This window comes from Pseudomonas sp. AC229 (assembly GCF_979254655.1).
Genome location: NZ_CEEDHK010000006.1, coordinates 237,841 through 293,483, shown reverse-complemented (window position 1 = coordinate 293,483; position 55,643 = coordinate 237,841). Strand labels below are relative to the sequence as shown.

General features: G+C 62.5%; 56 protein-coding genes and 1 riboswitch (2 of these 57 only partly in view). Of the genes, 15 read left to right on the top strand and 41 right to left on the bottom strand.

The genetic code is table 11. The features are described 5' to 3' along the window. Together AC0IW7_RS10975 and AC0IW7_RS10970 are read left to right on the top strand one after the other, a co-directional pair. Positions 1 to 41, top strand: partial view of a RidA family protein gene (locus AC0IW7_RS10975; protein ID WP_108095077.1) — the final stretch only. 340 nt of this gene lie to the left of the window's left edge; 41 of the gene's 381 nt are visible here — the last part of the coding sequence; its start codon lies beyond the left edge, outside the window; the stop codon is at positions 39 to 41. Between the two features lie 27 nt (positions 42 to 68). Next, positions 69 to 806: a putative periplasmic lipoprotein gene (locus tag AC0IW7_RS10970; protein WP_471817857.1), complete on the top strand. Its 738-nt coding sequence runs from the start codon at positions 69 to 71 to the stop codon at positions 804 to 806. Positions 807 to 883: 77 nt separating this feature from the next. Here AC0IW7_RS10970 and AC0IW7_RS10965 read toward each other — a convergent pair whose 3' ends face one another. The 3 genes from AC0IW7_RS10965 to AC0IW7_RS10955 form a co-directional block, all read right to left on the bottom strand. After that, positions 884 to 1,501: a LysE family translocator gene (locus AC0IW7_RS10965; RefSeq protein WP_471817855.1), complete on the bottom strand. Its 618-nt coding sequence runs from the start codon at positions 1,499 to 1,501 to the stop codon at positions 884 to 886. Positions 1,502 to 1,567: 66 nt separating this feature from the next. Next, positions 1,568 to 2,374 (bottom strand): helix-turn-helix transcriptional regulator, encoded by an 807-nt coding sequence (locus tag AC0IW7_RS10960; RefSeq protein WP_471817853.1) that lies wholly within the window; start codon positions 2,372 to 2,374, stop codon positions 1,568 to 1,570. Then, a complete protein-coding gene (locus AC0IW7_RS10955) occupies positions 2,371 to 3,228 on the bottom strand; it encodes an SDR family oxidoreductase (RefSeq protein WP_471817851.1) in 858 nt (285 codons plus the stop codon). Before AC0IW7_RS10955 ends, AC0IW7_RS10960 begins: the two co-directional genes overlap by 4 nt. 186 nt (positions 3,229 to 3,414) lie before the next feature. Between AC0IW7_RS10955 and exbB the strand changes: the two genes are divergently transcribed. The 6 genes from exbB to AC0IW7_RS10925 all read left to right on the top strand — a co-directional run bounded on the left by exbB (position 3,415) and on the right by AC0IW7_RS10925 (position 10,308). Next, on the top strand, positions 3,415 to 4,506 hold the full coding sequence (exbB, locus tag AC0IW7_RS10950; RefSeq protein ID WP_471817848.1) for a tonB-system energizer ExbB: 1,092 nt from the start codon (positions 3,415 to 3,417) through the stop codon (positions 4,504 to 4,506). Between the two features lies 1 nt (position 4,507). Beyond that, complete coding sequence (exbD, locus tag AC0IW7_RS10945; RefSeq protein ID WP_122492395.1) at positions 4,508 to 4,933, top strand: TonB system transport protein ExbD; 426 nt, start codon at positions 4,508 to 4,510, stop codon at positions 4,931 to 4,933. Then, a complete protein-coding gene (locus tag AC0IW7_RS10940) occupies positions 4,930 to 5,658 on the top strand; it encodes an energy transducer TonB (protein WP_122492394.1) in 729 nt (242 codons plus the stop codon). The genes exbD and AC0IW7_RS10940 overlap by 4 nt, the downstream gene beginning before the upstream one ends. Positions 5,659 to 5,802: 144 nt before the next feature. After that, on the top strand, positions 5,803 to 6,729 hold the full coding sequence (locus tag AC0IW7_RS10935) for a hydrogen peroxide-inducible genes activator (RefSeq protein ID WP_122492393.1): 927 nt from the start codon (positions 5,803 to 5,805) through the stop codon (positions 6,727 to 6,729). A 12-nt stretch (positions 6,730 to 6,741) separates the two neighbouring features. Then, complete coding sequence (gene recG, locus AC0IW7_RS10930) at positions 6,742 to 8,817, top strand: ATP-dependent DNA helicase RecG (RefSeq protein WP_471817845.1); 2,076 nt, start codon at positions 6,742 to 6,744, stop codon at positions 8,815 to 8,817. A gap of 90 nt (positions 8,818 to 8,907) precedes the next feature. Continuing rightward, positions 8,908 to 10,308 carry an aminoacyl-tRNA deacylase and HDOD domain-containing protein gene (locus AC0IW7_RS10925; RefSeq protein ID WP_122492391.1) on the top strand — a complete coding sequence of 467 codons (1,401 nt, stop codon included), beginning with the start codon at positions 8,908 to 8,910 and terminating at the stop codon, positions 10,306 to 10,308. Between the two features lie 52 nt (positions 10,309 to 10,360). Here AC0IW7_RS10925 and AC0IW7_RS10920 read toward each other — a convergent pair whose 3' ends face one another. From AC0IW7_RS10920 to AC0IW7_RS10890, 7 genes are all read right to left on the bottom strand, one after another. Continuing rightward, complete coding sequence (locus tag AC0IW7_RS10920) at positions 10,361 to 11,101, bottom strand: hypothetical protein (RefSeq protein ID WP_471817843.1); 741 nt, start codon at positions 11,099 to 11,101, stop codon at positions 10,361 to 10,363. An 80-nt stretch (positions 11,102 to 11,181) separates the two neighbouring features. Then, positions 11,182 to 11,577 (bottom strand): SCP2 sterol-binding domain-containing protein, encoded by a 396-nt coding sequence (locus AC0IW7_RS10915; protein WP_471817841.1) that lies wholly within the window; start codon positions 11,575 to 11,577, stop codon positions 11,182 to 11,184. A 163-nt stretch (positions 11,578 to 11,740) separates the two neighbouring features. Then, positions 11,741 to 12,013 (bottom strand): HU family DNA-binding protein, encoded by a 273-nt coding sequence (locus tag AC0IW7_RS10910; RefSeq protein ID WP_463384778.1) that lies wholly within the window; start codon positions 12,011 to 12,013, stop codon positions 11,741 to 11,743. A 187-nt stretch (positions 12,014 to 12,200) separates the two neighbouring features. After that, on the bottom strand, positions 12,201 to 13,349 hold the full coding sequence (locus tag AC0IW7_RS10905; protein ID WP_471817839.1) for an NAD(P)/FAD-dependent oxidoreductase: 1,149 nt from the start codon (positions 13,347 to 13,349) through the stop codon (positions 12,201 to 12,203). A gap of 59 nt (positions 13,350 to 13,408) precedes the next feature. Beyond that, the gene (locus AC0IW7_RS10900) at positions 13,409 to 13,576 is read right to left on the bottom strand and encodes a rubredoxin (RefSeq protein ID WP_471817837.1); all 168 of its coding nucleotides are present in this window, start codon (positions 13,574 to 13,576) and stop codon (positions 13,409 to 13,411) included. Between the two features lie 191 nt (positions 13,577 to 13,767). Next, complete coding sequence (locus tag AC0IW7_RS10895) at positions 13,768 to 13,935, bottom strand: rubredoxin (RefSeq protein WP_471817834.1); 168 nt, start codon at positions 13,933 to 13,935, stop codon at positions 13,768 to 13,770. A 190-nt stretch (positions 13,936 to 14,125) separates the two neighbouring features. Beyond that, complete coding sequence (locus AC0IW7_RS10890) at positions 14,126 to 14,791, bottom strand: glutathione S-transferase family protein (RefSeq protein WP_471817832.1); 666 nt, start codon at positions 14,789 to 14,791, stop codon at positions 14,126 to 14,128. 107 nt (positions 14,792 to 14,898) lie between these two features. Here AC0IW7_RS10890 and AC0IW7_RS10885 point away from each other — a divergent pair, with 107 nt between their 5' ends. From AC0IW7_RS10885 to AC0IW7_RS10865, 5 genes are all read left to right on the top strand, one after another. Further along, on the top strand, positions 14,899 to 15,450 hold the full coding sequence (locus AC0IW7_RS10885; RefSeq protein ID WP_471817830.1) for a chorismate--pyruvate lyase family protein: 552 nt from the start codon (positions 14,899 to 14,901) through the stop codon (positions 15,448 to 15,450). Positions 15,451 to 15,473: 23 nt separating this feature from the next. Next, positions 15,474 to 16,364 (top strand): 4-hydroxybenzoate octaprenyltransferase, encoded by an 891-nt coding sequence (gene ubiA / locus AC0IW7_RS10880; protein ID WP_471817828.1) that lies wholly within the window; start codon positions 15,474 to 15,476, stop codon positions 16,362 to 16,364. 85 nt (positions 16,365 to 16,449) lie between these two features. Next, complete coding sequence (gene phoB, locus AC0IW7_RS10875) at positions 16,450 to 17,139, top strand: phosphate regulon transcriptional regulator PhoB (protein WP_108095202.1); 690 nt, start codon at positions 16,450 to 16,452, stop codon at positions 17,137 to 17,139. A gap of 14 nt (positions 17,140 to 17,153) precedes the next feature. Beyond that, complete coding sequence (phoR, locus tag AC0IW7_RS10870) at positions 17,154 to 18,452, top strand: phosphate regulon sensor histidine kinase PhoR (protein WP_471817826.1); 1,299 nt, start codon at positions 17,154 to 17,156, stop codon at positions 18,450 to 18,452. A gap of 133 nt (positions 18,453 to 18,585) precedes the next feature. Next, positions 18,586 to 19,926, top strand: coding sequence for a hemolysin family protein (locus AC0IW7_RS10865; protein ID WP_122492382.1), 1,341 nt, complete (start codon positions 18,586 to 18,588; stop codon positions 19,924 to 19,926). A 154-nt stretch (positions 19,927 to 20,080) separates the two neighbouring features. Here the strand turns inward: AC0IW7_RS10865 and AC0IW7_RS10860 are convergent, their stop codons facing one another. The 7 genes from AC0IW7_RS10860 to AC0IW7_RS10830 form a co-directional block, all read right to left on the bottom strand. Continuing rightward, positions 20,081 to 21,742, bottom strand: coding sequence for a GMC family oxidoreductase (locus AC0IW7_RS10860; protein WP_471817824.1), 1,662 nt, complete (start codon positions 21,740 to 21,742; stop codon positions 20,081 to 20,083). 116 nt (positions 21,743 to 21,858) lie between these two features. Beyond that, positions 21,859 to 22,662, bottom strand: coding sequence for an ABC transporter ATP-binding protein (locus tag AC0IW7_RS10855; protein ID WP_471817888.1), 804 nt, complete (start codon positions 22,660 to 22,662; stop codon positions 21,859 to 21,861). A gap of 20 nt (positions 22,663 to 22,682) precedes the next feature. Continuing rightward, a complete protein-coding gene (locus AC0IW7_RS10850; protein WP_122492379.1) occupies positions 22,683 to 23,486 on the bottom strand; it encodes an ABC transporter permease in 804 nt (267 codons plus the stop codon). Between the two features lie 82 nt (positions 23,487 to 23,568). Next, positions 23,569 to 24,543 carry an ABC transporter substrate-binding protein gene (locus AC0IW7_RS10845; RefSeq protein ID WP_463540705.1) on the bottom strand — a complete coding sequence of 325 codons (975 nt, stop codon included), beginning with the start codon at positions 24,541 to 24,543 and terminating at the stop codon, positions 23,569 to 23,571. A gap of 278 nt (positions 24,544 to 24,821) precedes the next feature. Beyond that, the gene (locus AC0IW7_RS10840; RefSeq protein WP_471817820.1) at positions 24,822 to 26,201 is read right to left on the bottom strand and encodes an aspartate aminotransferase family protein; all 1,380 of its coding nucleotides are present in this window, start codon (positions 26,199 to 26,201) and stop codon (positions 24,822 to 24,824) included. 22 nt (positions 26,202 to 26,223) lie between these two features. Next, positions 26,224 to 27,714 carry an aldehyde dehydrogenase gene (locus tag AC0IW7_RS10835; RefSeq protein WP_471817818.1) on the bottom strand — a complete coding sequence of 497 codons (1,491 nt, stop codon included), beginning with the start codon at positions 27,712 to 27,714 and terminating at the stop codon, positions 26,224 to 26,226. 220 nt (positions 27,715 to 27,934) lie between these two features. After that, a complete protein-coding gene (locus AC0IW7_RS10830) occupies positions 27,935 to 28,717 on the bottom strand; it encodes a carbon-nitrogen hydrolase family protein (protein WP_471817816.1) in 783 nt (260 codons plus the stop codon). Between the two features lie 195 nt (positions 28,718 to 28,912). Between AC0IW7_RS10830 and AC0IW7_RS10825 the strand changes: the two genes are divergently transcribed. After that, complete coding sequence (locus AC0IW7_RS10825) at positions 28,913 to 29,836, top strand: LysR family transcriptional regulator (protein ID WP_463384406.1); 924 nt, start codon at positions 28,913 to 28,915, stop codon at positions 29,834 to 29,836. A 55-nt stretch (positions 29,837 to 29,891) separates the two neighbouring features. Here the strand turns inward: AC0IW7_RS10825 and argE are convergent, their stop codons facing one another. The 24 genes from argE to AC0IW7_RS10705 all read right to left on the bottom strand — a co-directional run bounded on the left by argE (position 29,892) and on the right by AC0IW7_RS10705 (position 55,180). After that, a complete protein-coding gene (gene argE / locus AC0IW7_RS10820) occupies positions 29,892 to 31,040 on the bottom strand; it encodes an acetylornithine deacetylase (protein ID WP_471817813.1) in 1,149 nt (382 codons plus the stop codon). A 19-nt stretch (positions 31,041 to 31,059) separates the two neighbouring features. Further along, the gene (locus AC0IW7_RS10815; RefSeq protein WP_471817811.1) at positions 31,060 to 31,737 is read right to left on the bottom strand and encodes a DUF1028 domain-containing protein; all 678 of its coding nucleotides are present in this window, start codon (positions 31,735 to 31,737) and stop codon (positions 31,060 to 31,062) included. After that, positions 31,734 to 32,159: a RidA family protein gene (locus AC0IW7_RS10810; protein WP_122492373.1), complete on the bottom strand. Its 426-nt coding sequence runs from the start codon at positions 32,157 to 32,159 to the stop codon at positions 31,734 to 31,736. Before AC0IW7_RS10810 ends, AC0IW7_RS10815 begins: the two co-directional genes overlap by 4 nt. A 243-nt stretch (positions 32,160 to 32,402) precedes the next feature. Beyond that, positions 32,403 to 32,825, bottom strand: a complete 423-nt coding sequence (locus AC0IW7_RS10805) for a hypothetical protein (RefSeq protein ID WP_471817809.1) — start codon at positions 32,823 to 32,825, stop codon at positions 32,403 to 32,405. A gap of 22 nt (positions 32,826 to 32,847) precedes the next feature. Continuing rightward, positions 32,848 to 33,924, bottom strand: coding sequence for an acyltransferase family protein (locus AC0IW7_RS10800; protein WP_471817807.1), 1,077 nt, complete (start codon positions 33,922 to 33,924; stop codon positions 32,848 to 32,850). 223 nt (positions 33,925 to 34,147) lie between these two features. After that, on the bottom strand, positions 34,148 to 34,780 hold the full coding sequence (locus AC0IW7_RS10795) for a hypothetical protein (protein WP_241000493.1): 633 nt from the start codon (positions 34,778 to 34,780) through the stop codon (positions 34,148 to 34,150). 263 nt (positions 34,781 to 35,043) lie between these two features. Continuing rightward, complete coding sequence (locus AC0IW7_RS10790; RefSeq protein ID WP_471817805.1) at positions 35,044 to 35,892, bottom strand: ABC transporter ATP-binding protein; 849 nt, start codon at positions 35,890 to 35,892, stop codon at positions 35,044 to 35,046. A gap of 3 nt (positions 35,893 to 35,895) precedes the next feature. Next, positions 35,896 to 36,732 carry an ABC transporter permease gene (locus tag AC0IW7_RS10785; RefSeq protein WP_471817803.1) on the bottom strand — a complete coding sequence of 279 codons (837 nt, stop codon included), beginning with the start codon at positions 36,730 to 36,732 and terminating at the stop codon, positions 35,896 to 35,898. Further along, positions 36,729 to 37,523: a hypothetical protein gene (locus tag AC0IW7_RS10780; protein ID WP_471817801.1), complete on the bottom strand. Its 795-nt coding sequence runs from the start codon at positions 37,521 to 37,523 to the stop codon at positions 36,729 to 36,731. The genes AC0IW7_RS10785 and AC0IW7_RS10780 overlap by 4 nt, the downstream gene beginning before the upstream one ends. After that, the gene (locus tag AC0IW7_RS10775) at positions 37,520 to 38,149 is read right to left on the bottom strand and encodes a cysteine hydrolase family protein (RefSeq protein ID WP_471817799.1); all 630 of its coding nucleotides are present in this window, start codon (positions 38,147 to 38,149) and stop codon (positions 37,520 to 37,522) included. Before AC0IW7_RS10775 ends, AC0IW7_RS10780 begins: the two co-directional genes overlap by 4 nt. Next, a complete protein-coding gene (locus AC0IW7_RS10770; RefSeq protein ID WP_122492366.1) occupies positions 38,146 to 38,928 on the bottom strand; it encodes a creatininase in 783 nt (260 codons plus the stop codon). Before AC0IW7_RS10770 ends, AC0IW7_RS10775 begins: the two co-directional genes overlap by 4 nt. Further along, complete coding sequence (locus AC0IW7_RS10765; RefSeq protein WP_471817797.1) at positions 38,925 to 39,815, bottom strand: DMT family transporter; 891 nt, start codon at positions 39,813 to 39,815, stop codon at positions 38,925 to 38,927. Before AC0IW7_RS10765 ends, AC0IW7_RS10770 begins: the two co-directional genes overlap by 4 nt. Further along, positions 39,815 to 40,567, bottom strand: a complete 753-nt coding sequence (locus AC0IW7_RS10760) for an SDR family NAD(P)-dependent oxidoreductase (RefSeq protein WP_471817794.1) — start codon at positions 40,565 to 40,567, stop codon at positions 39,815 to 39,817. Before AC0IW7_RS10760 ends, AC0IW7_RS10765 begins: the two co-directional genes overlap by 1 nt. Next, positions 40,567 to 41,343 carry an SDR family NAD(P)-dependent oxidoreductase gene (locus tag AC0IW7_RS10755; protein ID WP_471817793.1) on the bottom strand — a complete coding sequence of 259 codons (777 nt, stop codon included), beginning with the start codon at positions 41,341 to 41,343 and terminating at the stop codon, positions 40,567 to 40,569. The genes AC0IW7_RS10760 and AC0IW7_RS10755 overlap by 1 nt, the downstream gene beginning before the upstream one ends. A 3-nt stretch (positions 41,344 to 41,346) precedes the next feature. Continuing rightward, positions 41,347 to 42,372, bottom strand: a complete 1,026-nt coding sequence (locus AC0IW7_RS10750; RefSeq protein ID WP_471817790.1) for a fatty acid desaturase family protein — start codon at positions 42,370 to 42,372, stop codon at positions 41,347 to 41,349. A 74-nt stretch (positions 42,373 to 42,446) separates the two neighbouring features. Then, positions 42,447 to 43,463, bottom strand: coding sequence for an ABC transporter substrate-binding protein (locus AC0IW7_RS10745; RefSeq protein ID WP_471817788.1), 1,017 nt, complete (start codon positions 43,461 to 43,463; stop codon positions 42,447 to 42,449). Between the two features lie 46 nt (positions 43,464 to 43,509). Further along, positions 43,510 to 43,612: riboswitch (guanidine-I (ykkC/yxkD leader) on the bottom strand. A 542-nt stretch (positions 43,613 to 44,154) separates the two neighbouring features. Beyond that, positions 44,155 to 46,005 carry a diguanylate cyclase domain-containing protein gene (locus AC0IW7_RS10740; protein ID WP_471817786.1) on the bottom strand — a complete coding sequence of 617 codons (1,851 nt, stop codon included), beginning with the start codon at positions 46,003 to 46,005 and terminating at the stop codon, positions 44,155 to 44,157. A gap of 70 nt (positions 46,006 to 46,075) precedes the next feature. After that, on the bottom strand, positions 46,076 to 46,975 hold the full coding sequence (locus AC0IW7_RS10735) for a peptidoglycan DD-metalloendopeptidase family protein (RefSeq protein ID WP_471817784.1): 900 nt from the start codon (positions 46,973 to 46,975) through the stop codon (positions 46,076 to 46,078). A gap of 116 nt (positions 46,976 to 47,091) precedes the next feature. Beyond that, a complete protein-coding gene (locus AC0IW7_RS10730) occupies positions 47,092 to 48,000 on the bottom strand; it encodes a response regulator (RefSeq protein WP_471817782.1) in 909 nt (302 codons plus the stop codon). A gap of 262 nt (positions 48,001 to 48,262) precedes the next feature. Next, complete coding sequence (gene phoU, locus AC0IW7_RS10725) at positions 48,263 to 48,994, bottom strand: phosphate signaling complex protein PhoU (protein ID WP_471817780.1); 732 nt, start codon at positions 48,992 to 48,994, stop codon at positions 48,263 to 48,265. 134 nt (positions 48,995 to 49,128) lie between these two features. Beyond that, positions 49,129 to 49,962 carry a phosphate ABC transporter ATP-binding protein PstB gene (pstB, locus tag AC0IW7_RS10720; protein WP_471817778.1) on the bottom strand — a complete coding sequence of 278 codons (834 nt, stop codon included), beginning with the start codon at positions 49,960 to 49,962 and terminating at the stop codon, positions 49,129 to 49,131. Between the two features lie 100 nt (positions 49,963 to 50,062). Then, a complete protein-coding gene (gene pstA, locus AC0IW7_RS10715) occupies positions 50,063 to 51,742 on the bottom strand; it encodes a phosphate ABC transporter permease PstA (RefSeq protein WP_471817776.1) in 1,680 nt (559 codons plus the stop codon). A gap of 3 nt (positions 51,743 to 51,745) precedes the next feature. Then, positions 51,746 to 54,034: an ABC transporter permease subunit gene (locus AC0IW7_RS10710; RefSeq protein ID WP_463551082.1), complete on the bottom strand. Its 2,289-nt coding sequence runs from the start codon at positions 54,032 to 54,034 to the stop codon at positions 51,746 to 51,748. 174 nt (positions 54,035 to 54,208) lie between these two features. Next, positions 54,209 to 55,180 carry a phosphate ABC transporter substrate-binding protein PstS gene (locus tag AC0IW7_RS10705; RefSeq protein WP_463384386.1) on the bottom strand — a complete coding sequence of 324 codons (972 nt, stop codon included), beginning with the start codon at positions 55,178 to 55,180 and terminating at the stop codon, positions 54,209 to 54,211. A gap of 398 nt (positions 55,181 to 55,578) precedes the next feature. On the opposite strand from AC0IW7_RS10705, the gene AC0IW7_RS10700 reads away from it, so the two are divergent. After that, positions 55,579 to 55,643: the 5' end (the start) of a PQQ-dependent sugar dehydrogenase gene (locus tag AC0IW7_RS10700; RefSeq protein ID WP_471817774.1), read on the top strand. It continues 1,246 nt past the right edge of the window; the window shows 65 of its 1,311 coding nt (coding positions 1-65); the start codon lies at positions 55,579 to 55,581; the stop codon falls past the right edge of the window.

The window sequence follows — 55,643 nt, the reverse complement described above, 5'->3', positions numbered from 1 at the left end:
GCGCCCAGGTTGAGATGGACGCCATTCTGGTTATCGAATAACCGGACTTTCCAAGGAAGGAACCCGCCATGCGCAACGCCTTCGTCCTGCTCTTGTGCGCCGCCTTCCTGGGCGGTTGCAGCAGCCCTGCGAGCCACGACCCGAACGGCATCTGGATCAACCAGGCCGCTATCGATGCCGCCTCACAGGGCGGCAACTTGCGCGAGGCGTTGCTGGCCTACGGGCCGAATCTGGAATGGACCATCGACACCGCGCGCAAAACCGCCAACGTCAGCAATGGCTTTGAGCTGGACGAAGGCCAACTCGTGGACCAGCCCGACGGCCAATGGCGTGTCGACTTCTACGGCGACTTCCACGAACAACTGAACGTCGAGAACGACCGCATGGTTCAGGGCGAAAGCAAAACCGGCCCTGAACAACGCTTCCAGCGCTCGACCCTCGCCTTGCCGCTCGGCGCTCCACCGGGCAGCAGTTTCGAACAGGCGCTGTACTCGGCCTACCTGGGCGGCACCTGGAAAATCAGCAAAGGGCCGGGGGCCAAAGGCCTGGTGCTGTTTCACCCGGACGGCAAAGTGGAAGGCCTGCCCGGCGCTGACCGCTACGCACTGTGTCTGGCTGGCGACTGCGCAGCCATGAGCGGCGACACCGACAGCCTCTGGCTGCAATTGGGCAACCAAGGCAGCGTCTGGCTGTTCAAACGCGAAGGCGATCAGCTGGAAATCTTCCGCGCCGTGAACCAGGCGCAAGCCAATGAAATGCCTGACTACCTGCCCGGCGTGACCACCTGGGTGCTGGAAAAAGACTAAAAAAGCGAGCCTGAAGCCCCTCCCACAGATCACGCAACCTCTGTAGGAAAGGCTTCAGCCTCGATGCTTTCCAGCCCTCACACCGCCGCCACAAGCAGATATCCACCCAACACCAGCAGCATCCCACCGCACACCCTGTCCAGAATCACCACCCGGCGCTGCAACCACACCCGCCAGCGCTCGATGCTCAGCAGGCGCACCAGCGCGGCATCCCACACCAGCACCACCACAGCCATCCAGGCCATGCACAACGCCAGTCCCCAGCCGGGCATGGCGGCGCCGTGGAGCACGCCAAACAAGCCGGCATAGAAAATTGGACACTTGGGGTTCATCAGACTTGCAGCCAAGCCCTGCCAAAAGCCGAGCCACCAAAGGCCCGCCGACTCCGTGGCACCAACGGCCAGGTCCAGTTGCCGTCGCCCGATAAATGCGTGCGCACCCAGCCACACGAAATACGCGCCGCCCGCCGCCTGCAATGCCCGCCACACCCAACCGCCTTGTGCAGGCATCAGGCTCTGCGCGAGCAATACCGCCAGCATCACCACTACATTCGCCGCCGCAATGCCAAACGCGCAGCCGTAGGCTTGCCGTCGCCCTTGCAGCAAAGCCGTGCGCAACAGCACAAAGAAGTCCGGGCCAGGCGAGAGCAGCGCGGCAAAGTGGGTGCTGGCGACCAATAGAAACAACGCAACCATGACGACCTCCGATCGAATTCGGCGGCCAGTCTGTGACGAGGCTAAGCAAGCGGTATTGGAGAAAAATCAGACGTGCGCAGCGCGGCGAAAACGCCCGGGCGTAACGCCGGTGAAGCGTTTGAAGGTGCCAATAAAATGCGCTTGATCGTAAAAGCCCAGCTGCAACGCCACATCACTTAGCGGCGCGTCACCCAGCAGCAGGCGCTTGGCTTCGCGCACCCGGCGTTGCAACAAATAGGTGTGCGGCGGTACGCCATAAGCACGGCGGAACGCTTCAATCAGATGCCGAGGATGGCGCTCGCCCACCACCGCCAATTGCTCCAGGCTCACCGCCTGCTGAAAGTTTGCTTCCAGGTATTCGCGCAGCCGCGCGGTGCTGCCGCCGTCGCGCGCTACGGTTGGCAGCGGGCGCATACCGCCATGTCGGATAAACACCATTTCCAGCACCGCCAGCAGCTGGCTTTCCAACGCCAGCGCGTCGTGGCGCTCGAATTCCTGCACCAGCCCGGCCATACGCTGCGCAACGGCACCGTCGTCGGCCGGGTTGAGCTGATGGAAGCCGCGCGGCAAGCGTTTGCGCCCTAACAACGCCGGCAACCGCGCCTCTTCGACGTAGAGCATGTGATAGACCAGCCGTGAAGAAATGGCGTGACCGGTGTGCGGCTCCTCAGGGTTCATTAACGACAACGTTCCGGCCGGCAACGCGTGCCGAGCGCCGCGGCATTGATAGCCGCCAACGCCCTCAATAATCGCGCCAATGGCAAACGCGTCGTGGCTGTGACGACCAAACGGCTGACCGGAAAAGTCGGCCTGAAACAGCTCGACGCCGGCCAGCCAGGGCTGCACCAGCAGCCGATTGGCGTCCGCGCTCACTGCCCGGCCAATACCGCTGCGTACCCTTCGCGGAAAGTGGGGTAACGCGGCACCCACCCCAGCGCCCGGGCGCGGGCGTTGCTGCAGCGTTTGCTGCCAGCGCGACGTACCGTCGATTCCTCAGCCCAGTCGGTCACGCCCATGTAATCGCGCAACCAGGCCACCACCTCGTGCAGCGGCGCCGGCGCGTCGTCGACGCCGATGTAAAGGCCGTCCAGTGTCTTGCCCGCGGCATCGGCTTGAAGCAGAAACGCCAGCAAGCCCGCGCAGTCGTCGGCGTGCAGGCGATTGGCGTAAAGCGGCGGCTCGCTGACCACGCGATAGCCCATGCGCACCTGTTTCAGCAGCCATTCACGGCCTGGCCCGTAGATGCCGGTCAGGCGCACCACGGTCGCGGGAATTCCGCTGTCGCGCGCCACTTTCTCGGCCTCAAGCATGATGCTGCCAGAAAAGCGGGTGGGCTCGGCGGGCGAGTGCTCATCCACCCACACACCGCCGTCCTGGGCATACACGCCGCTGCTGGAGACGAAAATCACCCGTTTCGGCGACTGATCACGTTGTTTCAGCCAGCCAAGCACGTTCGTCAATCCATCTACGTAGGCGCGGCGGTATCCGGCTTCGTCGTGGTCGGTGGCAGCGGCGGCATACACCAGGTAATCCAGCGCGCCGTGCGGCCATGCCGACGGGCAATCGACAGCGCCTAAATCGCCGGCCACCGGCACGATTTCAGCGGGCAGCGCTGCGACCGATCGCCGCAAACCAAACACCTGCCAACCCGCGGCGTGCAGCTGCGAACCAAGGCGGCTTCCAACATCGCCGCAACCGGCAATCATCAGGGTGGGAACGGCGGACATGCGGCTACCTCAAGGCAAAGCGGCATTCTAGGCAGGCCGCACGAAAGAAGGGAAAGACTTCAACGGTCATCCAAGCGTTACATTATCACTTTAACAAACAAGAATAATTTGCAATACTAACTGCCCTTTTGCGCCAGGAGCCTTCGGGCTTCGGTCACCGTTTTTACCCTTTCAGGTCCGGCCAGCATGAATTTCAACGCCTACCGCGCTCCGTCTTTCCGTTTGCAGCCCCGCGCCCTGCTCACCGCTGGTGCGCTGCTGCTCAGCCTGCTGCTGCCAGTGAACAGCTTCGCTGAAGAACCTGCCGCTGCGGCGCCAGCCCCCTCGACTGCACCGGCCGCCACCGCGCCAGCGCCGGCTACCGCCGCCGTGCCGGCGCCGGCTGCCGAGACGCCTGCTGCCGCTGCCCTGCGCGAGAAAATCGCCAGCCTTGGCCCGGATGCGACCCCCGAGCAGATCAGCACCGCCACCAAAGAAACCTTGGAAGCCAACGGCGCCACGCCCGAGGAAGTAAACCAAGCGCTCGACAACCTGGCCAAGGCCAACGAACTGATCGCCGACGACCAGCTCGCCTTCGCCCACGACCTGTCGCCGTGGGGCATGTACCAGAACGCCGACAACGTGGTGAAGGCCGTGATGATCGGCCTGGCCCTGGCCTCGGTCATCACCTGGACCATCTGGATTGCCAAAGGCTTCGAGCTGATCGGCGCCAAGCGTCGCCTGCGCGGTGAGCTGGCATTGCTGAAACAAAGCCGCTCGTTGAAAGACGCCGCCGACAAGGCGGACAAAAAGGGCAGCCTGTCCCATGTGCTGGTGCATGACGCCCTGGAAGAAATGCGCCTGTCGGCCAACGCCCGCGAGAAGGAAGGCATCAAGGAACGCGTCAGCTTCCGTCTGGAACGCCTGGTCGCCGCCTGCGGGCGGGAAATGAGCCAAGGCACCGGCGTGCTCGCCACCATTGGCTCCACAGCGCCCTTCGTCGGCCTGTTCGGCACCGTGTGGGGCATCATGAACAGCTTTATCGGCATCGCCAAATCGCAAACCACCAACCTCGCCGTGGTTGCACCGGGTATCGCCGAAGCCCTGCTGGCAACGGCCATGGGCCTGGTAGCGGCGATTCCGGCGGTGGTGATCTACAACGTCTTCGCCCGCTCCATCACCGGTTACAAAGCCCAAGTGGCAGACGCTTCAGCGCAGGTTCTGCTGCTGGTTAGCCGTGACCTCGACCACCTGCCGGCTGAGCAACGCAGCCAGCCGCACGCGGTAAAAGTGAGCTGACATGGGCCTGCACCTCAACGACGGCGGCGATGATCTGGTCGAATCCCACGAGATCAACGTAACGCCCTTTATCGACGTGATGCTGGTACTGCTGATCATCTTCATGGTCGCCGCGCCGCTGGCGACCGTGGACATCAAAGTAGACCTGCCGGCCTCTAGCGCCGAGCCGCAACCGCGCCCCGACAAGCCGGTGTACCTGACCGTCAAAGAGGACAAAAACCTCTACCTAGGCGATCAGCAAGTCACCAAAGAGCAGCTCGGCCAGGCGCTCGACCAACAGACCAAAGGCAAGAAGGACACCACGATCTTCTTCCGCGCCGACAAAGGCGTGGACTACGCCGATCTGATGGACGCCATGAACAGCCTGCGCGCTGCCGGTTACCTCAAAGTGGGCCTGGTCGGCCTTGAGGCGGTCGGGCAGAAATGACCCTCACGCTGCGCAAAGCTTCCGGTTGGACGGTAAGTTGGCTGTTGGTGCTCGCCCTGCATATCGGCATCGGCCTGTGGGCGTTGTACTGGCACGCCGAAGCGATTCCAGTGGAATTGCCGCCGCCGGCCATGATGATCGAACTGCCGCCGCTGCCCGAAGTGGTGCCTCCCCCGCCGGCCCCGGCGCAAATCATCGCGCCTGAACCTGAGCCGATTCCGGAAGTAGTCGAGGCGCCGAAGCCGAAGATTGTGCTGGAAAAGCCCAAGCCAAAACCCAAACCCAAGCCGAAGATCAAACCGGTCGAGCCGCCTAAGCCTGCGGAAAAACCGGCTGAGCAGCCGATGCCCGATGCACCGCCCGCACCGCCGGCGCCGCCCGCTGCGCCCACCGCGCCGCAGCCGAGCAGCACCAGCGCACCGTCGCAGGCCGAGATTACCTGGCAGAGCAAACTGCTCAGCCACCTGGCGCGCTACAAGCGTTACCCGGACGATGCCCGACGCCGTGGCGCCGAGGGCACCAGCCGCATTCGCTTCAGCGTCGATGCCGACGGCAAGGTGCTCAGCGCGTCGCTCGCCGGCTCCTCGGGCAACGCCTCGCTGGACCGCGCCACCCTCGCCATGATCCGTCGCGCCCAGCCCCTGCCCAAGCCGCCGGAAGACATCCTTAACGGCAATAGCGTCGAAGTGGTCGCACCGTTCGTGTACTCACTGGATCGTCGCTAGCCGTTTTCGCGGTAAAACGGCCGCGCGCTCACCGGACCCGCACCCCGCCAGTGCCCGAAACATCGGGCACATTTAACCTGCGGTGCGGGTTGGTTCCATTGAATACAACCGCTATGCTTTGGCGCAAATCAATGGATAAACACTATGACCCTCACCGAACTGCGCTACATCGTCACCCTGGCACAAGAGCAGCATTTCGGACGCGCAGCCGAGCGTTGCCACGTCAGCCAGCCCACCCTCTCGGTCGGCGTTAAAAAACTGGAAGACGAGCTGGGCATCCTGATATTCGAGCGCAGTAAAAGTGCCGTGCGCCTCACCCCGGTCGGCGAAGGCATCGTCACCCAGGCGCAGAAAGTACTCGAACAAGCCCAAGGCATTCGTGAGCTGGCCCAGGCCGGCAAAAACCAACTGGCCGCGCCGCTCAAAGTCGGCGCCATCTACACCGTCGGCCCGTACCTGTTCCCGCACCTGATTCCGCAACTGCACCGCGTCGCGCCGCAGATGCCGCTGTATATCGAAGAAAACTTCACCCACGTTCTGCGCGACAAACTGCGTAACGGCGAGCTGGACGCGATCATCATCGCCCTGCCGTTCCAGGAAGCCGACGTGCTGACCAAAGTGCTCTATGACGAGCCGTTCTATGTGCTGCTGCCTAGCGGCCACCCGTGGACCGCCAAGCAAACCATCGACGCCGAACTGCTCAACGACAAAAGTTTGCTGCTGCTCGGTGAAGGCCATTGCTTCCGCGACCAGGTGCTGGAAGCCTGCCCCACGCTGCGCAAAGGCGGCGAAGAGCACGCCAAGCACACCACGGTGGAATCCAGCTCGCTGGAAACCATTCGCCATATGGTCGCCTCCGGCATGGGCATTTCGATCCTGCCGTTCTCGGCGGTCGACAGCCACCACTACGCCCCCGGCGTTTTCGAAGTGCGTCCCCTGACGGCGCCGGTGCCTTTCCGCACTGTGGCCATCGCTTGGCGCGCCAGCTTCCCGCGCCCGCGCGCCATCGACGTGCTGGCCGACTCCATCCGCCTGTGTTCGGTGGCCAACCCGCTGCCACAAACCGCCTAAGGCCGCGCGCCCATGACTGAATTGGCGGCGGTGCCGGTAACCGCGCTGAAAGGCGTGGGCGCGGCGCTGGAAGAAAAGCTCGCGCGCGTTGGCCTGGAAAACCTGCAGGACGTGCTGTTCCACCTGCCACTGCGCTATCAGGACCGCACCCGCGTGGTGCCCATCGGCGCCTTGCGGCCCGGGCAAGACGCCGTGGTCGAAGGCGTGGTGGCCGGCGCCGATGTGCTGATGGGCAAACGCCGCAGCCTGCTGGTGCGCCTGCAAGACGGCAGCGGCACGTTGAGCCTGCGTTTCTATCACTTCAGCCAGGCACAAAAAGACGGCCTGAAACGCGGCACGCAGTTGCGCTGCTATGGCGAAGCGCGACCGGGCGCCTCGGGGCTGGAAATTTACCACCCTGAATACCGCGCGCTGACCGCCGACAGCGACAGTGGCGTCGAGCAAACCCTGACGCCGATTTACCCCACCACGGAAGGCCTGACCCAGCAGCGTTTGCGCCAACTCAGTGAGCAAGCGCTGGCGCGCCTGGGTCCGCACAGCCTGCCCGATTGGCTGCCGGACGAACTGGCCCGCGACTACCAGCTCAGCCCGCTCGACGAAGCCATTCGTTACCTGCACCGTCCGCCGCCCGACGCCGACCTCGAAGAACTCGCCGAAGGCCGGCACTGGGCCCAGCACCGGTTGGCCTTTGAAGAACTACTGACGCATCAGCTGTCCTTGCAACGCCTGCGCGAAAGCCTGCGCGCGCAAGAGGCACCGCAGTTGCCGAAAGCGAAAAAGCTGCCGGCAAAATTTCTTAAGAACCTCGGCTTCGCGCCCACCGGCGCCCAACAGCGCGTGGGCGCTGAAATCGCCTACGACCTGAGCCAACCCGAACCGATGCTGCGCCTGGTGCAGGGCGACGTCGGCGCGGGCAAAACCGTGGTCGCCGCCCTTGCTGCCTTGCAGGCACTGGAGGCGGGCTATCAAGTGGCGCTGATGGCACCTACAGAGATTCTCGCCGAGCAGCATTTCATCAACTTCACACGTTGGCTGGAACCGCTGGGTTTGGAAGTGGCATGGCTGGCCGGCAAGCTCAAAGGCAAAGCCCGCGCCGCCGCCCTGGAAAAGATCGCCGGCGGTGCGCCCATGGTGGTCGGCACCCACGCGCTGTTCCAGGACGAAGTGCAGTTCAAGCGCCTGGCGCTGGTAATCATCGACGAACAGCATCGCTTCGGCGTGCAGCAGCGCCTGGCCCTGCGTAAAAAAGGCGTCGACGGGCGCATGTGCCCGCATCAGTTGATCATGACCGCCACGCCGATTCCGCGGACCTTGGCCATGAGCGCCTACGCCGATCTCGACACCTCGATTCTCGACGAACTGCCGCCCGGCCGAACGCCGGTCAACACCGTGCTGGTGGCCGACAGCCGCCGCTTCGAAGTGATCGAGCGCGTACGTTCGGCCTGCCACGAAGGGCGGCAGGCGTATTGGGTGTGCACGCTGATCGAAGAGTCGGAAGAACTCACCTGCCAGGCGGCCGAAACCACTTACGAAGACTTGTCGGCGGCCCTCGGCGGCTTGAACGTCGGCCTGATCCACGGGCGCATGAAGCCGGCGGAAAAGGCGGCGGTGATGCAGCAGTTCAAAGAAGGCGCGTTGCAGCTATTAGTCGCCACCACGGTGATTGAAGTGGGCGTCGACGTGCCCAATTCCAGCCTGATGATTATTGAAAACCCGGAGCGTCTGGGCCTGGCTCAACTGCACCAATTGCGCGGCCGTGTGGGCCGGGGCAGCGCCGCCAGCCATTGCGTGCTGCTGTACCACCCGCCGCTGTCGCAACTGGGCCGCGAGCGCCTGGGCATCATGCGCGAAACCAGCGATGGCTTTGTGATCGCCGAAAAAGACCTCGAGTTGCGCGGCCCCGGCGAAATGCTCGGCACGCGGCAAACCGGTTTGCTGCAATTCAAGGTGGCCGACCTGATGCGCGACGCCGATTTGCTGCCGGCCGTACGTGACGCGGCCCAAGCCTTGCTGGAACGCTGGCCGCAACATGTCAGTCCTTTGTTGGAGCGCTGGTTACGCCACGGGCAGCAATACGGGCAAGTGTGAAATAGCTCACAAACGCCCGTCGGCTGACCGGCCAGTCATAATCCCCGCTGGTTATACTCGGGCTAACCCATCGCACCGGATCGCACGCTCATGACGGAAGTAGCCCTCGCCACCGATACCTCGCCACAGCCGCCGATGGTGATTCTGCAGCTACTCGACAAGCTCAGCGTTCCGTATCAAGTCTGCTACGAGCAACCCAAGCTGGCCCTGGCCCAGCGCGTCCAAGCAGTGCTGCTCGACGATGCCATCGGCGCCCTGCTGGTGCTCTACCCGCACACCCAATTGCTCGATCTCAATCGCCTCGCCGAATTGACCGGCCGCAAACTCGCGGCAGTCAAACCGGATCGTCAGGAACGCATGCTCGCCAAGCACAACCTGACCGTGCTGCCCGCACTGCCGCCACTGACCAGCTCGCCCTGCTTGTACGACGAACAACTGCTGCTGGCGCCGACGCTGGTGATCGAATCGGGCCAGGCCGGTGTGCTGTTGGAAATTCCCCGCGACGCTTACAAAACCTTGCTCAGCAAAGCCAGCGCCGCGCGTTTCGGCGAGCCACTGAGCGGCATTCGCCCCAACCTCGACCGCCCGGACGACGACCGCGCGGAAATCACCCAGGCCGTGCAGGCATTCACCGCTCGCCGCATTCAGCAGCGCCTGGAAGAAACCATTGAAATTCCACCGCTGCCAGAAACCGCGCAGAAAATTATCAAACTTCGCGTCGACCCCGACGCCACCGTCGACGACATCACCGGCGTGGTAGAAACCGACCCCGCGCTGGCCGCGCAAGTGGTCAGCTGGGCCGCCTCGCCCTACTACGCCGCGCCGGGGAAAATTCGCTCGGTTGAAGACGCCATCGTGCGCGTACTGGGCTTCGATTTGGTCATCAACCTGGCGCTTGGCCTGGCCCTGGGCAAAACCCTGGCCCTGCCTAAAGACCAGCCGCAACACGCCACGCCGTACTGGCACCAAGCGATTTACACCGCCGCCGTGATCGAAGGCCTGACGCGCGCCATGCCACGTGCGCAGCGCCCGGAAGCGGGCCTGACGTACCTGGCCGGCCTGCTGCACAACTTCGGCTATCTGGTGCTGGCACACGTGTTCCCACCGCACTTTTCGTTGATCTGCCGCCACCTTGAAGTGAACCCGCACCTGGATCACAGCTACATCGAGCAACACCTGCTGGGCATTACCCGTGAACAAATCGGTTCGTGGCTGATGCGCTTCTGGGACATGCCGGACGAGCTGGCCACCGCGCTGCGCTTCCAGCACGACCCGGACTACGAAGGTGCTCACTCGGCGTATCCGAATCTGGTGTGTCTGGCCGTGAGCCTGCTGCGCAACCGTGGCATCGGCACCGGTCCGCAGGCTGAAATTCCGCAAGTACTGTTCGACCGCCTGGGCCTGAGCCGCGAGAAGGCCAACGAAGCGATCAACAAAGTGCTGGAAGCTGAAACCGCGCTGCGCGAGTTGGCTGCGCAATTCCCCGCATAAAAAACGCACTGAAAAAAAGGGGCCCAATCGGGCCCCTTTTTTTTTGCGACGGTTATTTCAACACCGCTCGCCGCGCAGCGAACACCGCGGGCAATTCCTTCACGGCGGCAGCCAGCAATTCGTTCACCGGCCGCTGCTCATACAACGCCGCGTATTCGGCCAGCTCACCGCTGGGCATTTGCCGGTAGGCGTACAGCATGAAGGTTTCCACGGCTTCCGCACTGGACATGCGCAGGGGCGTCAATTGCTGTTCGGTTTGCTTGGCCAGTTCGGCCTCGGTCAGGTTCTGCTTTTTCTCCCGCAGCGCCAGTAAAGCTTGAGTCTTACCGACTTCGTAGCGCAGCAGGGTCGACAGCTCGGTCGTATGCGCGGCGGCGTCCAGGCGGCGGACCAACTCAACACGCGTCGCGCGTGGCGGTTTGCTGCGTACTTGCTCGCGGTAGGTGGCCAAGGCAGCGCCGCCGTCACCCTCGCCCACCGCGCGCTCAGCCACGGTGAACCGCTGGGCCAGCGGGCTTTCCAGCACCTTGGTGGCCTGCTCAACCTGCTCGGCGGTAAAGGCAGGCGCCAGGCGCGAGGCCAAGTCAATGCAGAACGAGTCGGCATCGAATGCCTCGGCCACTGGCGGCTGCTTCTCTTCCGGCAAACCCCGCGTTACCAAGGGCCCGCTTTGCTCGCAGAGCAAGCGGATGCCGGCCAGCTCGAACACCCGCTCGAATGTCGCAGGCTTGCTCGGTTCGGCCTGGGCGACCGTCGCCAGCAACATCAGGGGTAGGACAAAAGAACTGCGCATGGGATGGCTTCCGCGAGAAATTCACCCCAGCCTAGCTAACGTGCAGCATTCCAACCAGTTGGATGCGGCCATAGCGAGAATCAGGCGGCTTTTTTGTCTGCGGTTTTTTTCTTCTTGGGCATGATGTATTTGGTCAAACCCTGGAACCAGATGACCAACGCCGGGTTGCCCTGAATCTGAATATCTTTGTTCTGAATGCCCTGCATAAACGCGAGCTGCTTGTTCTTCGCGTTCATGGTAGCGAACCCGTAATCGGCGTCTTTGAAGCCCAAGGCGAAATCCGGCTGCGCGGCGGGGCCACGTTTGCTGGTCAGGCGTTGGTCTTTAACGATGAAATGACGGGCCACTTTGCCATCGAGCGTGTGCAACTGAAACACCAGGTCGCGGCCTTCGAGCTGCTGCTGAAACGCGGGATTGGTCTTGCTGGCTTTGGCCATCATGCGGCCGAGCATCCAGAGGAGAAAACGAAATTTCATGCGCGCTGGCCTCAATCAAATAGTGAAACGGCGGCGCATTGTAGCGGTTTGCGGCGTGGACTACAGCCTGCTTTCTGGTGGGTTGTGGCGGGGATTTGCAGCGAATAGGACGTTAAAAGCGGGAAGTGCGCCCGGAGCCGTTCGGCCCCGGGCGCACTTGGGCTCAGTTCACCGCGTCTTTCAAAGACTTGCCTGGCTTGAAGGCAACGGTGTTGCTGGCTTTGATTTTCACCGGCTCACCGGTTTGTGGGTTTTTGCCGGTGCGGGCGCCGCGATGACGCTGCACGAAGGTGCCGAAGCCCACCAGGGTCACGCTGTCCTTGCGGTTCAGGGCGGCGGTGATCTCTTCAAGCACAGCATTGAGTACACGATTGGCTTGATCTTTAGTCAGATCAGCCTGTTCCGCGATGGCCGCGGCTAGTTCCGGTTTACGCATAAAAAAGCCCCTTAGACGGTTTTTTGTTTTTGTGTCCGTGCTGCCATCCAGCAGCGCTTGGAGGCGCCGCAACAGCTCTGCGCTGCGGCAGACCGGGGGAGGATGGCACGCTCATGAGACCCGCGCCAGTCGTGTCCGACAACTTTCACACGCAACTTCGTGACTGATCCGACAGAACGGGCGCCATTCACGCCAAAAGGGCGGGAAGCTCCTTATTGAGCGCCAACTTGTCCTGCACGGCCGTGCCGGTCAGCGCGTAGCCCAGCAAACGGCCTTCGGCGTCGCGGCACAGCGCTTTGATATCGGCGCCGCTGCCTTCCACCTGCCACTCGCCGCTGGTGCCGCGCGGTGGCGGCGAAACGACCACCGGGCACGCCGGCGTTTTCACCTGCACCGGCATGGCACCGTACGTGACGGCCGTCGGGTTGCCGGCCAGGGTTTGCGCCAGCGCCCGCGCGCAGGTCATGAGCGGCATGACGTAAAGCAGGTTGAGGCCGTCCACTTCAGCGCAATCGCCGAGGGCGAAAATGTTCGCGTGTGAGGTGCGCAACTGCCGGTCCACTACCACGCCACGGTTAATGGTCAGGCCCGCAGCGGACGCCAGATCGGTGCGCGGCCGCAAACCCACGGCCGACACCACGACATCACAGGCCACCCGCGTGCCGTCAGACAAATGCGCATCCAGGCCATCCGCCGTGCGCTGCAAGCTGGCCAGCACCGGGCCCAGGTGAAAACGTGCGCCCAAGCCTTCCAGCCCCGCTTGAACGGCGCCGGCGGCGGCGGGATGGAGCAAACCTGGCATTACCTGCTCGCACGGGGCCACCAGCTCGACGCTGTAACCGCCAGCGGTCAGGTCGTTAGCGAATTCGCAGCCAATCAGCCCCGCGCCCAGCACCAGCACGCGCTTTTTGCCGGCGGCAGCGGCGCGGAAACGGGCGTAATCCTCAAGGTCGTTGATCGGGAAAATCGCATCGGAGGCGTCGCCTTCAACCGGCACACGAATGGTCTCCGCGCCCCAGGCCAGCACCAGATCGCGGTACTCCACGGCCTCCTCGCCAATCCATAAACGCTTGTGGCCGGGGTCGATGCCGGTGATGCGCGTATGGGTGCGAATTTCGGCCTTCAGTTGGTCGGCCATCGCACCGGGCTCGGCCATGCTCAGGCCATCGGCGTCTTTGTTTTTGCCAAAGCCGGTGGACAGCATCGGCTTGGAATAGGAGCGGCCGTCGTCGGCAGTTATCAGCAGCAGCGGTGTCTCGGTGTCGAGCTTGCGAAACTCCTTGGCCACGTTATAGCCGGCCAGGCCGGTGCCGATGATCACCACGGGTGCAGACATGACTCACTCCTGAAACGCGCGGCCGCTGAGGCCGCGCTAAACAAATTTGGGGAAATTGATCAGTTGATTTCGACCATCTCGAAATCCATCTTGCCGACGCCGCAGTCCGGGCAAAGCCAGTCTTCGGGGACATCTTCCCAGCGCGTGCCGGGCGCTATGCCGTCCTCAGGCCAGCCTTGGGCCTCGTCGTAAATAAAGCCACACACCACACATTGCCATTTGCGCATCACGGTTCACCCCTGGGGCCAAATGTGCCAGCGACCCTACCGCAATTGCCTGGCAAGGCCAATAACCGCAGGCGTCAGCCAGCCCATGGTTTGGCGTGTTGGGCAGGGTGGCGAGGCGTCGCGCAATGGCTCGATCCAGAAACAACAACGGCGACCCTAAGGTCGCCGTTGATAAACCACTCACGCGTGAATCAAGCGATTTCGATCATCTCGAAATCCAGCTTGCCGACGCCGCAGTCCGGGCAGAGCCAGTCTTCCGGGACGTCTTGCCACAGCGTGCCGGCAGCGATGCCTTCATCCGGCCAGCCAAGGCTTTCGTCGTAAACCAGACCGCAGACCACACATTGCCACTTCTTCATGTTGCTACTACCTCAATTCTTCAGGCTGCTCTTCAGGCTTTTAGGCGCAGCGGTCGATGGTTGAAATGCCGCCAGGCTCCCCGCTTTTTACTGATCGAAGCGCTGGTAATCAAGCGCCATCGGGCGATTCCATGCTTTAGCCCGGGTGCGCCCGGTACGATTCTGAGCAGGGTGAAAACGCCGCACGCTCTTACGCGTAGGCGTATACGCCGCCTCGCTCAAGCGCGCGCTGGTAGGCGGGACGGGCGTGAATTCGCTCCAGAAATGCTTTCAACTTCGGCCGACTGGCATCCAGCCCGGCGCGCGATGCGGCGGCTTCCAGCGGGAAGCTCATTTGAATATCGGCGGCGCTGAACGTGTCGCCGGCGAACCACTCGCTCTTGCTCAGCTCGCCTTCGAGGTAGTCGAGGTTTTCACGCAGTCGCGGGTTGATAAAGGTGCTTTTCACCTTGCCGGCAATGCCGCGCGCAATCGGTTTGACGAAGAATGGCATCGGCGCCTTTTCGATGCCGTCGAACACCAGCTTGAGCAACAACGGCGGCATGGCCGAGCCTTCGGCGTAATGCAGCCAGTAGCTGCAACGCAGGCGTTCCGGCGTGCCGTCGGCAGGCAGCAATTGCTGGCCGTAACGGCCGGCCAGGTATTCGATGATGGCGCCAGATTCCGCCAGGGTCAGGTCGCCATCGGTGATCACCGGCGATTTACCCAGCGGGTGCACCGCGCGCAATTCTGGCGGCGCCAGCATGGTTTTCGGGTCGCGCTCGTAGCGTTTGATTTCGTACTCGACGCCCATTTCTTCGAGCAGCCAGAGAATGCGCTGCGAGCGCGAGTTGTTCAGATGGTGGAGGGTAATCATGGGCGGCTTCCTGAAGGGCGGTGGTCAGCTCCGGACGTTAGCGCGGCGCGGGCAAAAAGGCCAAACATGCTAAGCTCGCCGCCCCGTTTGCCGCCGATGTATTTGCCGTGCCGCACGCCTCTTTTGCCGATACCGCCGCCTGGCTCACAGCCGATCAACTGCAACCTGCGCCCGCCCCGGCGGTGTTCGACTGGTTGTTCGACGACGGCTCGCTGACCCGCCGCCTCACCGCCCTGTCCCACGATGCCTTTAGCGTCACGCCCCTGAACGAAAGCTGGCAAACCCTGCGCAGCGATGAGTGCGCCGCACTGAATGTGCGCGACGGCAGCGTCGGCTGGGTGCGTGAAGTGTTTTTGCGTGGCCATGGCGAGCCCTGGGTATTCGCCCGCAGCGTGGCAGCGCGCAGCCAATTGATCGACTCGGACCTGCATATGGACGAACTCGGCAGCCGCTCACTCGGCGAGCTGCTGTTCAGCGACCAGGCATTCAGCCGTGGCCCGATGCAGGTGTGCCGCTATCCGCAACATTGGCTGCCCGCCGGCCTCAGCGCCGACCAGCTGTGGGCGCGGCGCTCATGCTTTAGCCGCGACGGTTTAAGCGTGCTGGTGGCTGAAGTGTTTTTGCCATCGTTATGGGCCGCTGCCGACGTGGCCGTCTGAACACTGACAAGGAGTTGCGCTCGATGTACACCCGCCTGCTGCAGTCACTCAACCACCTCCACCCGCGCGCGTTCGACTTCATTCAGTTGATGCGCCTGGAGCGCCCCATCGGCATTTATCTGCTGCTGTGGCCGACGCTGTGGGCGTTGTGGATTGCCGCCAAAGGCGTGCCGTCGTTGGGCAACCTGGTGATCTTCGTACTCGGCGTGATTCTGATGCGCTCGGCCGGCTGCGTAATCAACGACTACGCCGACCGCCACTTCGACGGCCACGTGGCACGCACCAAAGGCCGCCCGCTGGCCACCGGCAAGGTCACGCCCAAAGAGGCGCTGATTCTGTTTGCAGTGCTAGTGGCGCTGAGTTTTGTGCTGGTGTTGTTCACCAACCTCACCACCATTCTTATGTCGTTCGGCGCGCTGGCCATCGCCGCCACTTACCCGTTTATGAAGCGCTTCACCTTCTACCCGCAGGTGGTGCTGGGCGCGGCGTTTTCCTGGGGCATGCCGATGGCGTTCACCGCTGAGACCGGCGAACTGCCAAGCGCTGCGTGGCTGCTGTTTATCGCCAACATTGTCTGGACCGTCGGCTACGACACCTACTACGCCATGGCCGACCGTGAAGACGATTTGAAAATCGGGGTGAAATCCACGGCCATTCTGTTCGGTGACGCTGACCGCGTGATCATCCTTATTCTGCAAAGCATCGCCCTGCTCTGCCTGGCGCTGGCGGGCGCGCGTTTCACCCTGGGCATCTGGTTCCTGCTTGGCCTGGCGGCGGCTGCCGGCTGTTTCGTCTGGGAGTTCTGGAGCACCCGTGAGCGGGAACCGCAGGTGTGCCTGGCGGCGTTTCTGCACAACCATTGGGCCGGGCTGGCGATCCTCCTTGGTATCGCGGTCGACTTCGCCATGCGTTAAACGCGGCAACGTTCTGTCACACAGCTGCAATAATTCCGTTATCTAATGCGGCGCAAGACAGATTAAACGACCCGAGGTTGGCTCCATGGTTGGTAAGAACATCCTGATCGTTGATGACGAAGCGCCGATCCGCGAAATGATCGCCGTGGCCCTGGAAATGGCCGGCTACGAGTGCCTCGAAGCGGAGAACACCCAGCAGGCCCACGCCATCATCGTCGATCGCAAACCCGACCTGATCCTGCTCGACTGGATGCTGCCTGGCACCTCCGGCATCGAGCTGGCCCGCCGCCTCAAGCGCGATGAGCTGACCGGCAACATCCCGATCATCATGCTCACCGCCAAGGGTGAAGAGGACAACAAAATCCAAGGTCTGGAAGTGGGCGCCGATGATTACATCACCAAGCCCTTCTCGCCCCGCGAACTGGTTGCCCGCCTGAAAGCCGTCTTGCGCCGCGCCGGCACCGGCGACAGCGACACCCCGATCGAAGTGGGCGGCCTGTTGCTCGACCCCATCAGTCACCGCGTCACCATCGACGGCAAACCTGCCGACATGGGCCCCACCGAATACCGCCTGCTGCAATTTTTCATGACCCACCAGGAACGCGCCTACACCCGTGGCCAACTGCTGGATCAGGTCTGGGGTGGCAACGTGTACGTTGAAGAACGTACCGTCGACGTTCATATTCGCCGCCTGCGCAAAGCCCTGGGCGAGGTGTACGAGAACCTTGTGCAAACCGTGCGCGGCACCGGGTATCGTTTCTCCACCAAAAGCTAGGACGTCCAATCTCCGTGAATCAAGACTGGCGTGGCGTAGTTATCCGCCGCTTGTTACTGCTGATCGCCGGCTGCCTGCTGGTGGGCCTGATCAGTGGTGAATATGCCTGGAGCCTGGTAGTCGGCCTCGGTGCGTACCTGGGCTGGACCCTTTCGCAGTTGCTGCGCCTGCACAACTGGCTAAAACACCACCAAACCGACCAGCCGCCGCCCGATGGCTATGGCTTGTGGGGCGAGGTGTTCGACAGCATTTACCACCTGCAACGCCGCGATCAGCGCGTACGTGGCCGCCTGCAAGCGGTCATCGACCGTGTGCAGGAATCCACGGCGGCCCTGAATGACGCCGTGGTCATGCTCGACAACGACGGCAACCTGGAATGGTGGAACCGCGCCGCCGAAAACCTGCTGGGCCTGAAAACCCCGCAAGACAGCGGCCAGCCGGTGACCAACCTGGTGCGCCATCCACGCTTCAAAGACTACTTCGAGCAAAGCGCCCATCCGGAGCCGCTGGAGCTGATCTCGCCGGTCAACGACCGCATGCATTTGCAGTTTCACATCACCCAGTACGGCAACGGCGAGCACCTGATGCTGGTGCGCGACATCACGCGCATGCACTTGCTGGAACAGATGCGCAAAGACTTCATCGCCAACGTGTCCCACGAACTGCGCACGCCGTTGACGGTCATCGCCGGCTACCTGGAAACCCTGCTCGACAACGTCGACGACGTGAACCCGCGCTGGCTGCGCGCGCTGCAACAGATGCAGCAACAGGGCGGGCGCATGCAAAACCTGCTCAATGACTTGCTGCTACTGGCCAAGCTGGAAGCCACCGATTACCCGTCAGATAACCAGCCCGTAGCCGTCGACTTGCTGCTGCTGTCGATCAAGGGCGACGCCCAGGCGTTGTCCAACGACCGCCACCGCATCAGCCTCGAAGCGGACCACAACATCCGCCTCAAAGGCAGCGAAGCGGAACTGCGCAGCGCATTTTCCAACCTGGTGTTCAACGCCGTGAAATACACGCCCGACAACGGCGAAATTCGCGTGCGCTGGTGGGCCGATGACCAGGGCGCGCACCTGACTGTGCAGGACAGCGGCATCGGCATCGACGCCAAGCACCTGCCGCGCCTGACCGAGCGCTTCTACCGCGTCGACTCCAGCCGCGCCTCCAACACCGGCGGCACCGGGCTGGGGCTGGCCATCGTCAAGCACGTTTTGCTGCGCCACCGCGCCCGTCTGGACATCAGCAGCGTGCCCGGCAAAGGCAGCACATTTACTTGCCACTTTGCCCCGGCTCAGGTGGTCAGACGGTAATCGGCGTTATTGCCACGCTGGGCAAGCGCTTCGCTAGCGGCTAGTCTGCTGATCTGGCGGTGCCGGCTGCACCGCCCAGACCGACGCGTTAACGCCACTCACTACTTCGAATCCGGACACCCTGAACCACCCTATGGACCCTTCTCCTAGTTACGACGCCGCCACGTATTTCGCTGACTTCGGCCTTATTCTCTTCGCCCTGCTGCTGGTTCTGCTCAACGGTTTCTTCGTTGCGGCCGAATTTGCCATCGTCAAACTGCGCGCCACGCGCGTGGACGCCATCGCCGCCAAAAACGGCTGGCGCGGCCATATTCTGCGCACCGTGCATAACCAGCTCGACGCCTACCTGTCCGCCTGCCAACTGGGTATCACCCTGGCATCGCTGGGCCTGGGCTGGGTCGGTGAGCCGGCGTTCGCCGAGCTGCTAACGCCGCTGCTGCACAGCCTGGGCGTCGACTCGCCGCAACTGGTGCACGGCATCGCGTTTTTCACCGCGTTCTTCATCATTTCGTACCTGCACATCGTGGTCGGCGAGCTGGCGCCCAAGTCCTGGGCCATTCGCCAGCCGGAGCTGTTGTCGCTGTGGACGGCCGCGCCGCTGTACCTGTTCTACTGGGCCATGTACCCGGCCATTTTCATCCTCAACGCCAGCGCCAACGCCATTCTGCGTATCGCCGGCCAGGGCGAACCGGGCCCGCACCACGAACACCATTACAGCCGCGACGAATTGAAACTGATCCTGCACTCCAGCCGCGCCAGCGACCCGAGCGATCAGGACATGCGCGTATTGGCCTCGGCCGTGGAAATGGGCGAGCTGGAAGTGGTGGACTGGGCCAACTCCCGCGAAGACCTGGTGTACCTGAACCTCAACGCCGCCCTGCATGAAGTGTTTGCCGTATTCCGCCGGCACAAATACAGCCGTTACCCGGTGTACAACGAGGAAACCGAAGAATTCGTCGGCGTGCTGCACATCAAAGATTTGCTGCTGCACCTGTCGTTGCTGGAAATGCTGCCATCGGCCCTGAAAATCAGCGACCTGATGATGCCGGTCGAGCGCGTCACCCGGCACATGCCGCTGTCCAGCCTGCTGGAAGAATTCCGCAAAGGCGGCTCGCACTTCGCCCTGGTGGAAGAAGCCGACGGCAAAGTGATTGGCTACCTGACCATGGAAGACGTGCTTGAAGCGCTGGTGGGCGACATTCAGGACGAACACCGCAAAGCCGAACGCGGCATCCTCGCCTACCAGCCTGGCAAGCTGCTGGTACGTGGCGACACACCGCTGTTCAAAGTCGAACGCCTGCTGGGCGTGGACCTCGACCACATCGAAGCGGAAACCCTGGCCGGCCTGATCTACGAAACCCTCAACCGCATGCCGGAAGAGGAAGAAGTGCTCGACGTGGAAGGGCTGCGCATCATCATCAAGAAGATGAAAGGGCCGAAAGTGATCTTGGCGAAGGTTGTGAAGCTGGATTAAGCCGCACAGCTCAACGCTTCAACGTAGGAGCCAGCTTGCTGGCGAACCCTGCGAACCTCGGCGCAACGGCACCCTCCCGTAACAGGGGTATAGCACCGTCTTACTGAAAAACTCCGTCATCCTCGCGAAGGCGGGGATCCAGTATCGTTCAGGTTTAGGTGTTCGCCGCAACACTCTGGATTCCCGCTTTCGCGGGAATGACGGTGGTTTGCTGGGCTGATCCGATAACCTCCCCCGCCACAATCAACCCCGCCGCCTTCTCGCCAATCATGATGCACGGCGCATTGGTGTTGCCGCTGATCAGCGTCGGCATGATCGACGCATCAGCCACGCGCAATCCCTGCACGCCCCTGACCTGCAATTGCGGCGTCACCACGCTCATGGCATCCACGCCCATTTTGCAGGTGCCTACGGGGTGGAAAACCGTGGCGGCGTAGTCGCGGATATACGCCAGCAACTGCTCATCACTCTGCACCTCGGCACCCGGCAGCATTTCCTTGCCGCGCAGGGCGTCGAAGCTGCTGTCGGCCAACACCTTGCGCGCCAGCTTGAGGCCTTCGATCAGCACCTTGGCGTCGTCCATGTCGGCGAGGAAGTTGTAGTCGATCTCCAGTTCCCGTTGCGGGCTCAGGCGCAGTTCGCCGATGGACTTGGGCCGCAGCACGCACGTGTGCACGGCATACCCATGCCCCCACTCGAACAGACGCCCGCGGTGGCTGCGGTAGCCCGGCACGAAGTGGAACTGCACGTCGGGCAACGCATCAGCCAGCGGCGTGCGGGCAAAGCCGCCCGCTTCCACGTAGTTGGTGGTGAGCCAGCCCTTTTTCTGCAGCAGGTATTTAAACGGCGACAGCACGATGGCAGCCAGCGAACCCCAGGAAAAACCCAGGGTCAGCGGGCTGGCCGAGCGCACGGTAATCAAACCGTCGAGGTGGTCTTGCAAGTTCTTGCCCACGCCGGGCAGGTCGCACACCACCGGCACGCCCGCCGCTTCCAGTTCGGCTCGTGGACCGATGCCGGAGTTGAGCAAAATCTGCGGCGAGCCCAGCGCGCCGGCACACAGAATCACTTCGCGGCTGCAGGCCAGGGTTAGCGGTTGGCCGTCTTTGAGCACCTGCAAGCCGCGCGCGCGGGTGCCGTCCATGTCCAGCGACTGCACGTTGCAGCCAGTCAGCACGGTGAGGTTCGGCCGGCCGCGAATCGGCGCGACAAAGGCGCGGTAGGCGGACAGGCGCTTGGCGTTTTTCTGCGTCAGGTTGTAGATGCCGGCGCCTTCCAGCGTGCCGCCGTTGAAGTCGTCGTTGCGCTTGATGCCAACCCGCTCGGCGGCTTTTACAAACAACGTCGACAGCGGATTGGGATCACGGGCGCGGTCCACCAGCAACTCGCCAAGCGTGCCGTGCAGCGCCGGGTTCTGACCCAGCAGGTTGCGCTCGGACTTCTTGAACAACGGCAGCACATCGGCCCAGCTCCAACCCGCGCAGCCCAGCTCGGCCCAGCGGTCGTAGTCCGAGGCATCGCCGCGAATGTAGATCATGCTGTTCATCGAACTGGAACCGCCCAGCGCCTTGCCCCGTGGCGTGTGCAGGCGGCGATTGTTGAGTGCTTTCTGCGGCGTGGAGAAGAAATTCCAGCTGAAGATTTTGCTCTTGTACAAGGTGATGGTGCCGGCTGGCGTTTGCACGCGCGGGCTGGCATCGCTGCCGCCCGCTTCGAGCAGGCACACGCGCACGGCCGGGTCGGCGCTCAGGCGGTTGGCCAATACGCAGCCAGCCGAGCCAGCGCCGACGATGATGTAGTCGTATTGCTCAGACATGTATGGCCTCGGTTTAAACGGTTAAGAGCATCGCGGCTAAAGCGGATCGCCGCCCGGCCGCTCCCACAGGTTGCACGAGCCTGTGGGAGCGGCTCTAGCCGCGATGCTTTTAGGTGCTAGTGCACTTCAGCCAAATCATCATGCAGCAGCTCAAGAATCCGCCGTTTCATGCGGATGAATTCAGGCTCCATGACCACGTCCATCGAGCGCGGGCGGTCGATGGGCACGTCGAGCACTTCCTTGATGCGCCCCGGGCGCGCGCCCATGACGTAGATGCGGTCGGCCAGCAGAATCGCTTCGTCGATGTCGTGGGTGACGAACACCACAGTCTTCTTGGCGTTGCCCCACACCTGCAACAGCAGTTGCTGCATTTGCAGACGGGTCTGGCTGTCGAGGGCGCCGAAGGGTTCGTCCATCAGCAAAATCTGCGGGTCGTTGGCCAGGGCGCGGGCGATGGCGACGCGCTGCATCATGCCGCCCGACAGTTGCTTGGGGTAATGCTGGGCGAATTTACTCAGGCCCACTTCGCCCAGGTAGAACTCGACGATGGTGTTGATTTCATCGCCCGGCAGCCCACGGCGTTTGAGGCCGAACTCGATGTTCTGGCGCACCGTCAGCCACGGAAACAAGGTGTAGCTCTGGAACACCATGCCGCGATCGGCACCCGGCCCCTGGACCTTTTTGCCACCGACGAAAATGGCGCCGTCGCTGGGTTCAGCGAGGCCGGCGGTGAGGTACAGCAGGCTGGATTTACCGCAGCCCGACGGCCCGACGATCACGGCGAATTGCTGGTCCGGCACTTCAAACGACACGTTATCCAGCGCGGTGAAGGTGTCGCCGCTCGGCGACTGGTAACGCAGGCTCACGCCTTCCACTTTCAGGCGGCTTTCGACGGCGGCGTACTCGCTCAGCGGCGGCATGATGTAGGGCTTGGTGGAGGCTATTGTGCCCATGCGGCAATCCTCAGGCGGAGCAGTCGGAAGAGTTGGTCGGTGATCAGGCCCAGCAGGCCGATGATGGCGATGGCGAGGAAAATCACGTCCACCTGGAAACCGCGCATGGCTTTCAGGCTGATGTAGCCAAGGCCGCTTGAGGCCGCGACCAATTCTGCGACCACGAGGTAGGTCCAGGCCCAGCCCATGGTCACGCGCAAGGTGTCGAGCACGCCGGGCAACGAGGCCGGGCCGAGCACGTGGAACACCACATCGCGGCGGGTGGCGCCGAGGGTGTAGCTGGCGTTCACCAGGTCTTTGGAAACGCCTTTGGAGACGTCGGCAATCATCACCAACTGCTGGAAAAAGGTGCCGAAGATGATCACGGCCACGCGCTGTTCCAGACCGATGCCGATCCACAAAATAAACAGCGGCACGAACGAGGTCACCGGCAGGTAACGAATGAAGTTCACCAGCGGCTCAAGCAGCGCCTGCACGATGCGAAAGCTGCCCATCAGCAGGCCCAAGGGCACCGCCACCAGCGATGACAGGGCAAAGCCGATCAGCACCACTTCCAGGCTCGCGCCCACATGCTTGGCCAGCGTGCCGTCGTTGCTCAGGCGCACCGCCGCGTCGAAAACGGCGCCCGGCGTGGGCAGAAACATGGTCGGCACCACGCCGCCATACGACAGCCCAACCCACAAGCCCAACACAGCCAACCAGCACAGCGTGCTAGCAGCAAAAACAAGTTTTACCGGCAGGCCGACCTTGGGGGTCAGGCAGCGGTTTATCCAGGATCGAACAGTGGCCATCACGCCACCTCCACATCAGCAGGGCAGAAGGAAACAAGGCAGAGAAAGCACGCCGCGTGCCGAAACACGCGGCGAGAAGGCGTTACGGGGTCACGAACGAGGTGTCCACCAGGTCGTCATAGCTGACGGTGAACGGCTTGCCTTGCAGCTCGCTCCAGGTTTCGTTGGCCAGCTTGATGATTTCAGCGATGTCGCCGGGCTTGCCTTTAGTGCCGAGCAGTTTTTCGCTCATGGCCTGGTCGTAGAACTTCACGCCCTTGGCGGCTTCGGCCAGGTCTTCAGGCTTGGACAGGTAACCGCCGACGCCTTTGGCCATGATGGCGTAGGCCTCTTTGGGATGGTCTTTGGTGTACTGCACGGCTTTGTACAGACCGGCGACCAGGGCCTTCACGTCTTCAGGCTGCTTTTCGATCACATCGCACGACAGCGCCACCACATCGACAATCACGCCCGGCGTGGCGCTGCTGTCGACCAGCACGTTGCCGGCGCCCTTCTGCTTGACCATGGTCAGGTTCGGCTCCCAGGTCACTGCCGCTGGAATGCGACCGGCGATAAAGGCGCTGGCGGCGTCGTCGGCGGTCATGTTCTGCACCTCGACATCGGCCATGCTCATGCCTTCTTTCTTGAGCAGGTACGAGAGCCAGAACTGCGACACCGAGCCTTCGTTTACCGCAATCGATTTGCCTTTCAAACCCTTGATGCTGGTGATGTCTTTGGTCACCACCACGCCGTCGCCGCCATGGCTTTCATCCAACGCCGCCACGGTTTTGAAGCAAAAGTCTTTGGAGCGGTATTTGAGAATTTCGTCGATAGTCGACGCCGAACCGGACAGCTTGCCGGAGGCTTGAGCGGCCATGTACATCGAGGCTTCTTCGATGGTGGTCAGCTCCAGATCGAGGCCGGCGTCTTTGAAGTAGCCCAGGTCACGGGCCAGATACAGGGTGCCGTAGCCCACCCAGGTGGTGTGGCCGATGGACAATTTGCCCGCCTGCGCGCCGGTGGCGGCAGCGGCCAGAACGAGGGACAGCGAGACACGCTTGAGCAAGGACTTACGCATGGAACACTCCCACAGCCTGAAGGCTTAGTTATTGGTTGAATTGCGGGGCAGTAATGGCCAGCGGCCAAGTGATTCCGTGACCCGCGCCTCTGTTGGGCTGGGTTCTTGTTCTGCGGTGGTGCGATGTTCGATGGAGCTGTGTTTGGTGACCTATGGAAATGGGGCTTGGGACTGGAGACCTGTGGGAGCGGCTTTAGCCGCGATGCTTTTGATCTTTTAAGAACATCGCGGCTAAATCGGATGGCCGCCCCCCCCCTCCTACAGGATGTGACGCTGGGTCAAAGAACCCCTATCTCCTGCGCCGTCCGATCCACCGCCCGCTTGGTCTTGCTTACCAGCTCATCCAGCTCGCTACGGGTCGCCACCAGCGCGGGCGCCATGATCATGCGACCCAGGGTCGAGCGAATAATCAGGCCCTCTTCAAAGCCAATGCTGCGGCAGCGCCAGGCGATGTCGTTTTCGTTGGCGAAGCGTTTGCGGGTGGTTTTGTCTTCGGCAAATTGCAAGGCGGCCACCAAGCCGGCGCCCTGGATGTCGCCCACCAGCGGGTGATTGCCGAACACTTCGCGCAGGCAGCTTTGCAGGTACGGGCCGGTGTCGGTTTTCACCTGGCTGACCACGCCTTCATCACGCAGCGCCTTGAGGTTGGCAATCGCCACCGCAGCCGCTACCGGGTGGCCGGAGTAGGTCAGGCCGTGGGCGAACACGCCGCCCTGCTCGACCAGCACCTCGGCCATGCGCTTGCTCAGCACCAGGCCGCCCATGGGGATGTAGCCGGAGGTCAGGCCCTTGGCGATGGACAGGGTGTCCGGCTGAAAACCGAAGTATTCGTGGGCGAACCACTCGCCGGTGCGGCCGAAGCCGCCGATCACTTCGTCAGCGCACAGCAGCACGTCGTATTGGTGGCAGATGCGCTGAATTTCCGGCCAGTAGCTTTCCGGCGGGAAGATCATGCCGCCGGCGCCCTGGAACGGTTCGGCGATAAAGCCGGCGACGTTATCGGCGCCCAGTTCGAGAATCTTTTCTTCCAACTGACGCGCCGCGCGCAGGCCGAACTCAGCCGGCGTCAGCTCGCCTTCGTGGGCGTACCAGTAGGGCTCGTCAATGTGCTCGACATCCGGAATCAGCCCGCCCATTTCATGCATGAACTTCATGCCGCCGAGCGCCGTCGCGGCCAGTGTTGAGCCGTGGTAACCGTTCCAGCGGCCGATCATGATTTTCTTCTGCGGCTTGCCGAGAATCTGCCAGTAGCGGCGCACGGTACGGATCAGCACCTCGTTGGCTTCGGAGCCGGAGTTGGTGTAAATCGCGTGGCTGTAATGGTTGGGCAACAGGCTGAACAGCAGCTCCGACAACTCCACCACCGCCGGGTGGGTGGTGTGGAAAAACATGTTGTAGTACGGCAGCTGCTCCAGCTGTTGGCTGGCGGCGGCAGCGAGATCCTTGCGACCGTAACCGAGGTTGGTGCACCACAGGCCCGACATGCCGTCGAGGAAGCGGTTGCCGTCGTTGTCCCACAAATGCAAACGCTCGCCCCGCACGATCACCCGCGGCCCTTCGGCGTTCAGCGCTTTCTGGTCGAGAAAGGCATGGATGTGGTGAGCGGCGTCAGAGGCTTGGTAGTCGCTGGTTTCGCGTTTGGGCAGTGGGGCAGTCATCAAATGTCTCCGTATCTTTTTCTTATTTCAGCTGGAACCAAGTGGTCTTGAGCTGGGTGTATTTGTCGAAGGAGTGAAGCGACAGGTCGCGGCCAAAACCCGACTGTTTGCCGCCACCGAACGGCACGGTCACGTCCAGGGCATCGACGGTATTCACCGACACGGTGCCGGCGCGCAATTGCCGGGCCACGCGGTGGGCGCGGTTGAGGTCGTCGGTCCACAGCGAGGCGGCCAGGCCGTAGATGCTGTCGTTGGCCAGGCGCAGGGCTTGTTCTTCGCTGTCGAATGGGATTACTGCCAGCACCGGGCCGAACACTTCTTCGCGGGCCAGACGCATGTCCGGCGTTACGCCGGTAAAGATGGTCGGCTGCACGAAGTTGCGGCTGCCGTTGATGTTCACTTGCTCGCCGCCGCACACCAGGCGCGCGCCCTGCTCATGGGCGTCGCGGATGTAGTTCATCACCCGCTCGGTTTGCCGCGTTTCAACAATGGCGCCGGCGCTGCTGGCCGGATTCAGCGGATCGCCTGGCTGCCAGGCTTGCGCCTTGGCGCACAGGCGCTCGACGAACTCGTCGTGAATGGAACGCTGCACCAGCACGCGGGAGTTGGCCGAGCACACTTCGCCCTGGTTGAAGAAGATGCCGAACGCGGCTTTTTCGGCGGCCAGGTCGAGGTCGTTGCAGTCGTCAAAGACCAGGTTCGCGCTCTTGCCGCCGCACTCCAGCCACACCTGCTTGAGGTTCGACTGGGCCGAGTACTGCATAAAATATTTGCCCACTTCCGTGGAGCCGGTGAAGACCAGGCAGTCGATATCGGCGTGCAAGCCCATGGCTTTGCCGGCCTGCTCGCCGAGGCCCGGCAGCACGTTGAGCACGCCCGCCGGAATGCCCGCTTCAAGGGCCAGTTCGCCAAGCCGCAAGGCCGAAAAGGGTGACTGTTCGGCTGGTTTCAACAACACCGAGTTACCGGCCGCCAGTGCCGGGGCGAGCTTCCAGGCGGCCATGTCCAGCGGGAAATTCCAGGGCACCACGGCGGCGACCACACCGAGCGCTTCGCGGGTAATAGTGGCGAGTACGTTGTGGGCGCTGGGAGCGATTTGGTCGTAGAGCTTGTCGAGGCTTTCGGCGTACCAGCGAAACACCCCGGCGGCGCCCGGCACATCGATGTTGTAGGCATCCATCACTGGCTTGCCCATGTTCAACGAATCGAGCAGTGCCAACTCTTCGCGGTGTTCCAGAATCAGCTCGGCCAGGCGCAGCAGCACCGCCTTGCGCTCGGCGGGCGAACGACGTGCCCAGACGCCGGACTCAAACGCCTGACGCGCCGCCCGAACGGCTGCATCGACATCGGCATCACCACACGCAGCCACCTCGGCCAGCACCGCGCCGGTGGCCGGATTAATCGCGGAAAAGGTCGCCCCGGATTGCGCGGCAACCGCCTGGCCATCGATCAGCGCCAGGGTAGGAAAGCGCTGAGCCGCCGCCCGTTGTTGCCAGTCATTAAGCTCGAACACCCCAACGCCCTCGTACCGATTAGTGAGAGCGATGGTGGCGGAACGGGCTGCATAGGAAAATTATTAAATATGTGTTCGGGGTATATGAAAAAGCTGCTTTGGAGCGCACCGAGGTGGGGCGGAGTGCGAGATAAAAGTGCATCGGTGTTTAAGTGTGGGAGCGGCTTCAGCCGCGATGCTTTTGATCAAGAGCATCGCGGCTGAAGCCGCTCCCACAGGGTTATGAATGGATGTAGATCTCCGGACGCCGGCCGCCGAGGTAGGGGAAGGTGCTTTCCTGCGCGGCGCGCTGGCCGTGGTCGAGATCAACCACCAGCAACGCCTCGCCATTGGCCGCACTGGCCAGTTTGCTGCCATCTGGCGCCGCCACGCACGAGCCGCCGAGAAAGGCCAGGCCGGCTTCCACGCCGCTGTGATTGCAGTAGGCGACGAACAGCTGATTTTCCACGGCACGCGCCGGCACGATGAGGTCGGGCACGACGCGGTATTCCGGGGTCAGGGCGGTGGGAATCAGCAGCAGCTCGGCGCCTTCAAGGGTCAGCTTGCGTACGTTTTCGGGAAATTCGACGTCGAAGCAAATCAGCAAGCCAACGGACCAACCGGCGAACTCGAACGGCGCCTGCAAGCGCTCGCCGGGGGTGAACAAGGTGCGCTCGAAGGCGCCGAACAGGTGGGTTTTGCGGTAGTTGCACAGGCGCGTGCCCTGGGCGTCGATCAGTTGCGCAGAGTTGTAAGGTTTGCCGCCGCTGTCGTGGGTTTCGGCATAGCCGTAGCAAATGCCGATGCCGTGTTCACGCGCGAGCTCAGCGATGCGTTGCGCTGAAGGCCCGTCCGCCGCTTCGGCCGGCTGCGCCCGCAGGTTGTAGCCGCCCAGCCACAGCTCGGAACACAGCAGCAACTGCGCGCCGGCCGCTGCCGCCGCGCGTGCCTGGGTGGCCAGGTCGGCGAGGTTGGCGGCGACGTCGCCGGGGTGTCCTTCGGTTTGCCAGAGCGCCAGACGCATGGCACATCCTCCTGTGTTCGTGTGGTGTGTATGGGTTTTGCTAGCAACACTCTAGCCGCTGCTTGTGCATCTTCAGCAAGCCGCCGGCCAAGAAAAAATATGCCCATTGCCGCGCAAAAAGGTGGTCATGCCAGACCGTTACGGCTGCACCAACGCGGTAAGGTGTGCACGGAAATGTCTTACCTGAGGTCTGTCGTGGCTGCCTATACCCTGCGCCAACTTAAATACTTCGTCACCACCGTGGAGTGCGGCAGCGTTGCCGAGGCCTCGCGCAAGCTGTACATCGCCCAGCCGTCGATTTCCACCGCCATCAAGGGCCTGGAGGAAAGCTTTGGCGTGCAGCTGTTTATTCGTCACCACGCCCAGGGCGTGTCGCTGACGCCCAGCGGCGCACGCTTTTATCGCAAGGCGCAGGAGCTGCTGCGCATGGCCAAGGAGTTCGAGCAGAACGCCCTGGCCGACAACGACATCATTGCCGGGCAAATCGATATCGGCTGCTTTGAAACCGTGGCGCCGCTGTATCTGCCGCGCCTGATCGCAGGCTTCAACGCGCTGTACCCGGGCGTGGAAATCCGCATTCGGGACGGCGAACAACTGGAGCTGGTGCAAGGCCTGACGTCCGGCAGTTTCGACCTGGCGATTCTTTACGACCACGACCTGGACGGCACCATCGAAACCCAGGAATTGATGCCGCCGCAGCGCCCTTACGCGCTGTTGCCGGCCGACCACCGTTTCGCCCAGCAGGCGCAGGTGTCCCTGCGCGACCTGGCGCTGGAGCCGATGATTCTGCTCGACGTGCTGCCGAGCCGAACCTATTTCGTCAGCCTGTTTGAGGAGCTTGGCCTCACGCCCCATATCGCCTTCAGCTCGCCCTCCATCGAAATGGTGCGCGGCATGGTCGGGCAAGGGTTCGGCTTCTCGGTGCTGGTCACCCGCCCGCACTCGGAATGCACCTATGACGGGCAGAAAGTGGTGGCGGTGAATATTGCCGAGAACGTGACGGGCTCGGGGCTGGTGGCGGCGTGGTTGAAGCGCTCGCAGCTGACCAAGTCGGCGCAGTTGTTTGCCGATTACTGTCAGCAGGAGTTGAGCGGCGGACCCGATGCAGTGAAACCGTAGGGCGATGGGTGTTTGGTCAAGCCTATCGAGGCTGAAGCCTCTCCTACAGAAAGCTCTATGCCTGCATCCATTTCGCCAAGCGCCGCAGCATCGCGTCGCACTGGCTTAGCTGCTCAACGCTGACGAATTCGTCCGGCTTGTGCCCTTGGTCCATGCTGCCCGGCCCGCAGACCACGGTGGCGATGCCGGCTTGGTCGAACAGGCCACCTTCAGTGCCAAAGGCCACGGTGCCGAAATCGTCCGAACCGCTGATCAGTGCCAGCAATTGCGCGGCCTCGCTGTCGGCGGCGGTGGCTAAACCGGGGTAGGCGCTGATGGGTGTGAAGCGGATGTCGGTGCCGGGTTGCACGGCGTTCATCTGCGGCACCAGCTCGGCGGCGTACGCCTGCAATTCGCTGGCGATGGTCTCGGCGTTGTCGGCGGGCAAGGTGCGCACTTCAAAGTCGAAGCGGCAGTGTTCGGGCACTATATTCAAGGCGCTACCGCCGCTGATGGTGCCGGTTTGTACGGTGGAGTACGGCGGATCGAAGCGCGCGTCGTGGCGCTCTTTGGCGGCCAGGCGCTGGCCGATTTCGCCGAGGCGGTTGATTAATTTGGCAGCATATTCGATGGCGTTCACGCCCTGTGGCGCGTAAGCCGAATGGCAGGCGGCGCCGTGTACCTCGCAGCGCATACCGAGTTTGCCTTTGTGGCCGAGCACCGGGCGCATGGACGTCGGCTCGCCGATGATGCACAGGCTCGGTCGCTCCGGCCGATGCTCCAGCGCCTCGATCAGGCTGCGCACGCCGAGGCAGCCGACTTCCTCGTCATAGGAAATGGCCAGGTGCAGCGGCACGCGCATCGGGCTGGCCAGAAACGCAGGCAGCGCCGCGAGCACGCAGGCGATGTAGCCCTTCATGTCGGCCGTGCCTCGGCCATAAAGCTTGCCGTCGCGCTCGGTGAGGGCGAACGGCGGCAGCGTCCAGGCCTGGCCATCTACCGGCACCACGTCGCTGTGCCCCGACAGCATCACCCCGCCCGCGCCGGCTGGGCCGAGGCGCGCATACAAATTGGCCTTGCGGCGGTCGTCGCTGTAAATCAGCTCGCTGTCGATGCCCAGGCCGGCGAGGTAATCGCGGACGAACTCGATCAACGCCAGGTTCGACTCTCGGCTGACGGTGTCGAAGGCGATGAGGTGGGAAAGCAGGTCGCGGCTCAGATACATGGCGCAGGTCCACAGGTGTTCATTCGTCCCCCGGCACGCCATAACTCGGCGCCTTGGTGGGGTCCAGGGCGCGGGTGACGTAGTCCTGCATTTGCGGGCGGTAGGCGGTCCACAGTTTGCCCAGCTCACCGATTGGGTCGTGCTCGGCCCAGTCCACGCGCAAGTCGACAATCGGCCACAGCAAGTCGCTGACCACCGACATCGCGGCTGAATGCACCGGCCCCGCTTCGCCACCGGCGGCCATCGCCGCGTTCATGGCGGCCAGCAGGCGGTCGGCCAGCGCTTCGCCGGTGCTGCCCTCAAATGCCGCCACCATGGCTTCGATCACCTGCGGGCTGGAGAGCAGATTGCCCGCCGCCACGCATTGGTCACCCGCCACGGCGTTGTGCACGCCGAGGGCTTCGCTGCCGGTGAACAACGCGGTGGCGCCGTGGTGATCAATCACAGTCACTTGCCGGTATTGGCTGAAACCGTGGGTGGTCAGGGCCTTGTCCAGCGCTTCGCTGGCACCGGCGCCTTGTTCCAGCAGGTCGAGAATTTCCGGGCCCAGGGCCGGCAGGGTGATGTTCTGCGTGCTGACCGCGCCAATACCACCTCGCACCCAGGGGCAACGGGCGCCCACGGCAATGCTGGAGGAGCTGATGGCGATGCCGAGTTGGCCGGTTTCGGCGCAGCGGCCGACGATTGAGAAGGTCATTTCCAGTCGTCCGGGATGACCGCGATGACGTCTATTTCCATCAACCACTGTGGCTGGCCCAGCGCAGAAACCACCAAGCCGGTGGAAATCGGAAACACACCCTTCAACCACTTCCCCACTTCCTGATACACCGGCTCGCGGTAACGCGGGTCGGTGAGGTAGGTGGTGGTTTTGACGATATGGCTGAGGTCGCTGCCCGCCTCTTCCAGCAATTGCTTGAGGTTTTTCATGGCCTGTTCGGCTTGGGCGCGGGGGTCGCCGAGGCCGACCAGGTTGCCGTCGAAGTCGGTGCCCACCTGGCCGCGCACGTACACGGTATTGCCGGCACGCACGGCCTGGCACAGGTCGTTGTCGAGGGTCTGGTTGGGGTAGGTGTCCTTGGTGTTGAACATGCGAATGCGGGTGTGGGTCGGTGTGCTCATGGGACGCCCTGGTTTGCCGTGGGAAAAGCCCCTCTCCCTAACCCTCTCCCGTAAACGGGCGAGGGGACTGGAGCGGAGTTCGACGATCAGTTGCGGTCTGCCCCCTCGCCCGCTCGCGGGAGAGGGCTGGGGAGAGGGCGCTTTTGCAGCACCCACGACCAATGCCCGCATTCTGTCCACGCACTGGCCATAGCGAAATTAGGTTTTTTGTCGTCGTTGGTTAGGCAAAAACTGGGGTGGGGTTCAGCCGGCGTGGCGCTGGATGTTGAACACGCGCCATTGGCCGTCGGCGCCGCGGCGCATGCTCACCAGCAGCAGGCAGTCGCCTTCGAATTCGACGGCCACTTCCGGCATTTCGATGTCGACGCCGCGCCACCAGCGGCGCAGGCGGTTGCCGTTGGTTTGCGGTGGTGAGGTCCACTCCACTCGGTCAACGCGGCAGCGCTGAGCCCACATGCGGTCGGCGAATTCTTCCGGCGTGCGGCCCATGTACTCGTTGCTCATGGCCATGGCCTGGGCTTGGTCCATCTGCCCGGCTTCAAGCAGGGTGATAAAGGCTTGGGCGCGATCCACCACGTCGGCGGGGTAATACTCGGCTTTGGCCCATAGGTACGCGCCCGCAGGCAAGGTCAGGGCGACAACAATCAGCAGTACCCAGCGGGCCATTGGGAACATCCGTTTCCAGGAATTAAGCGGGCCGGCGCAGCACACCAGCCGACAGTCGTTGTACGCCATCTACCGCGCGGTACACGGTGAGGTTAGCCAGTTTTTTCCACATACCGGCCAGGCCCACTTCGATAAAGCGGTTCATGCAGAACGCCACCACCAGCACGATGCCAATCGCCAGCGGATACATCCAGGCGCGGTTCTCGTCGGTGGCGAAGCGGCTGAGGAACATGTAACCGAAGTGGGCGTGAATCAAGTACACCGGGTAGGTCAGCGCGCCGAGGGTTTTCGAGAACGGCAGGCGCAGTTGCTGCACTTTTTCCACGTTCAAGGTGAGGAAGAAGGCGAAGAACAGGCAGATCATGCTCGCCACCACCACGGGCGAAAAATACGCGCCGGACTCCACTGCTTTTTCCCCGGCCACTTCCAGCGAGAAGCGCACGCACAAGCCAAACGCCAGGGCCAGCGAGGCCGCGCTTTTCCAGTTGGCTTTTTCTTTGAGAATGGCGAACAGCGCACCGGCGGCAAAGTAGCTGAAATAGCCGCCCAGCAACGGCACCCGGTTGAGGCCGACCAGCAAGGCCACCAGCATGACGACCGGCCACCAACTGAACAGAATTTCCAGGCGGTCCTGCCAGCCCACGAACAGGCACAGCAGCACCAACACGTAGAACTGCACTTCCAGCACCAGCGTCCAGTACACGCCGTCGACGTGGCCGATGCCCAGGTATGACTGGAACATGCTCAGGTTGACCAAGGTTTGCAGCGGCGTGACTTGCATCTGCGTGCTCGCCCATTGCCAGGCGATGGCGCTGGTGAACAACACGGCGAACCAGTACGAGGGATAAAGACGAATCGCGCGGGAGGCGGCGAATTGGGCGGCGCTGCGGTTGCGCGCGGAGTAGAAGATGACGTAGCCGCTGATCATAAAGAACAGCTCAACGCCCAGATAACCGTATTTGGTGAACTCGATCAGCTCGGGAATATGGCTGAGAGAACTGAGCTTGCCATTGGCAATGCCGTTAAAGGTGTAGTGGTAAAGCACCACCATGATGGCGGCGATAAAACGGCCGTAGTCCAGTAGTTCGAGGCGCTTCATAGCGAATCCCTGCAGTCATTTTGTTGCGGTGAAACTGCCCAAGGCCAGCGTCGCGCGCGGGCCGTTCCTGTTCATCCTTGCGCCTACTGCGGCGACCGTTGGCGACCCGTTTGACTGCAGCTAAACGGGTCAGGCAAGTGGTCGCTGATGGCGGTGCGCCGGTAACACGCACCTACAGACCCCGGCCGCGCTTTAATAGTTCAGGCGCGCGCCGTTATGCCGATCAACGCGACGATTGCGCGGTCGGTGAATTGTGCCAATGGGGTTTGGTATAGGGCTCTTCGGCGCCCGAAAGGGTGATGGCGAAGTGGTTGAGCAAGCCCTCGGCGGTGTACTTGGGCAAGCTGGCGCACACGGCAATAACGGTGAAGCCCATGGCCATGGCGCGTGCCGGCAGCGGGCGAATTTCCGCACGTTCGGCCAGGGCCAGGAAGGTCATGGAGCCCAAGCCGCCGATCAGCGCGCCGGCAATGGCTTCGGGCAACGGATGCACATAGGGCGCAACCACCGTGACGCTGAAGTACCAACCGCCCAGCAACGCCGCACCGGCAGCCGGCCAACGCAGCAGCGGGTGCCATTGGCGCGCCAGCAGGCTGACCAACACGGGCGTCACCAGGCAGGCGTTCATGGCGTGGCCACTGAACACCGCAATGTTCAACGCTTCCCAGCCATGGCCCCAGCCTTTGAATGCCAGTTTGCTGAACATCACCGCACCATAGGCGAGCACCACCACCGTCAGCCACAGCACCGCGACGCGTCGCGAGGCGCTGTAATTGAGCCAGGCGGCCACCAACAGCACGGCCGGAATCATCACGGTAATGCCCGCATAGGGCGCAATAGATAGAGCGAATTCCACGTTATCCCTCACAGACACACACAGCCACGGCCGGTCACTCGGCGGCGGCGATTATTCACGATTCAGAAGTAAGCAGATTGTTTTTATTAGAAGGGGGTGACGCTTCCCAGCGTGAAAAGCAAGTTCCACGCCGGGCATGGGTAAGACCGGACGGTTGGCGGTTAGTTGCGGCCAACCCCAATCAAAAGCTCGAGGCTGAAGCCTCTGCTACACGGACGGTGGGAGAGGCTTCAGGCTCGATTGCTGGAATCGCCGATTGCCGCCTATAACGCCAACGGCTGCGTACGCGTCAATTGCTCGAGGAGTTCCAAATCGGTGCTCATGCCCGAGGTTTCGCGAATGCGCGCCAGTATCTCGCGTTTGAGCTTAAGAAACTCAGCTGACAGTTTCATGTCTTGATTGCGCTCGGCCGGCAGCGGCACGTCATAGATGGTGTCGATGCGCCCAGGACGCGGCGCCATCAGCACCACGCGACCGCCCAGGTAAATGGCCTCTTCCACGTCATGGGTGACGAACAGAATGGTGCTCTTTTCCAGGCGATGAACATGGCGGATCAGGTCGTGCATCACTTCGCGGGTTTGCGCATCCAACGCGCCGAAGGGTTCGTCCATCAGCAGAATTTCCGGCTTGGGCATCAAGGCCCGAGCAATCGCCACACGTTGCTGCATGCCGCCGGAGAGCTGATTCGGGTACGCCTGGTGAAACGCCGACAGGCCCATCAAATTCAGCAGCGCATCGGCTCGGCCGCTGGCGCATTCAATGTCGCCGTCGCTTTTCACCGTGTCGGCCACCACCTTCAACTGCCGGCAAAACTTGATGTTCTGCATCACGTTCAGCCACGGGTACAGGCTGTAGTGCTGGAACACCATGGCGCGGTCGATGCCCGGCCCGTTCACGGCGCGACCGTCGAGCAGAATTTCGCCACGGCTGTGCTGCTCCAGCCCGCCAATGCTGCGCAGCAGAGTGGACTTGCCGCAGCCCGAGGCGCCGACAAAGGTGATGAATTCGTTGCGCTGAATATCCAGGTTGATGTCTTGCAGCGCCTGCACGTCGCGGTCGCGGGTTTTGAAGACTTTGCTGACCTGGCGGATTTTGATCTTAGCGTCGCTCATGGCTCACCTCTTCAACCAGGGAAAGGCCGCGCGGCCGAGCCAGCGAAACGCCTGGTCGGTGAGCAGGCCGATAACGCCGATCAGAATGATGCCGGCGAAAATCTTGTCGGTTTGCATATAGCGCTGGGCTTTGAGAATGGCGTAACCCAGGCCCGAATTCGCGGCCACCAGTTCGGCCACCACCAGGTACGTCCAGGCCCAACCGCAGGTGATGCGCAGCGTGTCGAGCAGCGCCGGGCGTGCCGAGGGCAGCACCACCAGTTTGACGATTTCGCTGCGGCTGGCGCCCATGGTTTGCGCCGCTTCGATTTGCGCCATCGGCACGCGGCGCACGTCTTCGGCGACCATCAGCACCATCTGGAAAAAGGTGCCGATAAAGATGATCAGCACCTTGGAGCTTTCATCGATGCCCACCCACAGCATCACCAACGGAATAAACGCCACGGCCGGCATATAGCGGATGAAGTCGGTCAGCGGTTCGAGAAACGCCTGCACCGGCCGGTAGGTGCCGATGTACAGCCCCAGCGGCAAGGCGAACAGCGCCGAGGCGAGAAAGCCGGTCATCACGCGGTACACGCTGATGCCGATGTCGGCGAGCAAGCCCTCGTCGCTCCACCAGCGCCCTACCCGCGCCAGCACCGCGTCTGGCCCTGGCATAAACATCGGGTTGGCCAGCCCAGCGGCGGTATAGGCCCACCAGATGAGCAACGGCAGCAGCAAACCTGCGGTGGCCAGGCCCCAGATCGCGGCGCGCGGCAATTCACCGCGAATCGCCCACCAGCGTTGGCGGGCCGGCCGGGTGGGCGCCTGAACCTCAGGCAAGGGTTGATGCGCGCTCATAGCACGGCCTCCTCGGCTAACGGAAAAACGGGGTGCTCGCGCAAGCGCCAGCCGCCAATCGGTGGTACATGGCCGAGCTGTTCCAGGGTTTGGGCGGCGCACAACTGCGTGCTGTCGTCCGGGCTGACGCTGGCAGGCAACAGCACATCGCCGACGCGCTCGGGAATGGTCGACAGGCTAATCAGCCACGGCGTTTCGCCCTGTTGATGCCAGCCAAACGACAACTCGCACTCAAGCAATCGCTCGGCGCTGCCGCCTTCGTCCAGCAGGGCTTGCAGTGACGGCGCCGGCCTCAAGGGCCTTGGCCGCCCGGCCACAAACAAAAAGCAGTCGCCGGCCAGTAACAGGCAGCCCTGGCGGTCATCTGCCGCCACCAGCCATACGCCCCAGTTGCGGCCGAGCGACTCGGGCAAGCGCTCCCACACTTCGTGGTAGCTGCCGTCGAGGCCGTCTTCGAATACGCAGTCGGCGTTTTGAAAGTCCATGTAGCCGATGTCTTCGCTGCCGCGCGGCGGTTGGAAGTCCACGGCGCGGTGCCATTGGCAGGTTTCCTTGTCGCCGGTCCGGGTCACTTCGGTAACGCCGGCAAAACCGCCCTGCGCCGTCAGCTCACGCACGCTGTAGGGCGTCGGCAGCGGAATGCGCAGGTCGGCAAACAGTCGCGCGGTTTGCAGCCAGTACACGCGGGTACTGGTGTCGTGCACGCCGTCGGTGGTGGTCAGCAGCGTGCGCTGCCACACGCCCAGATACCGCTCGGGCACCGGGCCACAGGTTAATGGCGAACCGCTCATGGCCGTGCCTCCAGTTCAGTGATCAATCGCACGCTGTCGCACACGCGGCCGAACAAACCGCCCTCCACATCCACCATCGCCAGCGCCGCCGCATGCAGTTCGGGATAGGCCGAGCCGCAGGCATCGCTGACCAGCGTGCAGGCGTAACCCAGGTCCACGGCGCTGCGCAGGGTCGAAGACACGCACACTTCGGTGGTCACGCCGGTAATCAGCAGTTCGCTGATGCCACGGTTGCGCAGCAGCAATTCCAGGTCGGTACTGGCAAAGGCGCTGTAGCCGGGCTTGTCGATGACCGGCTCGCCGGGCAGCGGTTGCAGCTCACCAATCAGGTCGTGGCCAAACTCGCCGCGCACCAGCAGCCGCCCCAGCGGCCCTGGCTGGCCAATCGGTGCGCCGGCCTGTTCAGCGCGGCGGCGTTTGGGTTCGGGTAAATCGCTGAGGTCCGGGCGATGGCCTTCGCGGGTGTGCACCACCAGCAGCCCTTGCGCACGGGCGCAGGCGAGCAGGCGCTGGATGGGTTCGATAGGCGCGCGCAGAAGGCTGATATCCAGCCCGGCCTGATCGGCGTAGCCGCCGGGCGCGCAAAAGTCGCGCTGCATGTCGATCACGATCAGCGCCTTGCTCACAAGCGGAACTCCTTGCGCACGGCCTGGGCGATGCCCTGGGTGATGTCGCCCGCCATGCGCGCGCCCTTCTCGGCCGTCGAGCCTTTGGCCGAAGACAGCACGCCCGAAGCCGGCACCCACTCGGTGCGGCTCGGGTACATGTCATACGGCGGGAAGTCGGCAGGCGGCTCGTCGGGAATCAGGTCGATGCGCACCAGGTTGGGCAGGTAATGCAGCATCAGCGAGGTTTCGATGACGGCCGCATGTTCCAGGGCAAAACCGGGGAAGCCGTTGGGAAATACCGCTGCCAGAGTTTGCTCGGTGCAGAAATCCCAATGCTCCAGGCGCATCACTTCCAGGGCCGTGTCTTTGCCCAGCTCGCGCATGGCCAGTTCGATGCCTTCGGTGACGAACCACTGGTTTTCGTAGTGGCCGTCGACCAGCACCAGCCGCTTCACGCCGTGACGGGCGAACTCGCGCACGGCGTCGCGCACCAGGGCAATAAGCGTTTGTCCGTCGAGGCTGGTGGTGCCGCAAAAATGATTCCCGCCGCCGCACTTGGGCTGCGACTTGTAGCCATACGACAACGCCGGCGCCACCAGCCCGCCAACCTTGGCGGCCACGTCTTCGCACAACGCGCTGGCCAGCAGTGCATCGGTGCCCAGCGGCAAGTGCGGGCCATGCTGCTCGGTGGCGCCGCAAGGCAGAAACACCACCGGCGACAGCTCGCGCACGCGGCGCTCGTATTCCACCCAGCTGAGTTGGTCCATGCGTACGGTTGCGTTGGGTTCGACGCTCATCGGCTTGCCTCACAGGAAATAAGAGAAGGTTCACGGGGCGGCCGGGCGGCGATCAGCGCGGCCACCAACACCAGGGCGCCGCCACACCATTCGCGCAGGCCCAATTCACGGTCGCCAAACCAGGCGGAACTGAGCACGGCGGCCACCAGTTCGATAACGGCCAACACCGCCGCGCGGCTGGCTTCCACATGGGTAAAACCGTATTGCGCGGCGCCCATGGCCAGCAGCCAGAACACGCCAAAGAGGGCGATCTTGGTCCAGGTGAAGGCGTCCATTGGCGGCACGCTGCTGCCTTCGGCCAGGCAGAACAGCCAAGCCAGCAGCGCGCTGCCGATAAAGGCCACCACGGCTTTGCTGGCCAAGGGAATCTGTTCGGCGTGGCGGGTGGCGAGGTTGTTAAGGGCAAAGGCCAGACCGGCACTGAGGGCCAGCCAGTCGCTGCTGCCGAAGGCACTGAAACTGTCGCGGCTGACGCCCAGCGTCAGGCCAATGCCGAGCATCGCCAGCACCAGCGCGCCAACCCGCAGCAGCGTCAGGCGCTCACCGAGCAACAGCCAGCCGCCGAGCATCGCCCACACCGGTGCCAGGTAGAACAGCAGCATGGCGCGCACCACTTCGCCCTCGGACAAGGCGCCGACCAGCCCAGCCGTGGCCCAGCCGCCAAACACGGCGATTGCCAGCAAGGCATAGCGCTGCGGCCACCAGGCGCGGCGCTGCCACAGCAGAATGGGCACCGCCACCGCGCAGAGCAAACCGTAAGTGGCCAACACCACCGGCATACCGCGCAGGCCCAGGCCGCTGAGGTGTTGCAGCGGCATCCAGCCTAGGCCCCAGATGGCGGCGGCGAGCAGCAAAATGCTTTCGGGTTTGAGCAGGAATCTGATCATCAGCCCATCCACGCGCCGCCATTGGCGCCGAGCATCTGGCCGTGGAAAAAACTGGCCTGTGGCGACACCAGAAACAGCACGGCGGCGGCAATCTCCTCGGGCCGGCCGAGGCGCCCGGCGGGAATGGCGACTTCCTTGGCGATCATTTCGGCGCTCATGTGTTCTGCGCTGACCATGGGCGTGTCCACCGGACCGGGCGCCACGCCATTGATGCGAATGGCCGGGGCGAATTCACGCGCCAGGGATTTGGTCAGGCCGATCACCCCGGCCTTGGCGGTGCAGTACGCGGCGTATTTCTCGCGCCCCAGATGACCGAGTTCCGAGGCGATATTGACGATGCAACCCGAGCCGCGCGGCTGCATATGCCCAAGCGCGTGATGACAGCAGCGATACACGGCGTTCAGGTCGACGCCAAGCACGTTCGCCCAGTCGTCCTCGGTGGTTTCCAAAAAGGGTTTTTCCAGAATGATGCCGGCGTTGTTGACCAGAATATCCAGCACGCCAGCGGCGAATATTTCCTCGAACATGGCCGCCACTTGCGGCGCCGACGACACATCGGCCTCCACCGCCCGCGCCCAGCCACCGGCCGAGGTGATGCGCGCCACCAAGCCAATGGCGGCGCGCTCCTGACCGAGGTGATTGATCCATACCTTGGCGCCCGCAGCGGCCAGGGCCAGCACGGTGGCGCGGCCGATGCCGGTGGCGGCGCCGGTAACCAGTGCCACCTGGCCTTTAAGCGGTAAGTCCGTCATCAGTGCATGACCTCGCCGTGGCTGACCGACAACGCCTGCCCGGTCAGAGGCAGCGCCAGAGCGCTGCCGAGAAACAGAAAAGTGCCCGCCAGGTCTGCCGGCGTGAGCAGTTCCGGCACTGCCTGGGCGGCGAGGATGAGCGCCAGTTCGTCGGCTTCACTGCGCCCACTACTGGCCGCCATCACCGCCAACGAGCGCATGGCCGCCTCGGTGCCGATCCAGCCGGGGCACACCGCGTTCACCCGAATGCGCCGGGGGCCAAGCTCCCACGCCAGCGAACGGGTCAGGCCGATGACCGCGTGCTTACTGGCCACGTAAGCGCTAAACCCTGGCACGCCCTTCAGGCCCCAGATCGAGGCCTGGTTAATGATGCTGGCGCCGGCTTTCAGTTGACCTTGCAGCGCGCGGGTCAGGCGCAGCATGGAGGCCACGTTGTTATCCAGCAGCGCTTGCCAGTGAGCGTCGGCAGCGGCGCCGGTATCGCTCAGCGGCGTGGCGTACTCGACGCCGGCATTGTTGATGAGCACATCCAGCGGCCGTTCGGCGCGGCTGGCGGCATAGGCGGCAACGGCCTCGCTGTCGGCCAAATCCAGCACATGGGCGCTCACGCGAGTGAGGCGCTGCAACTCGTCGGCCACCCTCGACAAGGCGTCGCCACTGCGGTCGAGCAATTCCAGGCGCGCGCCCTGCTCGGCAAACGCGCGGGCCAGGCCTTTGCCGATACCGCTTGCCGCGCCCGTGAGCACCACGGTTTTGCCAACGTAGTCGAGGCTCATGGTTTACACCGCCGTTAGAAACGACACGCCCACCGCGCCGTAAAAACCATCGGCGCGCCGTTGTTGCTCAGGCGCGGCCACTTCGCCGTAGTGGTCATCCAGCACGCGGCGCAAGCGGTGTTCATGGAAGCTTTTAAGCAGCAGGCGCATCGGCAGCACCTGGGCGTAATCGCTGCCATACAGCTCGCGGTGCAACGCCGGCAGGCGATACCACGGCGCCACCGGTTTTTCGTGGTGGGCGTTGTGGTACGAGAAATTCAGCAGCAACAGATTGAGCGCCGGCCAACGGGCCGAGACCACGTTGCTGTAGGTGTTGTGCTGCTCGTAAACGCGGTCGCGCACTTTGTCTTCGGGAATCGCGCCGCCGTCTTCGAGCACGGCGAAGGCGTCGTAGGTGTGCTGGTAGGCATCGGCAAAACGCAGCACGGTCAACATCAACATCCAGGCCACGGCGTAGAGCACCAGCGCCTTCACCGAGACCGCCGCCAGCAGCGCGAACAAGGCCGAGCGGATCGCCAGCGTCAGCAGCACTTTCTTGCGATTGGCGCGGTGTTTTTCGTCGGTGGTGATAAAGGGCAACACCACCACGTAGTAATGCATCACCAGTTCGATGGCCGGGATGTACATCCACTCCGCCGCCAGAATGATGCTGCGCAGCCAGGCCGGGCAGGCAGTCATAAACGCCTTGGTGTCGAAGGTGATGACGTCGGCGCGGTCGACGTGGTGGCGCATGTGTTTCTTGCGCAGGTACTGAAACCCCGCGTAGCAACTGCCACACAGCCAACTGCACACCTCGCCCGCCCATTCGTTGTGCTTGGGCTTGGCGAAAATGGTGCCATGGGCGAATTCGTGAATCAGGTAGGCGGCGATGATCATGCCGTGGCCGAGCAATAAGGTGCCGATCAGGTTCAGCCCCAGGTGGGCGGAAAACAGCAGGGCGAGGCCGCCGAAGTAGGCGGCGAATACATAGGCGAACGCCAGTGAATTGGGAATTTTCCCGTCGGCGTAGCGGAAAATCTGAGCAGACATGATGGCTCCTGTCTCATCGGCGTTGCGTGGGTGCGCAGGGGGTTGCGCACCGGCAACGTGACATCGATACCGGCTTACTTAGCCAGCGCCTCGACAAAGGACGCGTCAAACGTGGCGGCGAAATCCGGTACGGCGGGAATCTGGCCGTTGTCCTTGAGCAAGGTGCCGATCACCGCGCCGCTGCCAAAGAACGAGCTGGTGGCGTCGGACTTTTCGAAGTTCTTGCTCATCTCTACCAGCGGAATGTTGTACACGCCGCTCATCTGCTCGGTGGCTTCTTTGGCGCTGACGCCGAGCACCTTGCCGATGATTTCGGCGGACTCTTCCGGGTGGCTTTTGATATACGCCAGGCCATCGACATAGCCCTGCATCAGCGCGTTGATGGCGACTTTGCGTTTGGCGATGACTTTCTCGTCGAACACCAGCACGTCGGTGATCAGGCCTGGGGCGTCTTGGGAGGAATACACCACGTGAAACTTGTCGCCCGGCATGCCGAGAATCTGCGACACGTTTGGCTCGTAGGTCACGCCAACCGGCAAGCTGCCAGACGCCATGGCGCCGGGAATGCCCTCGGGGGTCATGTTCACCGGGCTGATGTCTTTCTCGGTCATGCCGTTGGACTTCAACGCATAGGCGAGCAAGAAGTCAGAGGGCGATAGCGGGTTGTAGCCGACTTTTTTGCCCTTGAAGTCCTTCACCGAAGCGATGGATTTGTCGGCCACGATGGCATCGCCACCGTTGGAGAAGTCGATGGGCATGACCACTCGGTGCTTCAGGCCCTTGGCCACGCCGCCGACGACCTGGTCGTAGGTCAACATGCCGCCATCGAGCGCGCCGCCAACCATGGCGGTGGGAATCAGGGCCGGGTCGTTGAAAAATTGCAGCTCGACCTTGAGGCCGTGGGGTTTGTAGAGGTCGAGCTTGTCGGCCACATAAAACGGTGCGTAACCGGCCCAGACGACGGTGCCGATTTTCAGTTTTTCAACGGCGTGAGAAGTGACCGGCAACAGGCTGGCGGCAGCGGCCAGGCAAGCCCCGAGCAGGCTTTTGCGCAACAGAGGAAGCTTGAAGCGAGACAACGGCGTGGTCATGGCAACACTCCTACACGTTAGGGAAACAGGCACGGGATGACATCACGTCTCCCGGGCTTTTCTCCCGCCGTGTAGCCCTCTTCCTTAGGGCCGGAAAACTCTCGGACCAGCGCCCACTTCTGTGGACCGGAACCCTAGTTCGCCTCTGGTTACAGCTCCTGTGTGCCAAGCGTCATGAGCAGCGTTGTGACGGCGGTGCCGACGCGAATAACTCATCCCGTTCGGGTAGGGATGTAGCAAGGTCGGTGCCAGGGTTTTGCTGCGGGGGAAAACCTGCGGGTTTTCAAGGGGTTGTTGGGGAGGCGTATAGGCGTATGGCCGACGCTGCTTGGAGATGGCGCACCAGGTGCTGGCAAGGGCGCATGGTTTCAGTGCGTGTTACGCGGTGACGAACGTATTCATTACCGCGTGCGCTGAACGTTTTGTTTCGCGCCTTACGCGCGAGTTTCTTTTGTCAGTCGCCACAAAAGAAACCAAAAAGTCTTGCCCCTACCTTGGGTCTACGCTGCGCTCCGACTTCCCTCCTTCCGTCGCCGCTCCGGGGGCCGTCACAACGGGCCATCCATGGCCCGATGTTCCTTTCGCGGCTCCCGGCCGCTCAACCCCCTACACGTCGACTCCACTCGGCCTGCGATGAATGGGGCGGGTAGATCAAAAGCCAGATCAACATCTGGATCACGAGCCAGATCAATCACGCCGGCAACGGCGCCACGCCCTGAACCTGGTTGCGCCCGCCCTGCTTGGCGGCGTACAGCGCCCGATCCGCTGCGCTCAGCAGCGCCTGCACATCCAGTGCCCGCTCCGGTGCGTTGCACGCCACGCCAATACTGACGGTGAGTTGCACGGGCTCTACGCCGCTGTCGAGGGTTATGCCCGCTACGGCCTGGCGAACTTGTTCGGCCAGTTCAAACGCGTCTTTGGGGTTGCTGTCGCGCAGCAACACCACGAATTCCTCGCCGCCATAACGCGCGGCCAAATCCGCGCTGCGCCGTGTGGCTTGTTTGAGCACCTGCGCCACGGCGCTGATGCAGGTGTCGCCGAACGGGTGGCCGTAGGTGTCGTTGATGCGTTTGAAGTGGTCGATGTCGATCATCAGCACCGCCAACGCCGGGTCGTTCAGGTGCGCCAGTTGCTGGTCGCAGTAGCGGCGGTTGGCCAGTTGCGTGAGGGCGTCGGTGTGGCTGATGCGGGTCAGTTCGGTGTTGGCTTGTTCGAGGTCGAGCTTGGTGCGTTGCAGCGCGGCGGTGCGTTCTTGCACGCGCAGTTCGAGTTCTTCGTTGGTGCGCCGCTGCACGTCGAGCATTTGCTGTTGGGTGCTCAAGGCCTGTTCGCGGGCTTCGAGCAGGCTGTGTTGGGCTTTCACCCGCGCGGCCCGCTCGCGGTTGAGGCGGTCGGCCAGGGCGACGGAGAGCAGAATGAATTCGACGAAAAAGCCCAGCGTTTGCATGCGCAGGGTCACTTGGTTAATCGGCAGCAGGCCTTCCAGCGCCGCCACATGCACGAAGGTGCAGACGATCAAAAACGTCCAGGCCAGGATAAACATCGGTGCCGAGCCGTTGCCCCGTCGCCAGGCGAATACCGCCACCACCAAGGCCAAAATGCACGAGGCCAGGGCGACCTGGTTGACGCCGATCCAGTAGACCCAATCCGGCTCGACCACCACCAGCACCAGGGCCGCCAGCCAATAGAAGGCCAGCAGGTTGTTGGTCCACAGCGGCCAGCCGCCGTAGCGCGGCAGACGCAGGAAGGCGCGTACGAACATGGCGGCGGCAAAGAAGCTCCAGATCGCCGACAGCGCGTAAATCTGCCGCGCCGGTTCGCCCAGGTCGGGCCACACGTAGAGCGGGCCGACACCGCTGATGCTCAGCTCGTAGATGATCACGCCCAGCAGGTACAAGGTGTACCAGATGTAGCTGCGGTGTTTGGTGAACAGGTACAGCGCGGCGTTGTAGAGCAGGATGGCGAGCATGGCGCCGAAGAACATGCCGAGCAGCATGCGCAGGCTTTTTTCCTGGGCCTGAAATTGCGTTTCGCTGAACAGTTGCATGGGCACCAGCACGTTTTCTTTGCTGCTGATGCGCATGTAGACCCAGGCTTCCTCGGCCTTTTCCAGCTTCAGGGGAAACACCAGTTGTCGCTCGGCCATCGGCCAATTGCTAAAGGGAATGTGGTCGCCAGCAGACTGCACATTTCCCCAGCTGCGGCTTTCGGGGTAGTACAGCCGCACATCGGCGCGGTCGAGAATCGGCCATTCCACCACTAGCAGCCAGTTGTTTATGGCGGCGAGGTTGAGCAGGTGCATGCGCACCCACACCGGTTGTTCCTGATGGCCGAGGTTCAGCGATTCGGCGTTCACGGCTTGCCAGCCGCGCGAGCGCTGGGCGTCGACGAATTGCAGCGGTTGCTGGGGAATCAGGTATTCAAGCTGTGGGCCGAGGCGCACGGGCTCGCTGTCGTCTTGCAATTGCACCAGTGCGGCATGGCAGCTGAACGCCGCCAGCCAGCAGATCAACAGGCTTATGACTTGTACACGTACCCGCATTGCTCACCCTTTGCCTCGGTGTCGGTCCATGGCAAAAACCGACGTTCTGCCCACAGGCTAGCAGGCCGGCTCACTCACCGCCCACGGCAAAGTTGGGCAAGGTATCGACCGGCTGCACGAAGTCGAAGGGAATCGACTCCAGCGCCAGGCCCATGTTGCGCTGAATCACGAAGTGCAAGTGCGGGCCGCTGCTGTTGCCGGTATTGCCCGAGCGCGCCAGCGGCGTGCCGAGGGCAATGCGCTGGCCTTCGTTGACCACCACCGAGCCGCGCATCAGGTGCAGGTACACGCCCATGGTGCCGTCATCGTGCAGCACCCGCACAAAGTTGCCCGACGGGTTGTTACCCCGCCCGCTCTGGTTGTTTTCCACTTTCACCACCGTACCGGCACGGGCCGAGACGATAGGCGTGCCTTCGGGCATGGCGATGTCGATGGCAAAGCGCCCTTTGGGCGTGAAGTGGCTGTATTTGCCGTTGGCGCCCTGACTCTGCCGGAACGGACCGCCGACCCACGGCAGCGGGTAGTCATAGGCAATCGGCAGCAAGCGCGGGTCGCCCAGCGCCGTGCGCAATTTAGGTTTGTAGCGCATGGCTTGGCTGGGGTCGCGCGGGGCCAGGGTGAGCAGGCGAATTTTGCTGCGCGGCGGTAATACCCAATGAATGGGTTTATCCGGCATGCCGGAGACGTTCACGGCGTTGTTCACGCTCAGTTCGATTTCTACCGGCGCATAAAGGTCGTTGCGCACCAAGAGGGTTTCGCCGGCGTCGTGTTTTTTGGTTTCCAGTTTCACCTGGGTGTCGAGGCGCTCAACCATGCGGTCGCGAAACACGAACACCTGCGCGCCGGGCGCGGCTTTGTCGGTGTAGGTCACCACGCCATTGGCGTCGGTGTATTTGTAGATGGTCAATGCCGCTGCCGGGTTGGCAGCCGCGAGCGTCAGACCACAGAGAAGGATAATGCGCCCTAGCATAACGGCATCGTTCTAATGGGTACTTGGACGGGGAAGATTAGCAGCGCCGCGCGGGGCCCGCGAGACACCAGCCGTCGCGATGTGAACCGCCTCGCGCCATCGGTCGGCCGACGCGGTTAGGCGCCCGGACTGAAATGCTTCTGCGCCGAACCACGGGCGATCAGGCGCGAAAGGTAATCGAGCTTTTGCGGGTCGCGGTCAACGAAGCGGAAGATCAGTTGCAGCCACTCGCTGTCGGGTTTGGGTTCGAAGGCGGCGACCGAATGCAGATAGCCGTTGAGGCGCGCCACTTCGCCACCGTCGCCCTGCTCCAGGTCAAGCACGGCGCTTTCCAGCACTTGCGGCAAGGTGTCCAGGCGCTTAACCAGCAGCGAGGCCTCTTTCAGGCTCAGCGCTTTGATCACGCACGCCAGGCTGCCACTGGGCAGGCGCAGTTGCCCTTGGCCGCGACCGGATGGTGCGGCAGCGGCCGGCGCCGGTTTGGCGGCGCCGCCCAGTAGCGCGGCGGCCGAACCGGTGGCGGCCGGCGCAGCAGGTTTGGGTTTGACCACTTCGGCCTTGCCGCCGGTGAGTGCGGACAGCGAGTCATTGCCAAATGGCGAGGCGGCGGTTTTCGGGGCGCCGCCCATCAGGGCTTCCAACTTGCCGGCTTTGTGCAGCGCTTTTTTGACTTTGGTGACCAGTTGCTCGTTGGTGAAAGGCTTGCCGATAAAGTCAGACACGCCGGCCTGGATGGCCTGGACCACGTTCTCTTTATCGCCACGGCTGGTGACCATGATGAACGGGGTGGTTTTCATCTCGGGTTGTTCGCGGCACCAGCTGAGCAATTCCAGGCCGGAGAGTTCGGGCATTTCCCAGTCGCACAGGATCAGGTCGAACGCCTGTCGCCCAAGAATCTGCTGGGCTTTGCGACCGTTAACCGCGTCCTCGATCTGGATGCCGGGGAACGCATTGCGCAGCCCTTTCTTCACCAGATCACGAATAAACGGCGCGTCATCCACCACCAGCACGCTGATTTTGCTCATCGACCACCCCTTCAGTAATGGCATAAGCATAGCCTCGCCACGCGGCGAATAGGCAAATCGCCTTACGGAACCCGACGGTAGTGCACAAAAACGACAACGCCCGGGCTGGGCCGGGCGTTTAAGGGCTCTTTGTAGCCATACCTCGAGATTGACTGGGCTAGAGGCTGGCTAGGCGAGATTGTGCGGGAAAGCGCAGCGTACTTAAGTACGTGAGCATTTACCGCGCACTCTCAACAACGCCAGACCGACGACCAGCCGATCGTCACGACTTATCCGCAATTCCCTTAACTTCTTCTTCCATTCTTGCCAGACCCAGGTGTTTCACGTCGGTGCCGCGCACGAGGTAGATCACCAACTCGGCGATGTTGCGGGCGTGGTCGCCGATGCGTTCCAGCGAGCGCAGTACCCAGATGATGCTCAACACGCGCGTGATGGAGCGCGGGTCTTCCATCATGTAAGTGACCAATTCGCGCAGGGCGGTTTTGTATTCGCGGTCGATGGTTTTGTCGTACTTGGCCACCGACAACGCCAGGTCGGCGTCGAAGCGGGCGAAGGCGTCCAGCGACTCCTGAACCATTTTGCGAACCTGGTCGCCGATGTGGCGCACTTCCACGTAGCCGCGTGGCGACTCGCCGCTTTCGCACAGTTCGATGGCGCGCTTGGCGATCTTGGTCGCTTCGTCGCCGATGCGCTCCAGGTCGATCACCGATTTGGAGATGCTGATGATCAGACGCAGGTCGGACGCGGCAGGCTGACGACGGGCCAGAATGCGGATGCACTCTTCGTCGATGTTGCGCTCCATCTGGTTGATCTGGTCGTCGATCTCGCGCACTTGCTGAGCCAGACCGGAGTCGGCGTCGATCAGCGCGGTCACCGCGTCGTTTACTTGTTTTTCCACCAGGCCGCCCATGGCCAGCAGGTGGCTGCGCACGTCTTCCAGCTCAGCGTTGAACTGGGCGGAAATATGGTGGGTGAGGCTGTCTTTGTTGATCATGAGCATGTCCTGAACCGGGATTTGACTCCCCTCTCCCGTCCTCGGGAGAGGGGCCGGGGGAGAGGGTTGGCAGACAACGCAAAAGCCCCTCTCCCTAACCCTCTCCCGCAGGCGGAAGAGGGGACTGACCGAAACTAGCCGTAGCGACCGGTGATGTAGTCTTCGGTCTGCTTTTTAGCCGGGTTGGTAAACAACGTGTCCGTGTCGCCAAACTCGATCAGCTTGCCCATGTACATAAACGCCGTGTAGTCAGACACCCGCGCGGCCTGTTGCATGTTGTGGGTCACGATGACGATGGTGAATTTCGATTTCAGCTCGTAGATCAGCTCTTCCACTTTCAGGGTGGAGATCGGGTCCAGGGCCGAGCACGGTTCGTCGAGCAGCAGCACTTCAGGCTGCACGGCGATGGTGCGGGCGATGACCAGACGCTGTTGCTGACCGCCGGACATACCCAGCGCCGACTCGTGCAGACGGTCTTTCACTTCGTCCCACAGGGCCGCGCCACGCAGCGAGGCTTCGACGGCTTCGTCAAGGACGCGCTTCTGGTTGATGCCTTGAATGCGCAGGCCGTAGGCCACGTTCTCGTAAATGCTTTTGGGGAACGGGTTGGGCTTCTGGAACACCATGCCGACGCGGCGACGCAGCTCGGCCACGTCTTCGCCTTTGCGGTAGATGTTGTTGCCGTCGAGGTTGATTTCACCCTCAACGCGGCAGCCGTCTACCAGGTCGTTCATGCGGTTGAAGCAGCGCAGCAGGGTCGACTTGCCGCAGCCCGACGGGCCGATAAAGGCGGTCACGCGCTGCTTGGGGATGTTCATTTTGACGTCGTAAAGCGCCTGCTTATCGCCGTAGAACAGGCTCAAGCCTGGCACTTCCAGGGTCACGGCTTCTTCAGCCAGGGTCAGGTTCTGCTTTTCACGGCCAAGGGCAGAGATGTTGATGCCGTGTGGCTGGGCTTCGTGCTGCATGGAGAAACCTCGATGCGTTGTGTGCGTTTGGCTGACCGGTCATTTGGCCAACAGTAATTACAAAATTCTTTTCTGCGTCTTCCCGCGTTCGCGGATGACGTTAGTGATCCAGCGCCTTGTACTTCTCGCGCAGGTGATTACGAATGGCCACCGCCGACAGGTTCAACCCGGCGATTACCATCACCAGCAGCAGCGCGGTGGCGTAGACCAATGGGCGGGCCGCTTCGACGTTGGGGCTCTGGAAGCCGACGTCGTAGATGTGGAAGCCCAGGTGCATGATTTTCTGGTCCAGGTGCAGGTACGGGTAGTTGCCGTCCACTGGCAGCGACGGCGCCAGCTTCACCACACCCACCAGCATCAGCGGTGCCACTTCGCCAGCAGCGCGGGCCACGGCGAGGATCATGCCGGTCATCATCGCCGGGCTGGCCATTGGCAGTACGACTTTCCACAGCGTTTCCGCCTTGGTCGCGCCGAGGGCCAACGAGCCTTCGCGCACGGCACGTGGAATACGCGCCAGGCCTTCTTCAGTGGCCACGATCACCACCGGCACGGCGAGAATCGCCAGGGTCAGCGAGGCCCACATCAGGCCCGGCGTACCAAAGGTAGGCGCAGGCAGCGCTTCGGCGAAGAACAGGCGGTCGATGGAACCGCCCAGCACGTAGACGAAGAAGCCCAGACCGAACACGCCGTAAACGATGGCCGGAACGCCGGCCAGGTTGTTGACCGCGATGCGAATGATGCGGGTCAGCGGGCCTTGCTTGGCGTATTCGCGCAGGTAAACCGCCGCCAGCACACCAAACGGCGTGACGATCATGGCCATGATCAGGGTCATCATCACGGTGCCGAAAATGGCCGGGAAGATGCCGCCTTCGGTGTTCGCTTCACGCGGGTCGTCCGACAGGAATTCCCACAGGTTGGCGAAGTACATGCGCAGCTTGGTGAACACGCCCATGCCGTTTGGCTGGTAGGCGTGCACGATCTTGCCGAGGCTGATTTCAATTTCTTTGCCGTCGGCTTCACGCACCACGATGCTGTCGCGGTCGACCGCCTGGTGCAGCTCCAGCAATTGGCCTTCCAGGCCTTTGTACTTGGCGTCCAGCTCTGCGCGCTCGGCTTCGATGTCGGCCTGGGCTTCTGGCGTCAGGGCTTTGTCGAGTTCGAGCTTGCGGGTTTTCAGACGCAGGCGTTCGAGGTCATGGTTGATCGCGCCGATGTCTTTCTTTTCCAGCTTGCTCAGTTGCTCGGCCAGGCCTTCGACCCGAACGATGCGCTCTTGCAGGGTCGGCCAGCCGGCTTCGCCTTCGGCGATCACCTTGCCGCTTTCCTTGACGCTAACCAGCGTGCCGTAGAAGTTGCCCCACTCGCGGCGCACCAGCGTCATCAGTTCAACCGGCTTCTTCTGGTCGACCAGCCAATCGCCGACCAGCCAGGTGAAGTCGCTGCCGTAGATGTCACGGTTACCCACTTTCAGCAGTTCGCGGGTCATGAACTCCGGGCCGTTTTCCGGCACCGGCAGGCCGGCACCTTTCAAGCGCGCCAGCGGCACTTCTTCGGCCTGCACCACTTCGCCGATCACGGTGTGGCTGGCTTGGCCGGGAATGGAGTAGGTGGCTTGCAGCAGGTCGGCAGGCCAGAAGTGCCCCAGACCGCGGAAGGCAATAACCAGCAGCAGGCCGATGGTCATGATGACGGCGATAGACACCGCGCCGCCGCTCATCCAGATGCCTGGCGAACCGCTTTTGAACCAAGCGTTGAGAGAATTCTTCTTCACGGCATTCATCCTTTAGAGCGCTGCGTATTTCTTGCGCAGACGCTGACGAATCAGTTCGGCCAAGGTGTTCATGATGAAGGTGAACAGCAGCAGTACCAGTGCCGAGAGGAACAGCACGCGGTAGTGGCTGCCGCCGACTTCCGATTCCGGCATTTCCACCGCCACGTTGGCGGCCAGGGTGCGCAGGCCTTCGAACAGGTTCATTTCCATGACCGGCGTGTTGCCGGTGGCCATCAGCACGATCATGGTTTCGCCGACCGCGCGGCCCATGCCGATCATCAGCGCCGAGAAAATGCCCGGGCTGGCGGTGAGAATCACCACGCGGGTCATGGTCTGCCAAGTGGTTGCACCCAGTGCCAGCGAGCCCAGGGTCAGGCTGCGCGGCACGCTGAACACGGCGTCTTCGGCAATCGAGAAAATGTTCGGGATCACCGCAAAACCCATGGCCAGGCCGACGATCAAGGCGTTGCGCTGGTCGTAGGTGATGCCCAGGTCATGGGAGATCCACAGGCGCATGTCGCCGCCGAAGAACCAGTTTTCCATGTACGGGCTCATGCCCAAGGCCAGGGTGCCGACGATCAGGATCACCGGGATCAGCGTCAGCGATTCCCAGCCTTCCGGAACGCGCAGGCGGATGGACTCCGGCAGGCGGCTCCAGCCCCAGCCGGCGAGCAAGATGCCCAACGGCGTCAGCACCAGCAGGCTGAAAATGCCCGGCAGGTGGCCTTCTACATACGGCGCCAGGAACAGGCCGGCGAAGAAGCCGAGAATAACGGTGGGCAGTGCTTCCATCAGTTCGATCACCGGCTTCACTTTGCGGCGCATGCGCGGCGCCATGAAGTAGGCGGTGTAGATGGCGGCGGCGACGGCCAGCGGCGCGGCCAGCAGCATGGCGTAGAACGCGGCTTTCAGCGTACCGAAGGTCAGCGGTGCCAGGCTCAGCTTGGGCTCGAACTCGGTGTTGGCGGCAGTCGACTGCCAGATGTACTTAGGTTCGTCGTAGCTTTCGTACCAGACCTTGCCCCACAGCGCGCTGAACGACACTTCCGGGTGCGGGTTCTTCAGGGTCAGCGGATGCAACTCGGTGCCGGCTTCAACCAGCAGACGGTTGGCCCGTGGCGACATGGCGAGGGCGCCTTTGCCCTCGACAATTTTTTCCACCAGCAGCGTGCGTTCGGCGGTGCTGTGGTAAACGCCCAGCTCACCGGCGGCATCCAGGGCAACGAAGCCTTTGCGACGCTCTTCCGGGTTGATCTGCAGAATCGCCGAATCGCCTTGCTGGAAGTCGCGAATGTGCTTGAAGCGCGAGGAACCGTCCGGGTCGCGGGCCATGAACCACTGGCTGATGCCACCTTTGGAGTTACCCACCATCAGCGAAATACCACCGAGCAACTGGGCGCTGGCAGTGACTTCGGTGTCGGCGTCTTCCAGCAGTTTGTAGCGGCCGTTGAGGCTGCGCTCACGCAGGTTGAACACGTCGGCTTGAGCGCGACCGTTCAACACGTACAGCCACTGCTGGCGCGGATCGATGTACAGCGCTTTGATGGGGTCGGCGATCTGCGGCAGGGCGATGCGGTCCTGCGTCAGCGTAACTTCGCCGGTCATCATGTTTTCTTCGCTGGTCAGCGACAGCATCAGCAACTCGCTGCCGCTGGAGGCGCCGAGCAACATGGTTTCGTCGTTGGCGTTGATGCTTACGTGTTCCAGCGGGCGGCCCTGCGGGTCGATGGCCAGCGGCGCTTCGCCGTAGGGGTAATCGAGCTGCGGGGTGATGGTTTTGTGGTTGTCCGGGTAGGTGACAACGTAGGTGTGCTTGAACACCAGCGCCTGGCCGTTGGACAAGCCCAGCACCACCAGATTGTTACCGGCTTGCGCCTGGCCGATGGACGCCACGGTGGCGCCGGCCGGCAAGGTCAGGGGGAAGCGTTTGATTTCGTCGCCGGTTTTGGTGGTGAAGAAAATCACCTCGCCCTTATCGGAAACGCGCATGGCCACCTGGTTCTGCTCTTCAATGGCGAGCAGCAGCGGTTTGCCAGCGTCTTGTTGAAGCCATGCAGGCGTCTGCACCTTCTTCTCGGTCAGCTCGGCGCCCTGAAACAGGGGGAACACCACGTAGCCCAGATAGAAGAAGATCAGCGTGATCGCGCCGAGCACGGAAAGGCCGCCGATCATTACGTACCAGCGGGCCAAATGGTCTTTAAGCGCACGCATACGGCGCTTGCGTTGCAGCTCGGGCGTATTGAAATCAATGCGTCCGGAGGAAGAATTCGCAGTCATGGGGGAATTTGCCAGATCGTTCATGCGCACACCCTAGCGGCTCTGTATGACAGAAACATGACAAAGCAGTGACGCAAAAAACCCACTGAGCAATAACACCAAGTGCAATTGACAGCGGGCTTGCGAAATACGCCGTTCGGGATCACCAAACGGCGCTTATGTGTTCAACGGAGCGGCGGTTAACCGCTCCTGCTGGTCTTAGAGACCCAGGTCTTTCAACGCCTTCTCGGCAACTTTCGCAGGCAGCGGGATATAGCCGTCTTTCACGACCACTTGCTGACCGGATTGCGACAACACCATCTTCACGAATTCAGCTTCCAGCGGAGCCAGAGGCTTGTTCGGCGCCTTGTTCACGTACACGAACAGGAAGCGCGACAGCGGGTAGGAACCGTTCAGGGCGTTTTGCTCGTTGTCTTCTACGAACTCGCCGCCTTCTTTCTTAGCCAAAGGCACGGTGCGAACGCTGGCAGTTTTGTAACCGATGCCCGAGTAGCCGATACCGTTCAGCGAGGAGCTGATGGACTGAACCACCGAAGCCGAACCCGGCTGCTCGTTCACGTTGGCTTTGTAGTCGCCTTTGCACAGGGCTTCTTCTTTGAAGTAGCCGTAGGTGCCCGATACCGAGTTACGACCGAACAGTTGTACTGGCTTGTTGGCCAGGTCGCCGGTGATGCCCAGGTCGCCCCAGGTTTTGATGTCTTTCGGGCCACCGCACAGGCGGGTTGCCGAGAAGATCGCATCAACCTGAGCCATGGTCAGGCCTTTGATCGGGTTGTCTTTGTGTACGAATACAGCCAGGGCGTCGACGGCTACCGGAACGGCAGTCGGCTTGTAGCCGTATTTGGATTCGAAGGCTTGCAGCTCAACGTCTTTCATTTTGCGCGACATTGGGCCCAGGTTAGCGGTGCCTTCGGTCAGAGCGGGTGGCGCGGTGGAGGAACCGGCGGCCTGAATCTGGATGTTGACGTTCGGGTACAGGCGTTTGTATTCCTCAGCCCACAGGGTCATGAGGTTGGCGAGGGTGTCGGAACCAACGCTGGACAGGTTGCCGGATACGCCGGTGGTCTTGTTGTAGGCCGGGATCGACGGGTCAACAGCGGCAACCGCGCTTGCGGTGGCGACGCCAGCGGCGACAAAAGTCAGGGCCGCCATCAAACGCTTAAGTTTCATGCCTTGCTCCTAGCAGGATAGGGTTGTGATGGAACGGGCCCAAGTATCTGTAGGCCGTGTGAAGACTCTATGACTTGAATGTGACAATTAGATGAAAGGCCAGCATGGAAGCTGCTGCGCTCGGCCATGCGGCGTTGAAGTGCGGGTCGCGATGCTCATTGGCTTGAGCCAACTGCGCTCGCTCGTCCGCCCTTCGCCTTGCCTGGCCTTCGCTCGCGACGCTCCACCACCTATAAATAGATGCGCATCCCGTCACTCCCGCGAAGGCGGGGGTCCAGAATCTCGAAGCTGCCGTATAACTAAAAGCCGCCAACAAAGCCGCAGCGCAGGTTTTCAAAACAGTGTGAACGTTGTGCTGTCACTTATTGAGCCACTAGCAACGACCCGGAGACCGCCCCATGCATTTCGCTCGTTTACTGCCGCTATCCCTACTGACCGTCGCGTGCGTGAGCTGCGCGGAAAC

Bases quoted from the DNA above. Each gene is read 5' to 3' on its own strand.
- AC0IW7_RS10970 (WP_471817857.1), top strand. From the start codon at position 69: ATGCGCAACGCCTTCGTCCTGCTCTTGTGCGCCGCCTTCCTGGGCGGT.
- AC0IW7_RS10965 (WP_471817855.1), bottom strand. From the start codon at position 1,501: ATGGTTGCGTTGTTTCTATTGGTCGCCAGCACCCACTTTGCCGCGCTG.
- AC0IW7_RS10955 (WP_471817851.1), bottom strand. From the start codon at position 3,228: ATGTCCGCCGTTCCCACCCTGATGATTGCCGGTTGCGGCGATGTTGGA.
- exbB (WP_471817848.1), top strand. From the start codon at position 3,415: ATGAATTTCAACGCCTACCGCGCTCCGTCTTTCCGTTTGCAGCCCCGC.
- exbD (WP_122492395.1), top strand. From the start codon at position 4,508: ATGGGCCTGCACCTCAACGACGGCGGCGATGATCTGGTCGAATCCCAC.
- AC0IW7_RS10940 (WP_122492394.1), top strand. From the start codon at position 4,930: ATGACCCTCACGCTGCGCAAAGCTTCCGGTTGGACGGTAAGTTGGCTG.
- AC0IW7_RS10935 (WP_122492393.1), top strand. From the start codon at position 5,803: ATGACCCTCACCGAACTGCGCTACATCGTCACCCTGGCACAAGAGCAG.
- recG (WP_471817845.1), top strand. From the start codon at position 6,742: ATGACTGAATTGGCGGCGGTGCCGGTAACCGCGCTGAAAGGCGTGGGC.
- AC0IW7_RS10925 (WP_122492391.1), top strand. From the start codon at position 8,908: ATGACGGAAGTAGCCCTCGCCACCGATACCTCGCCACAGCCGCCGATG.
- AC0IW7_RS10920 (WP_471817843.1), bottom strand. From the start codon at position 11,101: ATGCGCAGTTCTTTTGTCCTACCCCTGATGTTGCTGGCGACGGTCGCC.
- AC0IW7_RS10915 (WP_471817841.1), bottom strand. From the start codon at position 11,577: ATGAAATTTCGTTTTCTCCTCTGGATGCTCGGCCGCATGATGGCCAAA.
- AC0IW7_RS10910 (WP_463384778.1), bottom strand. From the start codon at position 12,013: ATGCGTAAACCGGAACTAGCCGCGGCCATCGCGGAACAGGCTGATCTG.
- AC0IW7_RS10905 (WP_471817839.1), bottom strand. From the start codon at position 13,349: ATGTCTGCACCCGTGGTGATCATCGGCACCGGCCTGGCCGGCTATAAC.
- AC0IW7_RS10900 (WP_471817837.1), bottom strand. From the start codon at position 13,576: ATGCGCAAATGGCAATGTGTGGTGTGTGGCTTTATTTACGACGAGGCC.
- AC0IW7_RS10895 (WP_471817834.1), bottom strand. From the start codon at position 13,935: ATGAAGAAGTGGCAATGTGTGGTCTGCGGTCTGGTTTACGACGAAAGC.
- AC0IW7_RS10890 (WP_471817832.1), bottom strand. From the start codon at position 14,791: ATGATTACCCTCCACCATCTGAACAACTCGCGCTCGCAGCGCATTCTC.
- ubiA (WP_471817828.1), top strand. From the start codon at position 15,474: ATGTACACCCGCCTGCTGCAGTCACTCAACCACCTCCACCCGCGCGCG.
- phoB (WP_108095202.1), top strand. From the start codon at position 16,450: ATGGTTGGTAAGAACATCCTGATCGTTGATGACGAAGCGCCGATCCGC.
- AC0IW7_RS10865 (WP_122492382.1), top strand. From the start codon at position 18,586: ATGGACCCTTCTCCTAGTTACGACGCCGCCACGTATTTCGCTGACTTC.
- AC0IW7_RS10860 (WP_471817824.1), bottom strand. From the start codon at position 21,742: ATGTCTGAGCAATACGACTACATCATCGTCGGCGCTGGCTCGGCTGGC.
- AC0IW7_RS10855 (WP_471817888.1), bottom strand. From the start codon at position 22,662: ATGCCGCCGCTGAGCGAGTACGCCGCCGTCGAAAGCCGCCTGAAAGTG.
- AC0IW7_RS10850 (WP_122492379.1), bottom strand. From the start codon at position 23,486: ATGGCCACTGTTCGATCCTGGATAAACCGCTGCCTGACCCCCAAGGTC.
- AC0IW7_RS10845 (WP_463540705.1), bottom strand. From the start codon at position 24,543: ATGCGTAAGTCCTTGCTCAAGCGTGTCTCGCTGTCCCTCGTTCTGGCC.
- AC0IW7_RS10840 (WP_471817820.1), bottom strand. From the start codon at position 26,201: ATGACTGCCCCACTGCCCAAACGCGAAACCAGCGACTACCAAGCCTCT.
- AC0IW7_RS10830 (WP_471817816.1), bottom strand. From the start codon at position 28,717: ATGCGTCTGGCGCTCTGGCAAACCGAAGGACACCCCGGCGACGTCGCC.
- argE (WP_471817813.1), bottom strand. From the start codon at position 31,040: ATGTATCTGAGCCGCGACCTGCTTTCCCACCTCATCGCCTTCGACACC.
- AC0IW7_RS10815 (WP_471817811.1), bottom strand. From the start codon at position 31,737: ATGACCTTCTCAATCGTCGGCCGCTGCGCCGAAACCGGCCAACTCGGC.
- AC0IW7_RS10810 (WP_122492373.1), bottom strand. From the start codon at position 32,159: ATGAGCACACCGACCCACACCCGCATTCGCATGTTCAACACCAAGGAC.
- AC0IW7_RS10805 (WP_471817809.1), bottom strand. From the start codon at position 32,825: ATGGCCCGCTGGGTACTGCTGATTGTTGTCGCCCTGACCTTGCCTGCG.
- AC0IW7_RS10800 (WP_471817807.1), bottom strand. From the start codon at position 33,924: ATGAAGCGCCTCGAACTACTGGACTACGGCCGTTTTATCGCCGCCATC.
- AC0IW7_RS10790 (WP_471817805.1), bottom strand. From the start codon at position 35,892: ATGAGCGACGCTAAGATCAAAATCCGCCAGGTCAGCAAAGTCTTCAAA.
- AC0IW7_RS10785 (WP_471817803.1), bottom strand. From the start codon at position 36,732: ATGAGCGCGCATCAACCCTTGCCTGAGGTTCAGGCGCCCACCCGGCCG.
- AC0IW7_RS10780 (WP_471817801.1), bottom strand. From the start codon at position 37,523: ATGAGCGGTTCGCCATTAACCTGTGGCCCGGTGCCCGAGCGGTATCTG.
- AC0IW7_RS10770 (WP_122492366.1), bottom strand. From the start codon at position 38,928: ATGAGCGTCGAACCCAACGCAACCGTACGCATGGACCAACTCAGCTGG.
- AC0IW7_RS10765 (WP_471817797.1), bottom strand. From the start codon at position 39,815: ATGATCAGATTCCTGCTCAAACCCGAAAGCATTTTGCTGCTCGCCGCC.
- AC0IW7_RS10760 (WP_471817794.1), bottom strand. From the start codon at position 40,567: ATGACGGACTTACCGCTTAAAGGCCAGGTGGCACTGGTTACCGGCGCC.
- AC0IW7_RS10755 (WP_471817793.1), bottom strand. From the start codon at position 41,343: ATGAGCCTCGACTACGTTGGCAAAACCGTGGTGCTCACGGGCGCGGCA.
- AC0IW7_RS10750 (WP_471817790.1), bottom strand. From the start codon at position 42,372: ATGTCTGCTCAGATTTTCCGCTACGCCGACGGGAAAATTCCCAATTCA.
- AC0IW7_RS10745 (WP_471817788.1), bottom strand. From the start codon at position 43,463: ATGACCACGCCGTTGTCTCGCTTCAAGCTTCCTCTGTTGCGCAAAAGC.
- AC0IW7_RS10740 (WP_471817786.1), bottom strand. From the start codon at position 46,005: ATGCGGGTACGTGTACAAGTCATAAGCCTGTTGATCTGCTGGCTGGCG.
- AC0IW7_RS10735 (WP_471817784.1), bottom strand. From the start codon at position 46,975: ATGCTAGGGCGCATTATCCTTCTCTGTGGTCTGACGCTCGCGGCTGCC.
- AC0IW7_RS10730 (WP_471817782.1), bottom strand. From the start codon at position 48,000: ATGAGCAAAATCAGCGTGCTGGTGGTGGATGACGCGCCGTTTATTCGT.
- phoU (WP_471817780.1), bottom strand. From the start codon at position 48,994: ATGATCAACAAAGACAGCCTCACCCACCATATTTCCGCCCAGTTCAAC.
- pstB (WP_471817778.1), bottom strand. From the start codon at position 49,962: ATGCAGCACGAAGCCCAGCCACACGGCATCAACATCTCTGCCCTTGGC.
- pstA (WP_471817776.1), bottom strand. From the start codon at position 51,742: ATGAATGCCGTGAAGAAGAATTCTCTCAACGCTTGGTTCAAAAGCGGT.
- AC0IW7_RS10710 (WP_463551082.1), bottom strand. From the start codon at position 54,034: ATGAACGATCTGGCAAATTCCCCCATGACTGCGAATTCTTCCTCCGGA.
- AC0IW7_RS10705 (WP_463384386.1), bottom strand. From the start codon at position 55,180: ATGAAACTTAAGCGTTTGATGGCGGCCCTGACTTTTGTCGCCGCTGGC.